43 protein-coding genes, 16 tRNA genes, 2 rRNA genes and 1 pseudogene (1 of these 62 running past the window's edge) are annotated in these 57,671 nt (G+C 40.7%); 57 read left to right on the top strand and 5 right to left on the bottom strand.

Annotation, left to right across the window (positions count from 1 at the left end; genetic code table 11):
• The 18 genes from C1A12_RS07680 to C1A12_RS21650 all read left to right on the top strand — a co-directional run.
• Window positions 1–124, top strand: a 23S ribosomal RNA gene (locus C1A12_RS07680); the annotation flags it as partial.
• Between the two features lie 149 nt (window positions 125–273).
• Window positions 274–387 (top strand): 5S ribosomal RNA (gene rrf / locus C1A12_RS07685).
• A gap of 10 nt (window positions 388–397) precedes the next feature.
• Window positions 398–472: transfer RNA gene (locus C1A12_RS07690), tRNA-Asn, on the top strand.
• A gap of 7 nt (window positions 473–479) precedes the next feature.
• A tRNA-Ser gene (locus tag C1A12_RS07695) sits at window positions 480–572 on the top strand.
• A gap of 15 nt (window positions 573–587) precedes the next feature.
• Window positions 588–662 (top strand) — tRNA-Glu (locus C1A12_RS07700).
• Window positions 663–667: 5 nt separating this feature from the next.
• Window positions 668–743: transfer RNA gene (locus C1A12_RS07705), tRNA-Val, on the top strand.
• A gap of 48 nt (window positions 744–791) precedes the next feature.
• Window positions 792–868 (top strand) — tRNA-Met (locus C1A12_RS07710).
• A 33-nt stretch (window positions 869–901) separates the two neighbouring features.
• Window positions 902–978, top strand: a tRNA-Asp gene (locus C1A12_RS07715).
• Between the two features lie 40 nt (window positions 979–1,018).
• Window positions 1,019–1,094, top strand: a tRNA-Phe gene (locus C1A12_RS07720).
• 13 nt (window positions 1,095–1,107) lie between these two features.
• Window positions 1,108–1,183 (top strand) — tRNA-Thr (locus C1A12_RS07725).
• A gap of 18 nt (window positions 1,184–1,201) precedes the next feature.
• Window positions 1,202–1,287, top strand: a tRNA-Tyr gene (locus tag C1A12_RS07730).
• A 21-nt stretch (window positions 1,288–1,308) separates the two neighbouring features.
• Window positions 1,309–1,379: transfer RNA gene (locus C1A12_RS07735), tRNA-Trp, on the top strand.
• 12 nt (window positions 1,380–1,391) lie between these two features.
• Window positions 1,392–1,467, top strand: a tRNA-His gene (locus C1A12_RS07740).
• Window positions 1,468–1,485: 18 nt separating this feature from the next.
• Window positions 1,486–1,560 (top strand) — tRNA-Gln (locus C1A12_RS07745).
• An 8-nt stretch (window positions 1,561–1,568) separates the two neighbouring features.
• A tRNA-Gly gene (locus C1A12_RS07750) sits at window positions 1,569–1,643 on the top strand.
• A gap of 60 nt (window positions 1,644–1,703) precedes the next feature.
• A tRNA-Cys gene (locus C1A12_RS07755) sits at window positions 1,704–1,777 on the top strand.
• 6 nt (window positions 1,778–1,783) lie between these two features.
• Window positions 1,784–1,865: transfer RNA gene (locus tag C1A12_RS07760), tRNA-Leu, on the top strand.
• A 342-nt stretch (window positions 1,866–2,207) separates the two neighbouring features.
• Entirely contained in the window at window positions 2,208–2,279 is a 72-nt protein-coding gene (locus tag C1A12_RS21650) for a transposase family protein (RefSeq protein WP_373420462.1), read from the top strand.
• A 95-nt stretch (window positions 2,280–2,374) separates the two neighbouring features.
• On the opposite strand, the gene C1A12_RS07765 is transcribed toward C1A12_RS21650, so the two are convergent.
• Window positions 2,375–2,572 (bottom strand): hypothetical protein, encoded by a 198-nt coding sequence (locus tag C1A12_RS07765; protein WP_101843319.1) that lies wholly within the window; start codon window positions 2,570–2,572, stop codon window positions 2,375–2,377.
• A 437-nt stretch (window positions 2,573–3,009) separates the two neighbouring features.
• Between C1A12_RS07765 and C1A12_RS07770 the strand changes: the two genes are divergently transcribed.
• From C1A12_RS07770 to C1A12_RS07815, 10 genes are all read left to right on the top strand, one after another.
• A complete protein-coding gene (locus C1A12_RS07770; RefSeq protein WP_101843320.1) occupies window positions 3,010–4,026 on the top strand; it encodes a DUF3231 family protein in 1,017 nt (338 codons plus the stop codon).
• A gap of 284 nt (window positions 4,027–4,310) precedes the next feature.
• Entirely contained in the window at window positions 4,311–4,757 is a 447-nt protein-coding gene (locus C1A12_RS07775; protein WP_235001570.1) for a YidH family protein, read from the top strand.
• Window positions 4,758–5,128: 371 nt separating this feature from the next.
• Window positions 5,129–5,202: transfer RNA gene (locus tag C1A12_RS07780), tRNA-Gly, on the top strand.
• 124 nt (window positions 5,203–5,326) lie between these two features.
• The gene (locus C1A12_RS07785) at window positions 5,327–7,033 is read left to right on the top strand and encodes an ABC-ATPase domain-containing protein (RefSeq protein ID WP_101843321.1); all 1,707 of its coding nucleotides are present in this window, start codon (window positions 5,327–5,329) and stop codon (window positions 7,031–7,033) included.
• Window positions 7,034–7,053: 20 nt separating this feature from the next.
• Entirely contained in the window at window positions 7,054–8,187 is a 1,134-nt protein-coding gene (gene queG, locus C1A12_RS07790) for a tRNA epoxyqueuosine(34) reductase QueG (protein ID WP_101843322.1), read from the top strand.
• Window positions 8,188–8,257: 70 nt separating this feature from the next.
• Window positions 8,258–8,800: a methylated-DNA--[protein]-cysteine S-methyltransferase gene (locus C1A12_RS07795; RefSeq protein WP_101843323.1), complete on the top strand. Its 543-nt coding sequence runs from the start codon at window positions 8,258–8,260 to the stop codon at window positions 8,798–8,800.
• Window positions 8,801–8,887: 87 nt separating this feature from the next.
• Window positions 8,888–9,745, top strand: a complete 858-nt coding sequence (locus C1A12_RS07800; RefSeq protein ID WP_235001571.1) for an amidase domain-containing protein — start codon at window positions 8,888–8,890, stop codon at window positions 9,743–9,745.
• A gap of 49 nt (window positions 9,746–9,794) precedes the next feature.
• Window positions 9,795–10,271 carry a tRNA (uridine(34)/cytosine(34)/5-carboxymethylaminomethyluridine(34)-2'-O)-methyltransferase TrmL gene (gene trmL, locus C1A12_RS07805; RefSeq protein ID WP_101843324.1) on the top strand — a complete coding sequence of 159 codons (477 nt, stop codon included), beginning with the start codon at window positions 9,795–9,797 and terminating at the stop codon, window positions 10,269–10,271.
• 454 nt (window positions 10,272–10,725) lie between these two features.
• Complete coding sequence (locus tag C1A12_RS07810; protein WP_373420430.1) at window positions 10,726–10,980, top strand: hypothetical protein; 255 nt, start codon at window positions 10,726–10,728, stop codon at window positions 10,978–10,980.
• Window positions 10,981–11,099: 119 nt separating this feature from the next.
• A complete protein-coding gene (locus C1A12_RS07815; RefSeq protein WP_101843325.1) occupies window positions 11,100–11,771 on the top strand; it encodes a hypothetical protein in 672 nt (223 codons plus the stop codon).
• 410 nt (window positions 11,772–12,181) lie between these two features.
• Here C1A12_RS07815 and lipA read toward each other — a convergent pair whose 3' ends face one another.
• Both lipA and C1A12_RS07825 read right to left on the bottom strand, forming a co-directional pair.
• A complete protein-coding gene (lipA, locus tag C1A12_RS07820) occupies window positions 12,182–13,126 on the bottom strand; it encodes a lipoyl synthase (protein ID WP_101843326.1) in 945 nt (314 codons plus the stop codon).
• A gap of 18 nt (window positions 13,127–13,144) precedes the next feature.
• Window positions 13,145–13,960, bottom strand: a complete 816-nt coding sequence (locus C1A12_RS07825) for a lipoate--protein ligase family protein (RefSeq protein WP_101843327.1) — start codon at window positions 13,958–13,960, stop codon at window positions 13,145–13,147.
• Between the two features lie 258 nt (window positions 13,961–14,218).
• On the opposite strand from C1A12_RS07825, the gene C1A12_RS07830 reads away from it, so the two are divergent.
• The 15 genes from C1A12_RS07830 to C1A12_RS07900 all read left to right on the top strand — a co-directional run bounded on the left by C1A12_RS07830 (window position 14,219) and on the right by C1A12_RS07900 (window position 37,559).
• Window positions 14,219–16,114, top strand: a complete 1,896-nt coding sequence (locus C1A12_RS07830) for a PrkA family serine protein kinase (RefSeq protein WP_101843328.1) — start codon at window positions 14,219–14,221, stop codon at window positions 16,112–16,114.
• Window positions 16,115–16,193: 79 nt separating this feature from the next.
• Window positions 16,194–17,723, top strand: coding sequence for a Ppx/GppA family phosphatase (locus C1A12_RS07835; protein WP_101843329.1), 1,530 nt, complete (start codon window positions 16,194–16,196; stop codon window positions 17,721–17,723).
• Window positions 17,724–17,787: 64 nt separating this feature from the next.
• Window positions 17,788–19,890, top strand: coding sequence for an RNA degradosome polyphosphate kinase (locus tag C1A12_RS07840; RefSeq protein WP_101843330.1), 2,103 nt, complete (start codon window positions 17,788–17,790; stop codon window positions 19,888–19,890).
• 256 nt (window positions 19,891–20,146) lie between these two features.
• A complete protein-coding gene (locus C1A12_RS07845) occupies window positions 20,147–22,969 on the top strand; it encodes a 2-oxoglutarate dehydrogenase E1 component (protein WP_235001605.1) in 2,823 nt (940 codons plus the stop codon).
• Window positions 22,956–24,269, top strand: a complete 1,314-nt coding sequence (gene odhB / locus C1A12_RS07850) for a 2-oxoglutarate dehydrogenase complex dihydrolipoyllysine-residue succinyltransferase (RefSeq protein ID WP_101843332.1) — start codon at window positions 22,956–22,958, stop codon at window positions 24,267–24,269. Before C1A12_RS07845 ends, odhB begins: the two co-directional genes overlap by 14 nt.
• Before the next feature lie 267 nt (window positions 24,270–24,536).
• Window positions 24,537–25,709: a sporulation protein YhbH gene (gene yhbH, locus C1A12_RS07855; protein ID WP_101843333.1), complete on the top strand. Its 1,173-nt coding sequence runs from the start codon at window positions 24,537–24,539 to the stop codon at window positions 25,707–25,709.
• A 121-nt stretch (window positions 25,710–25,830) separates the two neighbouring features.
• A complete protein-coding gene (locus C1A12_RS07860; protein WP_101843334.1) occupies window positions 25,831–27,348 on the top strand; it encodes a potassium/proton antiporter in 1,518 nt (505 codons plus the stop codon).
• A gap of 233 nt (window positions 27,349–27,581) precedes the next feature.
• A complete protein-coding gene (gene proC, locus C1A12_RS07865; RefSeq protein ID WP_101843335.1) occupies window positions 27,582–28,397 on the top strand; it encodes a pyrroline-5-carboxylate reductase in 816 nt (271 codons plus the stop codon).
• Between the two features lie 288 nt (window positions 28,398–28,685).
• The gene (locus tag C1A12_RS07870) at window positions 28,686–29,168 is read left to right on the top strand and encodes a PH domain-containing protein (RefSeq protein ID WP_101843336.1); all 483 of its coding nucleotides are present in this window, start codon (window positions 28,686–28,688) and stop codon (window positions 29,166–29,168) included.
• Complete coding sequence (locus C1A12_RS07875) at window positions 29,158–30,600, top strand: PH domain-containing protein (protein WP_101843337.1); 1,443 nt, start codon at window positions 29,158–29,160, stop codon at window positions 30,598–30,600. Before C1A12_RS07870 ends, C1A12_RS07875 begins: the two co-directional genes overlap by 11 nt.
• A gap of 148 nt (window positions 30,601–30,748) precedes the next feature.
• Window positions 30,749–32,044 (top strand): NCS2 family permease, encoded by a 1,296-nt coding sequence (locus C1A12_RS07880; RefSeq protein WP_304441621.1) that lies wholly within the window; start codon window positions 30,749–30,751, stop codon window positions 32,042–32,044.
• Window positions 32,045–32,142: 98 nt separating this feature from the next.
• On the top strand, window positions 32,143–33,672 hold the full coding sequence (locus C1A12_RS07885; protein WP_101843338.1) for a spore germination protein: 1,530 nt from the start codon (window positions 32,143–32,145) through the stop codon (window positions 33,670–33,672).
• Window positions 33,650–34,753, top strand: coding sequence for a GerAB/ArcD/ProY family transporter (locus C1A12_RS07890; RefSeq protein ID WP_159462165.1), 1,104 nt, complete (start codon window positions 33,650–33,652; stop codon window positions 34,751–34,753). Before C1A12_RS07885 ends, C1A12_RS07890 begins: the two co-directional genes overlap by 23 nt.
• Window positions 34,750–35,868, top strand: a complete 1,119-nt coding sequence (locus tag C1A12_RS07895; protein ID WP_101843340.1) for a Ger(x)C family spore germination protein — start codon at window positions 34,750–34,752, stop codon at window positions 35,866–35,868. Before C1A12_RS07890 ends, C1A12_RS07895 begins: the two co-directional genes overlap by 4 nt.
• A 500-nt stretch (window positions 35,869–36,368) precedes the next feature.
• Window positions 36,369–37,559 carry a NupC/NupG family nucleoside CNT transporter gene (locus tag C1A12_RS07900; RefSeq protein ID WP_101843341.1) on the top strand — a complete coding sequence of 397 codons (1,191 nt, stop codon included), beginning with the start codon at window positions 36,369–36,371 and terminating at the stop codon, window positions 37,557–37,559.
• A 173-nt stretch (window positions 37,560–37,732) separates the two neighbouring features.
• On the opposite strand, the gene C1A12_RS07905 is transcribed toward C1A12_RS07900, so the two are convergent.
• A complete protein-coding gene (locus tag C1A12_RS07905; protein WP_101843342.1) occupies window positions 37,733–39,112 on the bottom strand; it encodes an MATE family efflux transporter in 1,380 nt (459 codons plus the stop codon).
• Between the two features lie 94 nt (window positions 39,113–39,206).
• Here C1A12_RS07905 and C1A12_RS07910 point away from each other — a divergent pair, with 94 nt between their 5' ends.
• From C1A12_RS07910 to C1A12_RS21655, 7 genes and pseudogenes are all read left to right on the top strand, one after another.
• Complete coding sequence (locus C1A12_RS07910; protein WP_101843343.1) at window positions 39,207–40,277, top strand: undecaprenyldiphospho-muramoylpentapeptide beta-N-acetylglucosaminyltransferase; 1,071 nt, start codon at window positions 39,207–39,209, stop codon at window positions 40,275–40,277.
• A gap of 169 nt (window positions 40,278–40,446) precedes the next feature.
• Window positions 40,447–40,800, top strand: a complete 354-nt coding sequence (locus C1A12_RS07915) for a hypothetical protein (protein ID WP_101843344.1) — start codon at window positions 40,447–40,449, stop codon at window positions 40,798–40,800.
• Between the two features lie 96 nt (window positions 40,801–40,896).
• Window positions 40,897–41,721: an aldo/keto reductase gene (locus C1A12_RS07920; RefSeq protein WP_373420463.1), complete on the top strand. Its 825-nt coding sequence runs from the start codon at window positions 40,897–40,899 to the stop codon at window positions 41,719–41,721.
• A 340-nt stretch (window positions 41,722–42,061) separates the two neighbouring features.
• Window positions 42,062–43,570, top strand: coding sequence for a spore germination protein (locus tag C1A12_RS07930; protein WP_101843347.1), 1,509 nt, complete (start codon window positions 42,062–42,064; stop codon window positions 43,568–43,570).
• Window positions 43,563–44,678 (top strand): GerAB/ArcD/ProY family transporter, encoded by a 1,116-nt coding sequence (locus tag C1A12_RS07935; protein ID WP_159462166.1) that lies wholly within the window; start codon window positions 43,563–43,565, stop codon window positions 44,676–44,678. Before C1A12_RS07930 ends, C1A12_RS07935 begins: the two co-directional genes overlap by 8 nt.
• Window positions 44,668–45,744, top strand: coding sequence for a Ger(x)C family spore germination protein (locus C1A12_RS07940; protein WP_101843349.1), 1,077 nt, complete (start codon window positions 44,668–44,670; stop codon window positions 45,742–45,744). Before C1A12_RS07935 ends, C1A12_RS07940 begins: the two co-directional genes overlap by 11 nt.
• Window positions 45,745–46,142: 398 nt before the next feature.
• Window positions 46,143–46,440, top strand: a pseudogene (locus tag C1A12_RS21655) (hypothetical protein); the annotation flags it as partial.
• Between the two features lie 133 nt (window positions 46,441–46,573).
• On the opposite strand, the gene C1A12_RS07950 reads toward C1A12_RS21655, so the two are convergent.
• Complete coding sequence (locus tag C1A12_RS07950; protein WP_159462167.1) at window positions 46,574–47,569, bottom strand: DUF3231 family protein; 996 nt, start codon at window positions 47,567–47,569, stop codon at window positions 46,574–46,576.
• 127 nt (window positions 47,570–47,696) lie between these two features.
• Here C1A12_RS07950 and C1A12_RS07955 point away from each other — a divergent pair, with 127 nt between their 5' ends.
• The 7 genes from C1A12_RS07955 to C1A12_RS07985 form a co-directional block, all read left to right on the top strand.
• Window positions 47,697–48,701, top strand: coding sequence for a TIGR00341 family protein (locus C1A12_RS07955; protein ID WP_101843351.1), 1,005 nt, complete (start codon window positions 47,697–47,699; stop codon window positions 48,699–48,701).
• A 424-nt stretch (window positions 48,702–49,125) separates the two neighbouring features.
• Window positions 49,126–50,868: an ABC transporter ATP-binding protein gene (locus C1A12_RS07960; RefSeq protein WP_101843352.1), complete on the top strand. Its 1,743-nt coding sequence runs from the start codon at window positions 49,126–49,128 to the stop codon at window positions 50,866–50,868.
• Entirely contained in the window at window positions 50,868–52,895 is a 2,028-nt protein-coding gene (locus C1A12_RS07965; protein ID WP_101843353.1) for an ABC transporter ATP-binding protein, read from the top strand. Before C1A12_RS07960 ends, C1A12_RS07965 begins: the two co-directional genes overlap by 1 nt.
• Window positions 52,896–52,927: 32 nt before the next feature.
• On the top strand, window positions 52,928–53,746 hold the full coding sequence (locus tag C1A12_RS07970) for a S1C family serine protease (protein WP_101843354.1): 819 nt from the start codon (window positions 52,928–52,930) through the stop codon (window positions 53,744–53,746).
• Between the two features lie 345 nt (window positions 53,747–54,091).
• Window positions 54,092–54,829 (top strand): RNA polymerase sigma factor SigI, encoded by a 738-nt coding sequence (gene sigI, locus C1A12_RS07975; protein ID WP_101843355.1) that lies wholly within the window; start codon window positions 54,092–54,094, stop codon window positions 54,827–54,829.
• Window positions 54,826–55,977, top strand: a complete 1,152-nt coding sequence (locus C1A12_RS07980) for an anti-sigma factor domain-containing protein (protein ID WP_101843356.1) — start codon at window positions 54,826–54,828, stop codon at window positions 55,975–55,977. Before sigI ends, C1A12_RS07980 begins: the two co-directional genes overlap by 4 nt.
• Window positions 55,978–56,341: 364 nt before the next feature.
• On the top strand, window positions 56,342–57,671 hold the 5' portion of the coding sequence (locus C1A12_RS07985; protein ID WP_101843357.1) for a bifunctional GNAT family N-acetyltransferase/carbon-nitrogen hydrolase family protein. It continues 233 nt past the right edge of the window; the window shows 1,330 of its 1,563 coding nt (coding positions 1–1,330); its start codon is at window positions 56,342–56,344; its stop codon lies off the right edge, out of view.

Here is a 57,671-nt window from a genome sequence, read left to right on the forward strand (position 1 = left end):
GATGAGATTTCCCCTTACGCCAAGTAAGTAAGATTCCTCAGAGACGATGAGGTCAATAGGTCCGAGGTGGAAGCGTGGTGACACGTGCAGCTGACGGATACTAATCAATCGATGACTTAACTACAAGCCTTTGTGAAAGGCGTTTCGTACCAAAGATGGTCCATGCTTATCCAGTTTTGAAGGTTTATAAAAAAACTTTATAAAACCCCTTGAATTTTTCTTGAAAGGGCAATATAATATATCTTGTCCGCAAAAAAGAAACAATTCAAAAGATCTGGTGACGACAGCGAAGAGGTCACACCTGTTCCCATGCCGAACACAGCAGTTAAGCTCTTCAGCGCCGATGGTAGTCGGGTTTACCCCCGTGAGAGTAGGACGTTGCCAGGTTATACATTATTCCACAGTAGCTCAGTGGTAGAGCAATCGGCTGTTAACCGATCGGTCGTAGGTTCGAATCCTACCTGTGGAGCCATTCTTCTGGAGAGCTGTCCGAGCTGGCCGAAGGAGCACGATTGGAATTCGTGTAAACCGTTCACGCGGTTTCGAGGGTTCGAATCCCTCGCTCTCCGCCATTAGAATCAATAACCGGCCCGTTGGTCAAGTGGTTAAGACACCGCCCTTTCACGGCGGTATCACGGGTTCGAATCCCGTACGGGTCACCACTTCCGGAGGATTAGCTCAGCTGGGAGAGCACTTGCCTTACAAGCAAGGGGTCGCAGGTTCGAGCCCTGCATCCTCCACCATTTCGACTTCTCGCAAGAGTAACCGTCGAAAGATAACTTAATCATTGTCGCGGGGTAGAGCAGTCTGGTAGCTCGTCGGGCTCATAACCCGGAGGTCGCAGGTTCAAATCCTGCCCCCGCAACCAATTTATTCAACATATAGTACGACTTTATTTAATGGTCCGGTAGTTCAGTTGGTTAGAATGCCTGCCTGTCACGCAGGAGGTCGCGGGTTCGAGTCCCGTCCGGACCGCCACTGATTACATTGATACATATGCTAGATCAACAAATTGTTTGGCTCGGTAGCTCAGTCGGTAGAGCAACGGACTGAAAATCCGTGTGTCGGCGGTTCGATTCCGTCCCGAGCCACCATCTTTTTTGACTAGCCGGCCTAGCTCAACTGGTAGAGCAACTGACTTGTAATCAGTAGGTTGGGGGTTCAAGTCCTCTGGCCGGCACCATGAAGGTTTATATTACTTGGAGGGATAGCGAAGTTGGCCAAACGCGGCGGACTGTAAATCCGCTCCCATCGGGTTCGTAGGTTCGAGTCCTACTCCCTCCACCATTTTAATTTTATAATTCAAATAGGGGTATAGTTTAATGGTAAAACTACGGTCTCCAAAACCGTCAATGTGGGTTCGATTCCTACTACCCCTGCTTTGATTTGTGGCGGTTGTGGCGAAGTGGTTAACGCACCGGATTGTGGTTCCGGCATTCGTGGGTTCGATCCCCATCAACCGCCCCATTTTTATCTAGTCGATAATGGGCTATAGCCAAGCGGTAAGGCAACGGTTTTTGGTACCGTCATGCGCTGGTTCGAATCCAGCTAGCCCAGCCATTTACACTGCGGGAGTAGTTCAGTGGTAGAACACCACCTTGCCAAGGTGGGGGTCGCGGGTTCGAATCCCGTCTCCCGCTCCATTATTTTAATCATAATTAATTAAACTTATGAATATAATTGATTACAATGCTTATTTCAATGGCGGCATAGCCAAGCGGTAAGGCAGAGGACTGCAACTCCTTTATCACCGGTTCGATTCCGGTTGCCGCCTCCATGAAATGCCGGTGTGGCGGAATTGGCAGACGCGCACGACTCAAAATCGTGTTCCTTCGGGAGTGTCGGTTCGACCCCGACCACCGGTACTACGAAAATAAATAAAACCTATTAAGTCAGTGCTTAGAGTAATTCAGTGCACTGATTTTTTTGTGTGTAAAATTAATTAACTCAATGCCTAATCGTGTAGACAAAAACTGCTGTTATTGAGGCTCTACTATATTTGTCGGGGTCTCAGCAAATTAAGCATAAAAAATGCACACAAGCTCCTTGTCTACTACACTTGAATTGTCCAGAAACAAGTAAGTAAGGAGTTGTGTACAGGTACATTTTAACATGTCATTGTCCGGATTAAAGACTTGATTGTGACTCAGGTGGAAGAACCCGGTGGTGTCTTCCGGATTTATGTATAGGGTCGAAAGCAAAGGCAGATCTGTCCGGTTTGTGGAGAAAAAACAATAAGAGCGCATGATTACAGCGTTCAAAAATTTCAACATCTTTAATTATTTCTTTAATATAAATAACGCCGACATGTTGGGAACGATTGAAACACTACCTGAAGTATGTGGTATAGAGCTTCAACCTAGAACCTATTTAGCTAGTTGCTCTTCCTCTTTTCGTCATTTTCAATCAGCTTCTTTTGGTTATTAATAATCTCTCGCTGTTGTTTTATAATCTTAAGAGCAAACCATATTATAGAAATAACCACTAAAACCAATAGAATCACTGAGACGAAAGGTAGAAAAGTTGTTACAAAGCTGGAAACAACCTCCGTATCATTTTCCACTTCCTTCATTCAATACCTCCTCTAATTTAAGTGACTATAACTCATTTTACCATGTAACATGTTGCTCTAGATGCCCCACATCCATCTACTTAACCTAAGAGATAATCGAATGGTCTTGTGAGAGGCCAACTGTCATTACCCATTGAACAGCTGCAATCATTTTGCCACTTAAGTAACTCCCATATCTCTGGCAATATAATCAGTAATTGTGGTGTTTGTTAACTTTCTCAGGGTAGACAGCACTTGTTCCTCCGTTAGAAGTTTAGTTTGATGTCAGATTGTTTTATTGTGGAGGTTTTAAAATTTATAAAGGTAGTGAACGCCAACGGCTGATTTGGGATTTACTATTTTGTTGTTACTTATTGGGACAATTTTTAATAGTAAATGCATATTTAGGGTAGGTTAATAAGGATAAGCTTAAAAGCCCGTATTGGAGGGACGGTAGTATGGATGTGGATGGAAAAATTATTAAGTTAACTTCTGGTGAAATTGCTCATTTATGGAATTCCTACATGAGCGCAAGCAGTACGATTTGTCATTTGGAACACGAATTGGATAAGGCTGAGGACGAAGAAATTAAACCTTTGCTTCAACATGCATTGACCAAGACAAAATCACACATAAGCAAAATTACGGAAATTTTTAATAAAGAAAATTACCCTATTCCCCACGGGTTTACCCTTGAAGAAGATGTAGATATCAGTGCTCCGAGATTGTTCTCTGACACTTATGCTTTAAACTCACTCAACCATTTAGGGAAAATCGGATTGAATGCATATTGTATGGCTTTAACTATTGCAGTAAGACAAGATGTTTATACTTTTTTTAGTAACAGTTTAAGTGATTATGATGATTTAGTTAAGAAAACGAATGATTTACTGTTATCAAAGGGATTATATATTCGTTCACCATACCTTCCAATACCTGAGGAGATTGACTTTGTTAAAGAGAAATCTTTTCTATCAGGTTTTTTTGGTGAAAAAAGACCATTAACAGGAATTGAAATTACACACTTATATACTAATTTCCAAAGAAACGCACTAGGGGCTGCCACTATGACCGGCTATAGCCAAGTATCTAAAAATAGTGAAGTGACTCAGTTCCTATTGAGGGGAAAGGAAATAGCTAAAAAACATTGTGAAATTTTTGCCTCGTATTTGAAAGAAAGTGATCTTCCGAGCCCTTTGACATGGGGATCGGAAGTGACAGACTCTACTACTTATACGTTTTCTGATAAGAAAATGATGTTTTACACAACTAGTCTAATCGCTCTTAGTATTGGTTATTATGGCAACAGCATGACTATGAGCCCGAGAAGAGATATTGGAGTCATGTACAGCAGACTAGTTGCAGAAATCATGAAATACGCTGATGATGGTGCAAAAATAATGATTAAATATGGGTGGATGGAAGAACCTCCAAGATCTTTAGACCGGGATGAATTGGCAAAGAGCAAACAATAAAAACTTACCCAGAGAGTTACATTCCGATTCATTTTAACCTCAATATGTATGTTGTTCAAAAGTGGTATTCCGCGCTCTATCAATTCCATGAAATACGGGAAAGCATGCAAAGAAAAGGTTCTCGAACCAGGGAAACATAGGGAGTAGAAATGGAGGAGAACCTGGGTTTTGAGGGATATAAAAGAAGAAAGTCGTCTAGTCACTTACCCTGCTGCGGTCTGAATAACCTGCAACAGGGTTTTAAATTATTCGCTTAGTATAGTGCTGCTCGGAGTTGGTACATAATGATAATTGTGAACGCAGGTAAACTTATGTTAAGCTTTTTGGTAGCAGATTCATTATTGAGTAAGGTGAGGCAGATGAAGACCACAGAAAACAATCAAATCAAATATGCTCAGCAGCATTTAGCTAATGAACGTACATATTTAGCATGGGTTCGGACAGTGATCGCAATTGTAGGTATCGGCTTCCTGAACACCAGTCTTCACTTTACAATGGGTGCCCAGCGGAACCTGACCGTAGATTTAATAAGCATTGCGCTTGGTGTGTTTGCCTGTATCCTTGGATTTGTAATTATCGTACTCGCCACTTTTGCTTATTTTCATCGAAAGAGAAAGATCATGAACGAAGAGACTTTTTTACCTTCTAAAGCGCAAGTTACCTTGGTGTCGTCCCTAATGATTATTATTATCTTATTTATTGTATTGTACTTTCTTTACCTTGAAAGCTGATTTATCGATTTTTGTTGAAATTGGTCAACTATCGGTTGTCAGCTGGCCGGCTGATTGTTATAATTAAAATTGTCTTCCATAAACGCGGGTGTAGTTTAATGGTAAAACCTCAGCCACGAGCGAGGCTTCACTTGAATAACCTGCGAGTTGCCTCGACGGATAAGCTTCCTTGATTAGCTTTTAGAGGAAGAGGCATGAAAGAACGTGGCTAATGAAAGATTATATATGCGGGTGTAGTTTAATGGTAAAACCTCAGCCACGAGCGAGGCTTCACCTGAATTGCCTACGAGTTGCCTCGACGGATAAGCTTCTTTGATTAAGCTTTTAGAGGAAGAGGCATGAAAGAACGTGGCTAATGAAAGATTATATATGCGGGTGTAGTTTAATGGTAAAACCTCAGCCTTCCAAGCTGATGACGAGGGTTCGATTCCCTTCATCCGCTCCATAATTTGCTATTATATCTTAATTACGTGATCCAACGCAGTGTTTCGTTTAAAAAAAACGAAGCATTGCGTTTTTTATTGAAGCAAACCGGAAACACCAATAAGAGGTAGAAAGGAGCATAAAGAATGAACAAACTAAAAAACGTTCTAAAACAAATTGATGGAAAAAGTTATAAAGGTTACAAGGAGATTCAGGGCAGCTATTCATTTCCTTCTTATCGACTGAAAATTGATTATGTACAGGGAGATCCATTTGCCGCACCGTCTAAAATACGGGTGCAAATTCCGGCTAGTGTGAAGAAAATAAAAGCTGAGTGGAAAGAAACAAAAAGCAGACAGATTTATACGGAAGATGTTTTAGCTCGGAAAGTAGCCTCCGTTCTTAATCGAAGCAAGCCAAATGTACGGGGGTCTGGAAAAAGCGGTATGGTCTCAATCGATCAACCTAAACAAGAGATCATAGAACGAACAGCTGTTGGTGTGGAGAATGATCTAATTACGGTTTGTCTTACTGTAGGGCTGCCCGCAAATGGCAGACGTATTAATGGAAAAGAAGCAGATAAACTCTTTTTTACAGTGATTCCTAACTTAATTAAAGACTCTCTCCTTTCAATTACGGATGGCGAAATCCAGGAGTTTGTAGAATTAGCTGATCAGCATGATGCCATCCTTTCCAAAATGAGAGAGAAAAACCTTATTTCTTTTGTAGCTGATGACGCGATATTACCTAGAGAAAGCGGTGTAAGTGATCGTCCGATGAAAGGTGCGATTCCTTTTAAGAGTCCTGAAGCCAATCGAGTTTCTATAGATGTTCCTCATCGGGATGAACCTCTAACTGGCATGGGGATTTCAAAAGGGATTGTATTAATTGTCGGAGGGGGCTATCATGGTAAAAGTACCCTCTTGAATGCGATGGAGCGCGGGGTTTATCCTCATATTAGCGGGGATGGCCGTGAATTTGTGCTGACCGACCCCAGTGCGGTAAAAGTTCGAGCCGAAGATGGCAGGCAGGTAACCAATGTCGATATCTCTCCTTTTATAAAAAATTTACCACGAGGAGCAGATACGACGAAGTTCTCTACAGAAAATGCAAGTGGAAGTACTTCTCAGGCGGCGAACGTTATCGAAGCCATTGAGGCTGGAGCACACACTTTGCTTATTGATGAGGATACAAGTGCTACGAACTTTATGATTCGTGATGAACGTATGCAGGAGCTGGTTGTCCGTGAAAAAGAGCCGATCACTCCTTTTATTGATAAAATTAAAAGTCTGCGTGATGAAATGGATGTTTCCACCATACTTGTTATGGGCGGATCAGGCGATTATTTCTCAGAGGCAGATGATGTGATTATGATGGACCAGTACGTTCCTCATAACGTGACAAAGAAAGCGAAGGAAATTGCTGAGAAGTATCCTTCCCACCGTCAAACGGCTGAAGAATCGTTTGGTCAATTGCCTTCTCGTCATTTTCTTCCTCACTCCATTCAGCCTCGCAAAGGAAAAAAGGAAAAGGTTCAAGCTAAAGGAAGAACGGTGATTTTAATGGGAGCAGTAGAGGTTGATCTTGATGGGGTTGAACAACTTGTAGATGCTTCTCAAACGAGAATGATCGCTGACTTGCTCATGCATTTATATAAGGAAGATTTATTAAGTAAAAAACAGTCATTATCCAGTTTGCTTGATACGATTGAAGCTCAGTTGAATGAATTGGGACTTGCGTCATTCGCCCCATTTAAAGATCAGCATCCCGGAGAGCTGGCAAGACCGCGCCGGTTTGAAATTGCAGCAGCGTTAAATCGTATTCGGACTGCGAGAGTGAAGGATTTAAGATAAAAAGAAAGGAGGTAGTCAAGGTGGATTTTCATCAATTTAAAGAAGAAGTAATCGCTTATAGTAAAGAAATAGGGATCGATAAAATTGGATTTGCCTCTGCTGATGTCTTCGGTGAATTAAAAGCGAGACTTCAACGACAACAAGCCCTTGGCTATCAATCCGGATTTGAAAAAGGTACGGTGGAGGAACGGTCAGAGCCAGAACGTCTGCTTCCTGAGGCTCAAACGATTATCTCAATCGCGCTTGCTTACCCTTCTAAAATGAAAAACGCTCCAAAAAGTAAGAAGGGGGAGCGCAGGGGTGTATTTGCCCGTGCCTCCTGGGGGCGGGACTATCATGATGTCCTAAGAGAGAAGTTGAATCTGCTCGGAGCTTATATAAAAGAACACGTACCTGAAGCTGAATTTAAATCAATGGTGGATACTGGTGAGTTGTCAGACCGTGCTGTTGCTGAACGTGCCGGAATTGGTTTCAGTGGTAAAAACTGTGCCATTATCACACCTGAGTATGGCTCTTACGTGTACTTAGGCGAAATGGTTACCAATCTTCCATTTGCTCCTGACGATCCCGTGGAAGATAGTTGCGGGGACTGTAATATTTGCGTAGATACCTGCCCGACTGATGCATTGGTGCAAGGTGGTCAGCTTAATGCTCAGAGGTGTATTGCCTTCCTTACTCAAACAAAAGATTTCTTGGCAGAGGAGTACAGAACGAAGCTTGGCAATCGGTTATATGGTTGTGATACGTGTCAAACCGTTTGTCCTAAAAACAAAAAGAAAGATTTCCACAATCATGAGGAATTTGAACCTGATCCAGAAATAGCCAAGCCTAAGTTAATACCCCTGTTATCCATCAGTAACCGGGAATTTAAAGAGCAGTTCGGTTCGATTTCCGGCTCATGGCGTGGTAAAAAACCGATCCAGCGTAATGCGATACTGGCTCTCGGCCATTATCGGGAAGAAGCTGCGGTAGATGAATTGATCCGTTTAATGAAAAATGACCCACGTCCCGTAATTCGGGGAACAGCAGCCTATTCGTTAGGTAAAATAGGCACAGTCGACTGCTTCCGTGCTATTGAGGAAGCGCAGGCTGTGGAAGAAGATGAACAAGTGGTTTTTGAAATGAAAAAAGGCTTACAATTTCAAGAAAGATAAACGAATCTCCCTTTTCAGAATATAATAGGTCCTGTATAATAGAAAAAACTGTTAGTAAGAGGGGTTTTATATGAGCAACCAATCCATGATCTATTACGATGTGATGGATACACCCGTCGGAGATATAACTATATTAGCTACCGATGAAGGGATATTACGAATTGACTATGGTCGCTTTGAAGACCTGCACTCTTTTTACCAAACGTGGATAAAGAAACACCTGCTCAAAAGTTCATTTATGCACAGTCCTGAACATCCCTACGTTCACCAGGCGATAATGGAACTCAGTGAATACTTTACAAGAGAACGAGAAACGTTTACTCTTCCGCTTCTTTGCTATGGGACCCCTTTTCAAAAAAGTGTCTGGCGTGCGCTGCGAGAGCATATTCCCCTGGGGATGACAAAGACGTACAAAGATATAGCGCTCGCTCTTCAGGCTTCCCAATCTGTGCGGGCAGTCGGCGGGGCGATTAATAAGAACCCTTTTGCTATTGTTGTCCCTTGTCACAGAGTCATTGGAAGCAATGGAAAGCTTGTCGGTTATGCAGGCGGTTTAGATCGGAAACGCCAATTATTGGAGTTAGAATCCGACCAAACTAGATTAAAGGCCTAAGTTTTAGTTAACTCCCTAATAAAGGGAGTTTTTTTGTATGGTTTTCTTTTCTTGTTCATATAGTGATAGGACAGGAGGGGATAGGCAGTGAATGCGATCAGAAGGTATTGGGAAGATATTATGGAACGTTTATTTACTCAAGAAGAGGAACTGTGGCTGTACCGTAAAGTCCAGGGATTTACGGAGAGGGGCCAGCAGGTAAAGAGAGCAACATTCGCCATCCGTCCTTACCACCGGGTGACGTATGACAGAGACCAGTATGTAGATTATCTTATTTCTGTTCATTTATATATTAAGGATGGATTAAAATCGTACTTAGAAGAAGGCGTTTATTCCTGCTGTTGCTATGTTCAGGGGGATGAAATCATTGAACAAACCACCCTCACAGAAAAACTTCTCTCTCCGAGTAAGGCTAACCTAACTCCTCAATTTATCGAAAAAGAGGAAGAGTTAAGATCACCCTTCAGCTATGACAGAAGGGAAGCCGTTCGTTATGCAGAGCAGTGGTGGGATAGCTATAATCCTGCCTACAAGCATTTTGATGTAGATTGTACCAATTATATTTCCCAATGTCTGCGAGCAGGAGGAGCTCCGATGTTAGGCCAGCATAACCGTAGCAAAGGATGGTGGTACAGCGGAAAAAGCTGGAGCTATAGCTGGGCTGTCGCCCACTCTTTAAGATGGTATTTAAGCGGGGCGAGGAAGGGATTAATAGCAAGCGAGGCTTCAGAAGCAAACCAGTTATCCCCGGGTGATATTATTTGTTATGACTTTCAAGGGGATGGACGATTTGATCATACGACGATTGTTGTCAATAAAGATAGTCAAGGGGAACCTTTGGTAAATGCCCATACTACTAACAGTCGTCAGCGGTTTTGGGCATATACGGATTCGACAGCCTACACACCCAATATTCAATATAAATTTTTTCACATTGGAGGCTGATAGATATGGTATAATAATTTAGTTGATGACGTAGAGCGAGGTGAGAAGAATGTCCAATCATATTGTATTATTTCAGCCCGAAATACCTGCCAATACAGGAAATATTGCTCGTACATGCTTAGCAACGAATTCACAGCTTCACCTTATTCGACCTTTAGGATTCTCTACAGATGATAAAATGCTGCGTCGCGCCGGTTTAGATTATTGGCATGACGTTACGATTCATTATTACGATTCCATCCAGGAACTATATGACCGTTATCCAGCAGGAGAATTCTTTTATATAGAGAACTTTGGTACGAAGTCGTATGCTGATTTTGACTTTAGTGATTCAGAGCAATCCTGGTTTTTCGTTTTCGGGAGAGAGACGGATGGAATACCTAAGCAGCTGCTGCAAGGACTTGAAGATCGCTGCCTACGTATACCTATGACGGATAAAGTCAGATCATTAAACTTAGCTAATACGGCTTCGATCATTTTGTTCGATGCTTTAAAGCAGCAAGGTTTTCCTCAGTTAATTAAATAACAGCTTTAAAGGACTGACTATATTCTCTTAGAATAAGCGGGCTCAGTCTATTGATCGATAAAAAAATCGCAGCTTCTACACGAAGTGCGATTTTTTTGCATTATAAAGATAATTCTTTGTGGGAACGAGGTTACTCCCCGGGTTCCGGCGTCTGCATTTTAGTTTTTATATGTTATTTTTTTGGACGTCCTGGCTTTACGTCGTAGCCAGCGGAAAAGATTGATACTAAGTATGTGACGCATACGAGAATAATCAAAGTTAACTTCATGTAAAGCGACCTCCTTTAATAGCTGAGCAGACAAGCAGTGATGTTTGTTATTATAACCCATTTTCGTGAGAATGTGAATTGATTGTAAGTGAAAATTAAAAAGATCACTTTTCGCCCATACATCCTGTTGGAGCGGCACATATGTTGAAATGTAGGTGAATAACCCGCTTGCAATGGAGGGATGATATGCTGCCTTATTCGCACGAGTTCGAAGATGATATGCGTTTTATAGATCCTCATGAATATGAAGATGATCGGTTTATTGGAGGGTTTATAGGAGGTCCTTTTGTTGGTGGATTTTTAGGAGGACTACTTGGAAGTGCTATATTTCCACCTTACTATGGTGGAGGAGGCGGAGGATACTACCCACCGCCCTATTACGGCCCGCCAGGCCCCCCACCGCCATACTATTACCCATATGGCGGAGGATATTACTGGTAGAAAATAGTAGACCGCTGTCTTTAGGCGGTCTTTTTCTATTTAATGATTATGGTATAATAGGAAAATAAATCCGACATAAGATTACATAATTATTTCTTTTTTCTGAAAGGATGTCACGAATGGGGAAAATGATAGGTTACTTCCTGATGGGGATCGCTCTGCTAGTAACAACAGCATGTGGTTCAGAGCAATCAGATGAAAGCGATCCAATAGAAGTAACTCTTGAACAAATCAAAAGTAAAGAGACCGAATCTCAGGAAATGCCCGAAGAAGAAATTAAAGAAGAAATTCCAGAAAACAATCTCGAAGATTTAGAGTCGGTTGAGGAAGACCTTGAGGATGAAGTCCAGGAGGAGACAGAGGTTGAAGAAGAGAATTTAGATGGTTCAACCAGGACAGAGGAATATACATATAATGAAACCGATGAAGGGACATCTTCCCCTGATGCTCAGGCTTCTCCGTACAGCCCTGATACAAGTTCAAGCAGACCAGATTCAAGCAGTACAGACAACTCCTCATCTTCTGCCACATCACCGTCATCTTCCGAAGAACCAACTGAACTACCTGAGTCAGAAGAGACAGAAGGTACAGAAGAGCCTGAAGAAGATGAGGCAGAAGAAGAACAAGAACAAGAGTCTGAAGAACACAATGAAACAGTCGAAGAAACAGAAGAAGAAGTGGAAGAAGACGCAGAGGAAGATAGTCGCGAGGATGAAAGTGAAGTAAAAGAAGAGGAACAAGAACAAGAAGAACAAGAGATGACCGAGTCAGAAGAAGAGAACCCAGAATAAAAGGAAACGAAATTAAAACCATAGTCTCAACCTCTAAAGTCGAACCCTTAACTACAAAAAAGAGAAATAAATCCGAACTATCTCGTCCCCTTGAGGAAAAATTCGAATGATAGTTCGGATTTTTTGTGAACAGAAATACTTTTGTCCTAGTTCTAAAGGCTCGTTGTGTATGTCCTGGTGAACTAGATGAAAAGTGTCTTTCACTATCTTAAACAACTACCCGGAAGCATGCCCTCTCAAGGCCTGCGGAAGAACGATTGAACCGTAATCTCTGGATATGGACATCTTGAGGCAGCCCATCCGTGGATTAGAAAGAGTTTTTCTCTCCTCTGGCAGCAAGAAAAAAGCTTGCGGAAAACCAGGGGTTCTCCACAAGCTGAATCCGCATGCTCAAACGGATATCTTCGCCTTTAAAATGTCGTTTTGTCTAATGTTTTCCCTTGAGATTCATAGCCTTGCATATACTTAATTCGACGTTGAGCTGAAGTTTCATTGACTTGCTCATCCGCATGATAAGAAGAGCGTACCATTGGGCCTGCTTCGCAATGCTTAAATCCTTTTTCCATAGCAATTTGTTTTAATTCCTCGAATTCGTCAGGATGGTAATAACGTTCCACATTTAAATGTTTCTTCGTTGGCTGTAAATATTGGCCAATTGTCATGATATCTACATTATGAGCCAGAAGGTCATCCATTGCCTGAATAATTTCTTCTTTCGTTTCTCCCAAACCTACCATCAAGCTGGATTTTGTCGGTGTATCCGGGCGGATTTCCTTCACACGGCGCAGCAGCTCCAGGGAACGATCATACATCGCACGGGCACGGACTTTCTTGGTAAGACGACGTACAGTCTCAATGTTGTGATTGAAAATGTCTGGTTCGCCCTCCATTAAAGTGTTCAGGCTTTCGTAATCCCCTTTCATATCAGAAGGGAGGATTTCTACGGTGCACCCGGGTACACGGCGGCGGATAGCTTTAACGGTTTCTCCAAAAACTGCTGCTCCGCCATCCTTTAAGTCATCACGGGCAACAGCGGTCACAACCACATGTTTAAGACCCATAATTTCTACAGATTCTGCTACACGTTCCGGCTCTCCCCAATCTAATTCGTTAGGAAGGCCTGTTTTTACTGCACAGAAGCGGCATCCGCGTGTGCAAGTGTCTCCAAGGATCATAAAGGTTGCTGTTTTACGTTCGCTCCAGCATTCATGAATATTAGGACAGCGCGCTTCTTCACAGACGGTATTGAGTTTCTTCTCACGCATTAATTTCTTTAAGCCTGTGTACGATTTGTTCGTGTTAATCTTAATCTTTAACCAATCGGGTTTACGTATGTATTCATCTTTCTTAGCCAATTAGATCGTCTCCTTTTATTATCTGGAATAATTCCACTCATTAGTGTTGTACCTTTTTTCAGCAAGCTCATAAACCTCTTTCCATTGATCGTCACTAATTTTTAGAGGCTCAAGTTTAATATTTAACCCTTTTTCAAATCCTGATTTAAAAGCAGAACGGGTTTGATCATAGTTAACAGGAGTCTCTACAATGTCATTAATCGCAATGGCCTTGTCTGCAAATGACTTGCGGGCACGCTCTTTAATCCGTTCATTTTTGTAAATAAACATATCAAACAGCTTGTCTTCATCCACATTGATCGGAATTGATCCGTGTTGGAGAATGACACCTTTCTTTCTCGTTTGTGCGCTTCCGGCAGCTTTTTTTCCATCAACGATTAATTCATACCAGGAAGGTTCTTCAAAACATACAGCTGACCCGGTAGAATTAAGTTTCTCTTCAGGTATGGCGAATTCTGCCTCTATGTTCAATTGTTTAAAACCTTCGAGCAGGCCTCTTGAAAGTACGAGATACGCTTCCTTAACCGAAGCCGGCATGTTCGGATGATCTTCTGAAACAATAATACTATATGTCAATTCATCATCATGAAGAACAGCACGTCCTCCTGTTTGTCTCCTGACCAGCTGGTATCCGTTTCTGTTAATACCTTCAATGTCTATTCTGCCTTCCACCTTTTGAAAATATCCTACTGAAAGTCCTGCAGGTTTCCAACCATAAAAGCGGAGAACAGGCGGGATTCTTCCTTCACTATGCCAATTCAGTAAAGCTTCATCCAATGCCATATTGACGGCAGGCGTTAAATGTCCAGAATCAACAAAGGACCATGTTTCCATTCATTAGACCTTCTTTCCATAAGTAATCCTTTATTCGATTAAATAGTCAAGACAATTCTAACAAGGGGACTATACCCTGTCAAAGCAAGGAGAAGCTTACAGTAATGGAAAACGCTTTTTTTGCGGGTGGTTGCGTGATCGCGCATACGGAAACTGCGGGGATCATCAAGAAAAGAGCTTGTACCTTATACGAATGTTTCTGTTCTCCCGAGCATAGGATGTATTAAATTTGCTAGTTACGACGAGGGAGGTCGTTGAGTGGATATTATTAGAAGAATTCAAGATCACCGTGAGCATGAAGAGGAATTGAAGTGGGAAGGGACTTTCAGGGATTATTTAGAGCTGTTAAAAGACAAACCTTATTTGGCTCAATCTGCTCATTCTCGTGTTTATAATATGATTACTGAAGCAGGGGTAGAGGAAGGACCGCATCACAAAAAGTATTCGTTCTTTGATGAAGACATTTATGGCCTGGATGAAGCAATGGAAAGATTAGTAGAAGAATATTTTCACCCGGCGGCACGTCGACTGGATGTTAGAAAACGAATTTTGTTATTAATGGGACCTGTCAGTGGAGGGAAGTCCACACTCGTTAACTTGTTAAAACGGGGATTGGAAAAGTATTCGTATACTGATAAAGGCGCTGTATTTGCTATTAAAGGCTGTCCGATGCATGAAGACCCGCTGCACATGATTCCTCATCATTTAAGAGATGAATTTAGAGAAAAATACGGCATTCGCATAGAGGGCAGTTTATCGCCTCTAAACACGATGAGACTTGAACAGGATTACGGAGGACGTATTGAAGATGTGCTGGTAGAAAGAGTCTTTTTCTCTGAAGATAAACGTACAGGTATTGGCACATTCAGCCCTTCTGATCCCAAATCGCAGGACATTGCTGACCTAACGGGGTCAATTGACTTCTCAACTATCGCACAATTTGGTTCGGAATCGGATCCGCGTGCTTATCGTTTTGACGGAGAGCTGAATAAAGCCAATCGTGGAATTATGGAGTTTCAGGAGATTTTAAAATGTGACGAAAAATTTCTTTGGCACTTACTCAGCTTGACGCAGGAAGGTAATTTTAAAGCGGGCCGTTTTGCTTTGATTTCAGCAGATGAACTTATTATTGCCCATACGAACGAAGCAGAGTACCGCTCTTTCATTGCAAATAAGAAAAACGAAGCGCTGCATTCGCGGATGATCATTATGCCGATTCCATACAACTTAAAAGTGACGGAAGAAGAAAAGATTTATGAAAAAATGATTCTAGATAGTGATATACGCGATGTTCACATTGCCCCTCACACGTTAAGGGTAGCTGCTATGTTCACGGTTCTTACACGTTTAAAAGAGTCTAAAAAGGCTTCAATCGACCTTTTGAAGAAGATGTATCTATACGATGGAGAAGAACTGGAAGGGTTCAGTGAGGTGGACGTTGAGGAACTGCGTAAGGAATTCTCTGATGAAGGTATGACGGGGATTGATCCGCGTTACGTGATTAACCGTATTTCCTCAACTATTATTAAAAAAGAAATGACCTCTATAAATGCCCTTGATGTCCTTCGATCGCTTAAGGATGGGTTAGATAGTCACGCTTCTATATCTAAAGAAGACAAAGAGCGTTACCTGGAGTTTATCTCTCTTGCCAGGAAACAGTATGATGATCTTGCGAAGAAGGAAGTTCAAAAGGCATTTGTTTACTCTTATGAAGAATCTGCGGTTACTCTTATGGATAATTATTTAGATAACGTGGAGGCCTATTGTAATAAGACGAAGCTTCGAGATCCTCTAACAGGGGAAGAGATGAATCCAGATGAAAGACTAATGCGCTCGATTGAAGAGCAAATTGGAGTATCAGAGAATGCGAAGAAAGCGTTCCGTGAAGAGATTCTTATCCGCATCTCTGCTTATGCACGCAAAGGCAAGAAGTTCGATTACCAATCACATGAGCGTCTAAGGGAAGCCATTCAAAAGAAACTGTTTGCAGATTTAAAGGATATCGTGAAAATTACCACATCCACAAAAACGCCGGATGAGCAGCAGCTGAAGAAAATTAATGAAGTCGTTGCCACACTCGTTGATGAACACGGTTATAATTCTACATCTGCCAATGAACTTTTAAAATATGTGGGCAGCCTGCTGAATAGATAAACATGAGATTAGGGACCCTGGACACTGTCCAGGGTCCTCTTATGATATAATGTGCAAAAACACATGGGCAGGTGGAAAAATGGCTAAGGAATACTATGGAATTGTGGATGTCGGTTCGAACTCAGTACGTCTGGTTATCTATTTACGTGAAAAGGGAGGAAGGCTGCGTGAGGTGGAAAACGTTAAGGCAGTAGCAAGATTGAGCTCCTATTTAACAGAAGACGGTACACTTTCAAGGGACGGAATTGATAAGCTTCTTCACACATTGTCAAGCTTTGAAGAAGTCCTGGCTACATATGTATTAGAACAAACAGTCTGCGTAGCGACTGCAGCCATTCGCCAGTCAGTTAATCAAGAAGAAATTGCAGCCGAAGTATCAGAAAAAACCTGCTTTGATATGAGGGTTTTATCTGAAGAAGAAGAAGCATACTATGGTTATTTAGCTGTGGTTAACTCCACCTCCCTTACTGAAGGCGTTACCGTTGATATAGGTGGAGGAAGTACAGAAATTACTTATTTTAAAAATCGAAAGCTTGTTCATTCTCATAGTTTTCCCTTCGGTGCTGTGACATTAAAACAGCGCTTTTTCAAGGATGATCTTCCTACGGAAAAGGAGCTTGCCAGCCTTCGTCAATTCTTAAAGGAAAATTTCCGATCGTTGCCCTGGTTAAACGGCAGGAAAGTACCTTTAATTGGGATCGGTGGCGGGGCGAGGAACGTTGTGCAAGTCGATCAGAATTTAAAAGAATATCCTCTAGCCGGACTGCATCAATATAAAATGTTCGACAGTGACCTGTCTTTTATTAAAAACTACCTGTTCACTCTGCCTATGAAAAAGATGCAGAAGGTGGAAGGACTGTCAAAAGACCGGGCAGATATTATATTGCCGGCCGTTGAAGTTTTTCACACATTATATGAAGAGGTGCAGGCCGAGGGCTTTATTTTAAGCCGGAAAGGGTTAAGAGATGGTGTTTTTTTTGAACAGCTTACTAAAGGGATAGGGACCAGCCTTTTTCCAAGCGTATTAGAAGAAAGTATACAAGAACTTATTAATGATTTTGAGCTGGATGTAAGACACATTCAACATGTGCAGAAATTATCGAAAGAATTATTTTCTGAGTTTCATGCGAAAGGAATTGGTTCTTTAACGAGTGAGGATTGGATAGAACTTAAGCGTGCTGGATATGTGTTTAATCTCGGGCAATATATAGACGACGAAGCAAGTGCGCAGCATACTTTTTATTTATTAGCTAATCGTACAATTGACGGATTGATGCACATTGACCGGCTGAAACTTGCATTGATCGCTTCCTTCACCAACAACACAGTATTTAAGCAGTTTATTCAGCCCTTTAAAAAGTGGTTTTTAAAAGAAGAACGAAAACATATTCGGTTGTTAGGTGCCTTATTAAAGTTCTGCTACAGCCTCGACAGTACGCGGAGAGGAGCTGTGGAAACCCTGAAGGTAGAGGCCGGTCAGGAGAGTATGACAATTACACTGCAATGCAATAAGGACTATATGCCTGAACAATATCAAGGGGAGAAACAAAAGAAACATTTAGAGAAAGCATTAAAACGAAAAATTAATTTAGTGTTTGTCCAGTTGTGAATGGATTGCGTTAATTTCAAGTGTGCATTCCGTTAAGAATTTACTGTCTTAAGGGGAGGGTTTCATGGCGATGGATGAGGTTCGTAAAAATTTAAATGATCCACGTTATTACAATAACCGGGAGTTAAGCTGGCTTGCGTTTAATGAGAGGGTGTTGGAAGAGGCCCAGGTCAGAGAAACACCTTTACTGGAAAGGTTTAAATTTTTAGCGATTTTTTCCTCGAATTTGGATGAATTTTTTATGGTAAGAGTTGCCGGGTTAAAAGATCAAGTAAAAGCCGGGTTTAATAAGCCAGAGAATAAAGCAGGCTTAACCCCAAAGCAGCAGCTACGGGAGATTGCCCGTATAAATCAAAGACTTGTAAAAAGTCAATATGAGACGTACCAGGCCATGAAACCACAATTAGAGTCTGAAGGGATCTCAATCACTGAAATTTCGCTGCTTACTGACGAGCAGTTAAATAAATTAGAACGGTATTTTGACGAAGAAATATTTCCGGTATTAACCCCGATGGCGGTAGATGTTTACCGCCCGTTTCCAAAATTATTAAATAAAAGCATAAATCTCGCTGTTGTCCTAAGGGATATGGTCGATACAAAAGATCAGTCGGAGAAAACAGCGATAGTTCAGGTTCCTTCAGTAATCCCCCGCTTCGTTGAACTTAAACCATCTTCACCAACCCAATATGTACTTTTGGAAGATATTATCAGCCACTTTGTAGAAAAGCTCTTTAAAGGCTATCAAGCCAAATCCATTACCGAATTTAGAATTACTAGAAATGCAGACATGACGATCCATGAAGAGGGCGCCCGCGATCTGTTGAAAGAAATTGAAAAGGAACTCATGAAAAGAAAGTGGGGGGCTGCGGTTCGATTAGAGGTTCGAAAAGGAAAATTAGAAGACCGAATGGTTCACTTTTTGTTAAACTCACTGGAGATTCATGAGGATGATTTATATGTAACAAATGGACCTTTGGATCTCAGTTATTTATTTGATTTTTACAACGAAGTGTCTGAAGTAAGAGAAGACTTGGTATATGAGCAGCTTATCCCCCAGCCTCTGCGCGATATAAAGAATGGAGAAGATTTATTCGAAGCCGCATTAAAGCGTGATATCTTTCTTCATCATCCTTACGAGTCATTTGAGCCCATTGTCGAGTTTTTAGCAGATGCAGCGAAGGATCCGGACGTCCTGGCGATTAAACAGACTCTATACCGTGTCAGTGGAGACTCACCGGTTATAAAAGCGCTGAAAAATGCAGCGGAAAATGGAAAGCAGGTTACAGTCCTTGTCGAGCTTAAAGCTCGGTTTGATGAAGAGAATAATGTGCAGTGGGCAAGGGAATTAGAGAAGGCGGGCTGCCATGTCATCTATGGAATGACATACCTAAAGACTCACAGCAAGATTACGCTTGTTGTAAGAAAAAAGAAAAACACGATCGAGCGTTTCGTCCACTTAGGAACAGGGAACTACAATGATCAAACTGCTAAAATATATACAGATATGGGTATAATCACCACTAATCCAGAGTTTGGAATTGATGCAACTAATTACTTTAATTACTTAAGCGGCTATACTGAGAAGCCGGATTATTATCACATTTCCATGGCTCCTTATGATTTAAGAAATGATTTTATTAAAAAGATTGAGGAAGAAATTCGTTTTCATCATGAAAATGGAAACGGGCGCATTATAGCCAAAATGAATTCACTGTCAGATAAGTCGATCATTAAAAAACTGTATGAAGCTTCTCAAGCAGGTATAATGGTTGACTTGATTGTGCGGGGAATCTGTTGTTTGAAGCCTGGCATTGAAGGGGTGAGTGAGAACATCCGTGTGGTCAGTATTGTCGGGAGGTTCCTGGAACACAGCCGCATCTTTTACTTTCACCACAATGGTCAGGAAAAAGTATACTTATCTTCAGCAGACCTCATGACAAGAAATATGGTGAAGAGGGTCGAATTATTGTTTCCTGTCTATAGAATCGAAATTAAAAGCAGATTAAAAGAAATTCTAGATCTCTTTCTTGCTGATAATGTGAAAGCCAGAGAGCAGGATGAACATGGCTGTTATCACCACGTAATTGCAAACAGAGCCCAAGCTCACGTGAATAGTCAGATGCAGCTGTTTGAATGGGCGTATAATGTTCTGGAAGACGAAGAGTGAAATGATGGGAATAATTTACTGAAAAAAGTGAAATAGACGTACCAATTGGTGCGTCTTTATTGTTATAATGGAGGGGAATTGAGACGTAGAGAAAAAAAGCGATAAATGTTGAATTCTATAACGTTTCAACTCTATAATAGTATGTGTATTTGCAAACGTTTACGTTCCAGCATTAGACAACAACTACTTGGAGGTATTTGACGTGGCTAATCAAGGTGCCAACGAAAGGTTTTGGGAAGAGTTTCACGGTCCGAATATGGGCTATATTGAAGAGCAGTATGAATTATATACAAAAGATCCGGAGTCAGTTGATCCATCGTTAAAAGAACTATTTGATGAGCATGGTGCGCCAGAGTGGATGAGTGCTGCCACTTCGACCGCTGTAAACGGAGCGGCCCAGGCCCCGTCTTTAGATATGGTTAAAGTGACCTCAGCAATCAAACTTGTTGAGGCTATTCGACGTCATGGTCATCTTGACGCTAAGATTTATGCCGTCGGGAGCAATGAGAGACCACCGACAAATATGCTTGAAATTACCCGCTATGGATTAAGCGAGGAGGATTTAAAGAACATACCGGCTGACATCGTATGGCCGAATGCACCTGTAAAACTGGACAATGCACTTCAGGTCGTTCGAACTCTGAAAGAACGATATGCTGGGACTATTTCTTTCGAATATGACCACGTAAGTCATGAGAACGAAAGACAGTGGCTGCAAAAGAGAATTGATTCCACTGAATTTCAAGTGAACCTGGATCAGGAAGAAAAGAAACAATTACTTAAAAGGCTCGCAAACGTAGAAGGCTTCGAGAACTTTCTAGCAAAAACATTTGTAGGCCAGAAGCGGTTTTCCATTGAGGGGCTGGATTCAATGGTTCCGATGCTTGATCACATCGTACAAGCTGCTTCCTCTGATCAAATTTCAAATATTATGATGGGGATGGCTCATAGAGGGCGTTTAAATGTACTAGCGCATGTCTTAGGAAAGCCATACGATCGTATTTTCTCTGAGTTTCATCATTCCCCTGATAAAGAGCTGATTCCATCTGAAGGTTCTACCGGTATCAACTATGGTTGGACAGGAGATGTAAAGTATCATTTCGGTGCTCACCGTGAAATAGGAAACGGAGAGCAGTCGTCTACTCAGGTGACGTTAAGTCATAACCCTTCACATCTTGAATATGTAAATCCTGTAGTACAGGGCTTTACAAGAGCTGCCCAGGATGACCGTACTAAACCAGGTTATTCCCAGCTTGATGATGAGGAAGCGTTTGGCATTCTAATTCATGGAGATGCTGCATTTATAGGAGAAGGCGTAGTGGCGGAATCTTTAAACATGAAAGACCTTCCAGGTTATCGTACAGGCGGTACTATTCATCTAATCGCCAATAACTTAGTTGGTTTTACGACAAACCGTCGAGACGGCCGTTCTACTCGTTATGCCAGTGACTTAGCTAAGGGCTATGAAATTCCTATTGTTCACGTTAACGCTGATGACCCAATAGCCTGCTTATCTGCTATTTCACTTGCTTATGAGTATCGTAAGCAGTTTAAAAAGGATTTCGTTATTGACCTTATTGGATATCGTCGCTACGGTCATAATGAAATGGACGAGCCGCGTTCCACTCAACCTTTACTTTATAAACAAATTGATGAACACCCTACCGTTCCCCATCTATTTGAGAAACAACTTATTGAAGAAGGGATAGTAGAAAAAGGTTCATTAAAGGAAATGTTTAAAAACATTGAGCAGAATCTACGTGAAATATATAACAACATGAAGGAAAATGAAAATAAAGAAGCAGATGTAAAAGATCGTCCAGGCGGGGTGGAGCGACCTCTTGATGAAATAGTCACCGCAATCGACATGGACCGCCTGCGAAAGCTGAATAAGGAGCTTCTAAAGCGTCCGGAAGGCTTTAATGGTTTTAAAAAGCTGGAGAAAATTCTTCAGAAACGCGGAGACATGCTTGAGGAAGGGAAAAAAGTAGATTGGGCGACAGCAGAAGCGTTGGCGTTTGCTTCTATCATCGAAGATGGTAATCCTATCCGCATTACTGGACAGGATACAGAGCGGGGAACTTTTGCTCACCGTCACTTAGTGCTGCATGATATTGAGTCCGATGAAACCTATTGCCCGCTTCACGGTATTGAACAGGCAAAAGCAGCGTTTGACATTTACAATAGTCCTTTGTCTGAAGCTGGTGTACTTGGATTTGAGTATGGTTACAGCGTACAAGCCCCGGAAGCACTGGTTATTTGGGAAGCTCAATTTGGAGACTTTGCTAATGCGGGTCAGGTTATATTTGATCAGTTTGTTGCGGCAGGCCGAGCGAAGTGGGGCGAGAAATCAAACATGGTGTTCCTGCTTCCACACGGATATGAAGGACAAGGGCCGGAGCACTCCAGCGCACGCTTAGAACGTTTCCTGCAGCTGGCCGCAGAAAATAACTGGACTGTTGCTAACGTAACGTCATCTGCTCAATATTTTCACCTGTTAAGACGTCAGGCAGCTATTAACGATCAAGAGGAATCACGTCCACTTGTCCTTATGACGCCTAAAAGCCTGCTAAGAAACCAGCGGGTAGCAGCTGAAGGCAGCAAATTTACTGAACTTAACTTTCAGCCGATCGTGCGTCAGCCTGGTCTGACTAAAGAGACTAAAAAAGAAAAAGAGAAAGTAAAAACTCTTTTACTCGGCAGCGGAAAGATTATGGTTGAAATTGAAGATACGGTAGATAAAATGGAGGATCGTTCATTTGAAACGTTAGATGCTGTTCGCGTAGAACAGATTTATCCTTTCCCTACAAAACTTTTAAAAGAAATTTTATCAGAATATCCAAATTTAGAAGAGCTTGTGTGGGTGCAGGAAGAACCGCAGAATATGGGAAGCTGGTATTTTGTTGAAGGAATCTTGCACCGGATGCTTGAAAAAGGACAGATTCACCGTTATGTAGGAAGACCACACCGAGCATCTCCTTCTGTTGGTGAACCAAATATCCACAAAACAGAGCAAAGAAGAATCATTAATGAAGCGCTACAGTTGTCTAAAGGAGGAAGAAATCATGAAGGAAATTAAGGTCCCTGAATTAGCTGAATCCATTACAGAAGGTACGATTGCCGAGTGGCTTGTAAAGAAAGGTGATCAAGTTGAAAAGGGTGACCCCATCCTTGAACTCGAAACAGATAAAGTAAACGTAGAGGTTAATGCTGATTCCAGTGGAGTTCTCGCAGAAATTCTAAAAAACGAAGGGGATGATGTAGAGGTAGGAGACGTCATCGCTAAAGTAGATGAGAACGGTGAAGCAGGCGGAACACAGGATGATTCTTCTGATGAAGAAGAACAGGAAGCTCCAGCAGAGGAAGAACAACCAAAAGAAGAAGCGAAAGAATCTGCTTCTGAGGATAAGCAGGAAGAGAAGCAAGAAGAACAGCAGAAATCTGCCGGACAAAAAGACTCAAAAAATGATGTGGTCGCTACTCCTGCTGCACGGAAGCGGGCTCGTGAGCTGGGTATCGACTTAAGTGAAATTACAGCAAAAGACCCATTAGGCAGAATACGCCCTGAAGATGTCGAAGCTAAAGCAGGCAGTCAGGAGAGCAAGAAAGAAGAGAAGAAAGAAGCACCTAAGCAGGAGAAGAAACCGAAGGAATCGAGTGAAAAGACAGAGTTTGATAAGCCTGTTGAGAGAATTAAAATGTCACGTCGCCGTCAGACGATTGCAAAGCGCCTGGTTGACGCTCAGCAAAATTCAGCTATGTTAACTACTTTTAACGAAGTGGATATGACCAATGTAATGAAGCTCCGCAGTGAACGTAAAGATGCCTTTCAGAAGAAACATGACGTTAAACTTGGCTTTATGTCCTTCTTCACAAAAGCAGCAGTGGGAGCTTTGAAAGAATTTCCATTGATCAACGCTGAAATTCAAGGCAATGAGATTGTTCAGAAGAAATTTTATGATATTGGTATGGCTGTTTCTACCGATGAAGGGCTCGTAGTCCCTGTCGTCCGTGATGCTGATCGTCTTGATTTTGCAGGAATCGAGAAAGGCATAATGGACATGGCTCAGAAGGCCCGCAACAAAGAGCTTCAGCTTGATGACTTGCAAGGCGGTTCATTTACAATTACAAACGGCGGTATTTTTGGCTCTATGCTTTCGACTCCGATTTTAAACTCCCCACAAGTGGGAATCTTAGGATTGCACAATATTGAGAAACGGGCGAAAGTTATGCCGGATGACACAATTCAGGCTCGTCCTATGATGTACATTGCATTATCCTACGACCACCGAATCGTGGATGGGAAGGAAGCCGTACAGTTTCTCCGCAGAATTAAAGAGATGATTGAAGACCCATATGATTTATTATTAGAAGGATAATTATGATGAACCTCTCCGTAAGAAACGGAGAGGTTTTTTGTTTAAAGGAATGAAACAGGGCCCAGTCTCACCCTCTATCTGGCAGGCATTGTTTAAAGCCGCCTCTTCCGCCATCACGATCATATATTTGTCCTTTGATATGGCCGTTCCTCACAGTGTAAAAAACTGAAAATTCAAATAAAATGCAGTCATATCGTATTTAGCCTCATCCATTGAACTTGTCCTGCATATGATATAGTAATCCACAAAGAGGAGGGGGAATTTAGGATGAATGATAAGAAGAACTTTGTCATTGCTGAAGACGACTGGTCCCTCCATCGAAAAGGCTATGATGACCAAAGGAGACACCAGGAAAAAGTCAAAGATGCAATGAATAAACAGCTGCCTGATTTAATAACTGAGGAAAATATTGTGATGTCTAACGGAAAACGTGTAGTAAAGATCCCTATCCGCTCACTTGATGAATATAAAATCCGATATAATTACGACAAAAATAAGCATGCCGGTCAGGGCGACGGGGATAGTGAAGTAGGGGACGTAGTGGGTCAGTCTCAGGAAGCACAGAAGAAGCCTGGTCAGGGTGAGGGAGCCGGTGATCAAGCCGGTGAAGACTACTATGAAGCAGAAGTATCATTAGCAGAGCTTGAGGAAGCATTCTTTAAAGAGTTAACACTTCCAAATTTAGCAGAAAAAGAAAAAGATACCATTATTCATGAAGATATTGAGTTTACGGATATTCGTAAAACAGGATTGACTGGTAACATTGATAAAAAAAGGACGATGCTTGAAGCGTTTAAGCGTAATGCACTTGGCGGAGACTCGTCGTTTGCCCCTATTTATCCAGAAGACATTCGATTTAAAGCTTGGACAGACCAAGATAAGCCTGAGTCTAAAGCTGTAGTTATTGCCATGATGGATACCAGTGGTTCAATGGGGCAATGGGAGAAGTATATGACAAGAAGCTTTTTCTTTTGGATGAACAGATTTCTTAGTAAAAACTATGAAACCGTAGATGTAGAATTTATCGCTCACCATACGCAGGCTAAGATTGTATCAGAGAACGATTTCTTTTCCAAAGGAGAAAGCGGGGGAACGATTTGTTCCTCAGCTTACCGGAAAGCGCTGGAGCTAATCCAAGATAAATATTCACCAGAGCGTTATAATATTTACCCGTTTCACTTTTCCGATGGCGATAATTTAACCTCTGATAATAAGCGCTGTGTATCGTTGATTCATCAGTTGATGGAAGTTTCACAAATGTTTGGGTATGGGGAAGTCAATCAATATAATCGATCTTCCAGTTTAATGCAGGCCTATAAGTCAATTGGACACCCGAAATTCCGCTATCATATTCTTAGAAAAAAAGCTGATGTATTCTATGCCATGAAACATTTCTTTAATGAAGAGGAGAGCAGTGAGATCGCAGCATTAAGTGAGTGAGCCGGAGGGTAACTCCTCGGCTCTTTTTTTATTTATAAGGGGAAATATTCCTATAATTACTCTTTCCCCTGTTATAATAAGAGATGTGCCCAATTGTATGTGGAAAAAGGAGTTACTATTAATGATCCATGAAATAGTTGAGTCTAACCAGTTTATCATGCTTGTCGCTTTGTTATTGATTATGAGTGTTTTCGTTACTAAATTCTCTTCACGGCTAGGAGTGCCTTCTCTTGTTTTGTTTATAGGAGTGGGGATGCTCGTAGGAAGTGATGGGTTGGACCTTCTTTATTTTGACAATGCGGAAGTTGCTCAAATTGTAGGGATTTTTGCGTTAATTGTTATATTGTTTGAAGGGGGAATGCAGACCAAGTGGAAGTCGATTAAGCAGGTTCTGGCTCCCTCGGTGACACTGGCTACCCTTGGGGTTATTTTAACGAGTGCCGTAGTGGGCGCAGCCGCAAAATACATATTAGGGATCTCATGGGTAGAGGCTTTACTGCTCGGTTCCATAGTTGGTTCTACTGATGCGGCAGCGGTGTTTGCTGTTTTGAAAGGAAAAAATATAAGAAATAAACTTGAAGCTACATTAGAAGCAGAGTCAGGGACGAATGATCCGATGGCTGTTTTTTTGACCATCAGCTTTATACAGGTTCTCACTACAGATGAGACGAACATCTGGGCGATGGCAGGATCCTTTTTTTGGCAGATGGGAGGCGGGTTGGCCGTTGGTCTGCTGATCGGCTATGGAGCGAGCTACGCCTTAAACCGCATTAACCTGGATTCAAGCGGTCTTTATCCGATTTTTGCACTAGGGTTTGCATTCTTAACTTATGGAGCAACTTCTTTAATCCAGGCGAGCGGACTCCTTTCCGTTTATGTCGCCGCAGTACTGATTGGAAACGCGGAACTGGCTTACCGATATTCTATACTCCGTTTCCATGAAGGGTTTGGCTGGATGGCACAAATCCTTATGTTTGTTTTACTCGGATTGTTCGTTTTCCCTTCTGATGTATTTACAGGCGAAGTAATTGCAGACGGTTTACTGATTGCATTAGTTCTCATTTTTGTCGCCAGACCTGCTGCTACGTTTATAAGTTTGATATACTTCAAATTCAATTGGAAGGAAAAGCTGTTCCTTTCCTGGGCAGGACTGAGGGGGGCGGTCCCGATTGTACTTGCTATTTTTCCTTTGTTAACGGATCTGGAGAACAGTCAGTTAATGTTTAACATTGTATTTTTTATTGTGATTGTTTCTACCCTGCTGCAGGGGTCGTCGATCACATGGGTAGCTGAAAAGCTGAAGCTGGTCTCAGATCAGAAAACAAATCCGATTCACTCGCTGGAGCTCATTTCAATGGGGAAAGCGAATGTGGAACTCATGCAGTATGAAGTTAACGATAAAAATTTAATCGTCGGTCAATCTCTTGAGAATATGGAGCTGCCGGACAAAGCATTGATTAATGCGATCATACGTAATGGTGAAGTGATCACACCCTATGGACAAACGACGATCCATGCAGGAGATACGTTGTATATTATGGTCACGAAGCCGGTAAAGAAGGAAGTTAAGTCTTTATTGGAAGCTGAGGATGAAAGAAAAACAGAAGAAAATAGTTCCCACGAAAAAAACCGAGCTTGAAGGTAGCTCGGCTTTTTTCGTAGCAGCTATGATATTAGTGGTCAATCGTTATGATATGAAGAATACACTCATAATTATAGATAAGCTATAGGGATTTGTAAAGGCTTTAATAACAAAACGTGATTTTTTTACTAGAACTTTGGACCTTGCTGACTGCAAATTTCACGGGATAACGTTGTCTCCAAGCGCTTTATCATATACAATTGAAGACACGAAAGAGAGGGGTTGGTAAGGTGAGTAAAAAAATTGGATTTTTGGGCTGTGGCCAAATGGGGCAAGCTATGATTCAAGGAATGATTGATTCAAGGGTCGTGGAACCTGAACAAATCTCAGCTACAGCTTTAACGGATGAGACCATTGATTTTGTAGCTGATGAATATGGAATTTTTATTTCCAACGATAATAAAAAATTAGCAGCTTCAAGTGACATCTTATTTTTAGCTGTTAAACCTTATATATATGAGGGTGTGATCCAGGAGATTAAATCTTCTGTAACGGAAGATACCGTCATCGTTACTGTCGCTGCTGGAATTACACTGGAAAAAGTGAAAAATTCCTTTGATTTTAATGTGAAGGTTATTCGCGCGATGCCGAATACCCCCTCTTTAGTCGGTGCAGGAATGAGCGTTCTCTGTCCAAACGATTTCATCACAGAAGAAGAACTATCCAGCGTCAAGGAACTCTTTGAGAGCTTTGGGGAATCTGAAGTGGTTGGAGAACATCTGATGGATACGGTTACTGCTGTAAGCGGTTCATCTCCTGCTTACGTGTACATGTTTATTGAAGCGATGGCTGATGCAGCTGTCCAACAAGGACTCCCAAGAGAAAAAGCGTATAAGATGGCAGCCCAATCTGTTCAAGGAGCAGCAAAAATGGTTCTGGAAACAGGAATCCATCCAGGAGAGTTGAAAGATACGGTTTGTACACCAGGAGGTACGACGATCGAAGCGGTTAATATGCTTGAACAAACAGGCCTGAGAAGTTCGGTCATCCAGGCAATGAATGCTTGCACACTCAGAGCCAAAGAATTATCAAATGGCGGAAAGTAAAGTGTTCAGTTGGGACAAAACTGAATAAAGCATATAATAATCCGAACAATTCTATTGAATTCAGTTCGGATTATTAAGTGCCAAGAAAAGGATTTGGACCATCGCTCCGTCAAAATCCTTCGCACTTCCGTACGCACGGCCTCAGTTTCCTCAATGAGCTGAGTTTATACGGTTCAAGTTTTATTGTTCGTATTTTGCTGCCATTGCTTTACCTATATTTCAGCCTCTTTGTCTGAGGTGAAACGAAAAACGCTGCATATTCGTATAAGGAGTGTCGGGAATGGGGGAATGTATATGAAGGAACCAACTCAAAGAATATCAATTCGGGCGTTAACCTTATGGAGACTTTACGGAATTATTCAAGCTGGAATAGTTGCCTTGCTGGTAATGGGTACAGGGGTGCTTACATATTTATTTGATTGGCCGATGTGGCCGATCCTCTCTATAAGCATTGTATTAGCGCTGATTATTATCTTAAATATTGGGATTATTCCAAGTGTGCGCTGGAAGCGATGGAGGTATGATGTGCGTGATCAGGAAATTGAATTACAGTACGGGCTTTTTATAATAACAAGAACACTTATCCCAATGGTGCGAGTTCAGCATGTTGATACCGAGCAGGGACCACTGTTGAGAAAATACAGACTGGCTACGATTAGCATTTCTACAGCAGCTACCACCCATAAAGTACCAGCTCTGGATGAAAGAGAGGCCGAAGAACTAAGGCATTCCATTTCTTCGTTGGCAAGGGTGGCTGAAGATGATGTTTGAACCGCAACGACTCCATCCAATTTCTGCACTTATAAATTTTATTAAAGGGTTAAAGGATGCTATTCTTCCTCTTGCAGCTGTTCTGTTTTTAAATAGTAACCGGGGAGACGGATGGCTTGGTCTTCTGCCTTTTCTGATATCTGGTTTAATGCTTGTGATCATTCTGGCTGGAGGGATAATCAAGTGGCTGCGATTTACGTACTGGCTGGAAGAAGGAGAGCTTCGAATGGAGCACGGTCTGGTCGTAAAAAAGAAAAGATACATCCCTATAGATCGCATTCAGAGTCTCGATTTTTCAGAAGGTATTTTTCATCGTCCGTTTCAGTTGGTGAAAGTAACTGTAGAGACGGCAGGATCTTCGAATGCGATGGAAGCTGAAGCGGAGCTGACAGCGATACGCAAGGAAGAAGCGAAGATGCTGGAGGAGCATATTAACGAACTCAAAAAAAGCAGTCAGGAAGTTAAAGAGGAAGAAGGAGAAACAAGTCGCCAGTTAGTTTATAAAATGGGGATGAAAGACATTTTAGTGATGGCTTTAACTTCAGGAGGAGCGGGGGTAGTTATTTCCGGGGTGCTGGTTTTCCTCTCACAAGGAATGGAATTTCTACCTGTAGATGCTATTTATGATGAAGTGATTGATTGGCTGCAATTCAGCTTCTTATTTATAGCTGGAGTGGTGCTTCTTGTTTTAATCGTTGCTTATGGGATCTCCGTCTTACTTACGATCCTTAGATACAGTCAATTCTCCGTCTTCCTTGAAGGAGGAGACATTATTATGACGAGAGGACTGTTAGAGAAGAAACAAGTTACCATTCCCCTTAATCGGATTCAGGGCATTCGGGTCGACGAGAATTTAATTCGGGAGCCATTGGGCTATGCTTCTGTCACTATCATTAGTGCTGGTGGTTCTCAAAGTAACGATTCCGATCATTCACTCCGGGTTCTCCCGCTTATTAAACGAAAGAACATAGAAGAGGTGCTTCATAGTATACTAGAGGACTATCAATTAAATCTTCCTGTTCAACGACCGCCACAGCGTTCCTTGTTACGATACATTGCCAGGTTTGTGTGGCTGCCGGTTATTGCCGCAACCGTTCTTAGTATTCTTTTTTATCCCTTTGGAATGCTGGCCCTGATATCCGTGCCGGTCTTCATGTGGCTTGGCTATCTTTCCTTTAAGCATGCGGGCTGGAATATTGAGAATAATCAACTTACATTAATTCGTCGCTTTCTCGTAAAGCAGACATATATTATGAAAAAATTTCGGGTACAGGCCCTGTATTCAGATCAATCGCTGTTCCAAAGAAGAGCCAAATTGGCTACGATTGGGGCCACTTTGAAGTCAGGCATCGGTGGAGAGAGGGCGCAAGTATGGTATTTAGAAGAAAAAGATACTCATCACTTGTTGAAGTGGTACAGCTATGAACAGTAAAAAAGCGTTGATTTCTTTTATATAAAGGAAATCAACGCTTTCTTTTTGTGAAAGACGAACAATTTTAATGTTTTTATTGAAATTTGTTCGTAAAACAAATATTATATTATTTGTTGGTTTATTTCATTCGGAAAGTAAGGTGTTTGTGATGTTTAAAATGTTTCGCTTACAAGAAAATCAAACAAATGTACGAACAGAAATATTAGCAGGCGTGACGACTTTTTTAACGATGGTGTATATTGTTGTCGTCAACCCGGCTATTTTATCTGAAGCAGGTCTGCCTTTTGAGCAAGTATTTATGGCTACTGTTCTGGCAGCAATTATAGGAACGTTAATTATGGCGCTGGCTGCGAATTATCCGATCGCAATTGCACCGGGGATGGGTATGAATGCTTATTTTGTTACAGAAGTCGTTCAGCAGGATGTGAGTTATTCAGTAATTCTTGGAACGGTGTTTCTTGCTGGTGTTCTATTTGTCCTTTTGAGTTTAACGAGCCTGCGGGAAGTTCTGATAACGGCTATACCTGCTTCGCTGAAATATGGAATTACTTCGGGGATCGGCCTGTTTATTGCATTTTTAGGTTTAAGAATGTCGGGGATCATAGTTGCAAATGAATCAACTCTTGTAACTCTTGGGGATTTAGCTGCTCCAGGCACTTTCTTAACGATTATTGGGCTGTTTATTACGCTCGGTTTAATTGCTAAAAGGGTTACAGGTGCGTTGTTTATAGGTATGATCGTAACAGCAGTAATCGGTATGTTTACCGGGCAGTTGTCTTTTACTGATGGATACGTCTCCACGCCTCCGTCTCCTGTTTTCTGGGACATTGATCTGGCAGGTGTGTTTACTAATGGTTTGTATACTGTTATTTTTGCGTTCTTGCTTGTAACCATTTTTGATACTACTGGAACAATGATTGGTGTAGCAGAGCAGGCAGGGTTTATTCGGAAGGATGGCAGCCTTCCCCGCGCCCGGGCGGCTTTAATGGCTGATGCTACAGCAACTACTGCTGGAGCTATGTTTGGGACCAGCCCATCTTCAGCCTATATTGAATCCTCTTCCGGCGTAGCAGCGGGTGGAAGGACTGGTTTAACGACGGTGGTCGTAGCCGTATTATTCCTATTATCGATCTTCTTTTCTCCACTTGTCGGAGCTGTTTCCAATTTACCTGCCATCACGGCTCCCGTTCTTATTATTGTCGGGTGCTTTATGATGGAGGGACTGGCTAAAGTAGATTGGAAAGCGTTTGATGAAGCGTTCCCTGCTTTTATCATTATTCTTACGATGCCTTTAACATCCAGTATTGCTACAGGAATTGCGATTGGTTTTATTACTTATCCACTGCTTAAACTGTTCAGCGGGAAAGGCAAAGACGTTCACTGGATTCTATATATGTTCGGTGCAATCTTTATTGTTCAGATGATTTTCTTCCCTGGTCATTAATGTTCTAAAACCCACTGCATAACAGCGGTGGGTATTTTTGTTGTTTAAGGAATGAATAGGATAACTATGAGTTGGAATGCTAAGAGCAGGTGATGACTATGGGATTTTTTAAAGATTTCCTTCAAAAACAACAAAGGACAGACAGAAGGATTGCAGATGAGAGTGCCGAACCACAGGAACCGAGTACTCGCAGTCTATCAGATAATATCAATTATATATTAACTGCTTTTAAGCGAACTGAAGATTTAAAAGTCCGGATCTTAAAAAAAGGGGAAGCAGCTCTTCTCTATTTCGAATCTTTAGTAGATCAGGAAAAAGTCCAGTTGAGCATATTCAATCCGGTAGAAATAGGTAAGGTGGACTCCATTCATGCCATTCCAAATGCCAAGGAGTCCACCAATTTAGAAGAGGCTATTAAAAGCTTGTTAAGAGGGCATGCCGTTTATTTAGAAGAAGGCAGCCGGCAGATTTCCTTATTTAATGTCACATCAGTTTTTAATCGAAGTGTTGAAGAACCGGCGAATGAAAAAGTTGTTCGAGGGTCTCATGACGGATTTGTAGAAAATATTATGATTAATATTAATCTCTTGAGAAAACGAATTGAACACCGCGATTTAAAAGTCAAGTTATATAAGGTTGGAAAGAAAACAAATACTAATGTTGCTATCATCTATATGGAAGGACTTGCCGATCCTGAAATAGTGTTAAACATGCAGAAACGAGTCGAAACAATTGATTCAGAAATGATACAAAGTCCGGGGTATGTGGAAGAATTTATTGAAGATAGTCCATGGTCACCTTTTCCCCAAATGTTAAATACCGAGCGTCCTGACCGGGTTGTTGCTAATTTAATGGAAGGCAGGATAGCTTTATTTACAGAGGGCAGCCCGACATGCTTAGTGGCACCCGCAACGTTTTTTATGTTTTATCAGGCGCCGGACGATTATAACACCAGGTGGTACACGGGCACGTTCATCCGCCTTATCCGGTTGGCTAGTTTTATTATTGCGATTGGACTGCCGGCTTTTTATATCGCAGTCGTCAGCTTTCACTTTGAAGTTATCCCTGATGATCTCATAACCCCGGTGAAAGCTTCGATTAACGAAATTGCTTATCCACCTGTTGTAGAGGCGTTAGTAATGGTTGTGATTATAGAATTAATTCGGGAAGCGGGGATACGATTGCCTTCTCCAGTAGGGCAGACCATTGGTATTGTGGGTGGTCTTGTTATTGGGGATGCAGTAGTTAGGGCAGGATTAATTTCTAATATTATGGTTATTGTCATTGCTTTAACTGCCATAGCCTCATTCGTCGTCCCATCAAACGAATTAAGTACCTCCCTCAGACTTCTCACTTTTCCATTAATTTGTTTATCAGCGACCTTGGGATTTGTCGGCTTAATCTTCGGCTTTCTATTAATCACCGTGCATTTGACAAAACTAGAGTCTTACGGTGTCCCTTATTTTGCGCCGGTTGCTCCTTTACGTTTAACAGATTTAAAAGATACCTTTGTTCGATTTCCGATTTTTATGATGAAGAAGCGACCTAAAGATGCGCATCCAATGGATTACAAAGCGATGGGAGAGTCAAGGGAGTGGAAAAAGAATGAGCAGTCAAAAAAATCTTAAGTTATCCAGACGCCAATACTTTTTCCTGATCATCCAATCGCAAATCGGTGTAGGTATTATTGCATTACCATTTGACTTACATTCCGCTGCAAAGCAGGATGGCTGGATATCCTTACTTATGGCTGGAATGCTGATTACAGTTTTAATGTTTTTCTTATGGCTGCTTGCAAAGAAGTATCCTGATAAGGATTACTTCCAAATTCAGGAGTACGTGCTGTCGAGGTGGGGAGGGAAAGCTTTTTCTGTTCTATATATCGGATACTTTGCGTGTGTGGGTATTTTAATTCTGCTTCTGTACAGTCGTATGATAAGTTTATGGGTTCTGCCTAATACGCCTTATTGGATTCTTTCCCTGATGATGGTTGCGATCTGTATATACATCGTATGCGGAGATATAATAATCATGGGCAGGCTTTACACAATGTTTTCCGGATTTCTAATTTTTATGGTCGGATTAATTCTTTATTCCGGGAAGGACAGCAAGTTGATATATTTATTTCCAATAGCAGCTGATGGATGGGGAGGAATATTTGCAGGAATCGATAAAGGAATTATTTCGTTTCTAGGATTTATTTTAGCTCTGGTGGTCTATTCAGTAGTGGATGGTAATTCTAAAGATAAACTAAAAACCATTATTTACGCTCAATTAACGGTATTGTTTTTTTATCTGTCGATCGTATTTGTCACTTTTACATTTTTCAGCACAAAAGAGATTGCTTTAGTGTCAGAGCCGGTGCTCTATATGCTTAAATCTTACCAGTTCCCTATCGTAGCCAGGATTGATTTATTCTTTATCTCAATGTGGATGATTTTTGTGACAACTTCATTATCTACATATTTGTATATGGCCGGTTTAGGGACAAGAAGAGTGCTTCAAAAGAAAAACAATCCGTTTATTATATTACTTGTGGGTGCTCTTTTCTACCTCCTATCGTTGTTTATTGGGTTTGATATAGCAAAGCTGGAGAAGTTTAGTAATTTCGTGGTTAAAGGTGGATACATTTTTTCCATGGGGCTCCCTTTACTTATTTTATTTATCAGCTTGTTTAGGAAAAGTCCAAAAAAGGAGAACGCAGTATGAAGAAATTATGGATTATCCTAATAATTTCTATGCTCGTGTTAACCGGCTGCTGGGATCAGCGGCAATTTAAAAATGTAAAGCTTGCTTTATCTATTGGACTGGATGAAGGGGAAAACGGGGCATTAAATGAAACCGTTTCGATCCCAACAGTAAGAGGAGGCGGTGAAGGCAATATTGAGGAAAGGATTGAAATTTTATCGAGTGATGCTCGTACAGTTCTCGATGCACGGAATCAAATTGACCGCATGATTTCTCATTCCTTTAATCCGTCAAAAATGGAAGTGCTTTTGGTTGGGGAAGAATTGGCACATAAAGATATCTATCCGCTTCTGGATAATTTTTATCGTAATCCAAATAGTAATTTAAATACCCATTTAGCCATAGCTGAAGGCACTGCAAGAGAAGTTATTGAGTTTAAGAATACTGGAGAAATAAGAATTAGTGAATATTTAAAAGGAATACTTGAAGGGGCGGAAGCTGCTTCACGCACAACCGGTGAGAATTTACAGATGATCTGTGCTGAATTAGTTGAAGAGGGAGAAGATTTCACTCTGCCCATTATTGCACGTGATGACGAAGAAGATACCCTTAAGTTTAATGGGCTTGGGTTGATGGATGGTAAACGTTATACAGGAGAGAAAATATCAGCTGAACAAGCTCCATTATTAATGCTTATGACAGGAAGAAAAGGTAGAACAGCTCAGTTGACTAAAAAAGTAAACGAGGGTCAAGAAGAACCGATTCTCGATTACATTACTGTCGAAGTAATGAAATTTAAAAATGATTTAAAAATTAACCCTGGTAAAAATGAGGTAAAAGTGGATTTAACGCTTGATTTAGATGTCCGCGTAATGGAGTATCCCCACGATCATCTAGTTTCTGATAAAATGATCAAGGATTTAAACAAAAAATTAACAGAAATATTAACTGCAGAAGCAGAAGAAATTATATCAATTACACAGGAAGCTAATAGTGACGTTTTCTCTATTGGCCGCCGGATTCACGCTTATCACCCTAAAGAATGGGAGAGCCTGGATCCAAAGAAGATGTATCAAGACATCCAGTTTAACCCGGAAGTAAACGTTAAGATTCAACAACACGGGATCGTAAACTAAAAAATTTTATATTAATTGAAACCTTTTATATGGTCTCGTCGTCTAAATTATAGAAGCGCTTTAAAGCACTGGTGAATGATTCATCTTTCGCTCTATTGCCTTCTATGAGAAAGCTGGCGCCCAAGCTGCGGGCTGCATTTTTCAAACGATATACCTCCCCTTAGGTATAGCACCCTTCGACTGACCACCGAAGGGTGCGTTTTAGTGTGTAAAGAATTATCAGCTTCCGATACGCTGTCTAAGATCGCCATCACGATCTAAAGTCTATTTTAATTTAGGAAAAATTTCACCGTTATTATAATGCGCTTACTTGCTTATGTAGCAAGGTTTTTGGGAGTATCGGTCTGAATTAGTCAATTTGTATCAATCTGTGATTTTAATAAATTGTATTGCAAGACGTCTGACAACCTGTTAAAATCCTATTAGAAACAGGGAATGAAAGCATTTTCATTTGGTTGTTTGCAGACGACTTCTAAAACTTTTTGAGGAGGAAATAAAGCGTGGATATTTTATTAGGTATCTTGGCGATTGGTGTTATTCTCGGTATCGCTTTTTTAATGTCTAATGATAGAAAAAACATCAACTATTTTGGTATCGGTGTTATGTTGCTGGCACAGGTTGTTACGACATTTATCATGTTTAAAACTGAAATAGGGCGGATTATCATTGAAGGGATCTCCTGGGGATTTGAAAAACTTATTGAATTTGGATCCGAGGGTGTAAGCTTCGTTCTTGGTGGTTTTGTTCTTGAAGATGGGGCCACAGTGTTCTTCTTCAATGTACTGCTTCTCATTATTTTCTTTGCTACGATCTTATCAGTTCTTACTTACTTGAAGATTCTTCCGTTTATAATTAAATATCTTGGACAGGCTCTGTCATATATTACTCGTCTGCCTAAAGTTGAATCATTTAACGCGGTAAACAGTATCTTTTTTGGACAGTCCGAAGCGATTATTGCTATTAAATCTCAGTTTAAGCAATTGAGTGATAACCGTTTATACATCGTTAGTGCTTCAGCAATGGGTTCAGTATCAGCATCAATTGTAGGGGCTTATATTGGAATACTCCCGGCTGATTATGTATTGGTTGCCTTGCCGTTAAACATGTTTAGTGCTCTGATTGTGGCTTCCTTAATTGCACCTGTACGTGTACCAAAAGAAGAAGACCATGTTGATGTTCATGATGTATCTAATTCCAAGAGCTTTTTCGAAGCGATGGGGAACGGTGCATTAGATGGTGGGAAAATTGCCCTGATTGTTGCAGCTATGCTGATCGCGTTTATTGCATCGCTTGAGCTGGTAAATGCTATGTTCGCCGGTCTTTTCGGCGGGTTGACTCTTCAAGAGGCCTTAGGATATGTTATTTCCCCTATCGGTATTCTAATGGGAATTCCAACCGCTGAAGTTATCGATGCAGGTTCCATTATGGGTACAAAGATTGTGACTAACGAATTCGTTGCCATGCTTGAATTCCAGGGAATGGTGGATGCCGTTTCAGAAAAAACAGTAGGAATAGTTACCGTGTTCTTGACCAGTTTTGCCAACTTCTCCTCCATCGGTATCATTGCGGGTACCGTCCAGGGAATTGATGCAGACAAAGGAGCACGCGTATCAGGATTTGGTATGAAGCTGTTGATCGGTGCTACGCTTGGTTCTATGCTGTCCGCGACAATGGCCGGACTATTTCTGTAAAATAACCAAACACTAAGAAACGCTTGAAGAGACTCATCTCTTCAGGCGTTTTTTATAGCTGATTAAAGGACACTCTTGAATTACTTTGCAGTTTTGTATCTTGACACCCTTAAATGCTTTTTTAGTTTATTTAAATTACTGACTTTCTTCACTATTAAAAATGTTTGTATAGTTTACGGAGTAAAATTTTCATTCAAACATTTTTTGTGTGTCTGCTTTTTTTGCTGAAGATGTAGCATTCTAAATAATAAGGCAACCGCTCCGGCAGTTAACCCTATAATTAAACTCATCCAGTAACCAAAAGGACCTAGTGGGGTGAAATTAGCCATAAGATAGCCGCTTGGAAGCCCGATTACCCAATAAGAAATAAAAGCCATCATGAGGGTAATATTGACGTCTTTATAACCTCTTAGTATTCCCTGGAGAGGAGCTCCGAATCCATCTGAGAGTTGAAAGAAGATGGCATAAAAAATGAATGCTTTCGTCAACTCGATGACTTCTTCATTCGAACTGTATAATCGTGCTACCTCATCATCAAGCAGGTACAAGATAAGACCGGCTACTACAGACGTACCAACCGCCAGAGATATACCTAGATAGGAGTAGGTCCGAGCTGCTTTATATCGACCCGCCCCCACTTCATAACCTACAGCTATAGTAAGGGCAAAAGAAATACTAAGGGGCATCATATACACTAAAGATGCAAAATTAATTGCGGCCTGATGAGCTGCTATCGTATATGTATCGTACACCGTCATAAAAAAAGTCACAGCTGCGAATATACTGGTTTCAAAGAAAATAGCAAACCCAATCGGAATGCCGATCCGTAACTGCTCAGTCCAGCTTTTTAATGAAGGGGCAGACCAATTAGCAAAGATCCCGTAAATTCGTAAAAGGTGAACCCTGTGAATGATTAGCACTATAATAAAGCATGCCACCCAATAAGTAAGGGCTGAAGCCAGTCCGGCTCCAATACCGCCCAGAGCTGGAGCTCCCCACTTTCCGAATATAAGCATATAATTAAATACTATATTTGTTGGAAGTGTTAGTAATATAACCCCCATGGAGATTTTAGTCTGACCCAGGGCGTCAATGAATGAGCGTAAAAGGTTAAACACAAATAACGGAATGATTCCAAAACCTAATGTAATTAGGTAATATTTAGCTACATGACGGACTTCTGCTTCTATCGTAAATAAAGAAAGAATTGGATCCAACACCCAAAATCCAACGCAGCCGATAAAAAGGGCGGCAGCTATCGATAAGTAAATCCCTTGTTTTACAGAGGAGGAAATTTCTTTTTCCTGCTTTGCCCCTTTTAATTGAGCAACAATAGGGGAAATGGCCATCATTATGCCATTTAGGCCTGTGAAAACAGGCAGCCATATGTTCGAACCAATAGCCACACCTGCTAATTCATAGGGGCCCGCCTGCCCTGCCATAATCGTATCGAAGAAATTCATTAAATACATTCCGATTTGAGTGATTAAAATCGGAATTAAGATGGTGAGCAGCAGCTTAATTTTTTCTTGTAATGTTCTTGTTTCGTACATAAAAAGGCTCCTTTTTGATACAATTCCTGTAGCAGGATATGGAGTGAGAAAAAAGGGTCTTAGATCAGAGTGTTAAGAAAGGAAGTTGGAGATTTTGAGTCAAAAACGTATTTTATTTACCGGCGGCGGGACGGCCGGGCACGTAATTGTCAACCTCGCCCTTATCCCTGAATTCCAAAAACAGGGCTATGAAATAGATTATATTGGTTCCTATGAAGGGATTGAAAGGAATTTGATCGAGCCCCTTGATGGAGTCACCTATTACGGGATTTCTACAGGGAAGTTGAGGCGGTATATGTCTAAAGAAAACTTTAAAGATCCTTTTAAAGTCATGAAGGGTCTATATCAATCCCTTCGTATTATACGAAAAAGGAAGCCGCAGGTGGTTTTCTCTAAGGGGGGATTCGTTTCAGTTCCAGTTGTCGCTGCTGCAAAGCTGAAAAAGGTGCCGGCGATCATTCATGAATCTGATTATACTCCTGGGCTCGCTAATAAACTATCCTTTCCGTTCGCGGAGAAGGTACTGGCGACATTTCCAGAGACTATGAAGTATCTGCCAGAAGCCAAAGGAACATATATAGGCGCGGTGGTCCGGGAAGAGCTTTTTGAAGGCGATCGGGATGAAGGTTTACGCTTTTGCGGCTTCTCTAGTACTAAACCAGTCATCTTAGTTATGGGAGGAAGTACAGGATCAAAGAAAATTAATGATGCAATAAGGGGAAATCTGGATGCTTTGCTGAAAGATTTACAGATTGTCCACCTATGTGGGAAAGGTCATATTGATGAATCCATAGAACGTGAGGGCTACACCCAATTTGAATATGTGAATGAAGAATTAAAAGATTTATTTGCCGCATGTGACTATATCATTTCAAGAGCTGGATCCAATGCGATTTTTGAATTTCTGGCTTTACGGAAACCAATGCTCCTGATTCCTTTATCCCGTCAGGCAAGCCGGGGCGATCAAATACTAAATGCAGATTCCTTCGTTAAACAAGGTTATGCAGTAAAGCTCGAGGAAGAAGAGCTAAACTCAGAAACACTGCTTCAGAAAGTAAATCAGTTAAGGGAAGAAAAAACGCATTTATTAGAAAACATGAGAGCATATGAAAACCGGAAAACAAAACAGCAAGTGATTGATATTATTCAACAGGCTGAAAAATAAAAAAGCAGCTGCTGCAAATTTTTTGCATGCGGCTGCTTTTTTGCGGACCTATGTTAAAGTTTAGGCAATATAACAATGAAATTTTACGTGCTCATATTATGGATAAATACGCTATAATAGAAAGCAGATGTTTGTTAGGGAAAAGACATTACAATTAGGAGTAGGTGTAATGAATACAAAGGTATGCCGGTATTGTTATAAAGATATACGAGATCGTGATGAACTTGTAACAGCTTCTAACTGGTTTCGCGTTCGTCCGTACCATTACCGCTGTTTTCAATTATTAGAAGAAGAGACAAGTACGGTGGCAGGAATGTGGACCCCTGTAAATGGCAGAATAGGATTAATTACTGTAGCGTTGATGCTGGCCTTATCTATATGGATGTTTGCGACCAATACACTTCACTTTATAGGTGATCTTATTGGAGTTTTGGCATTATACCCTGTACTCCTGAGGGTCATTTCTTATTTATTTATTGAAAGTCGTCTGCCAAAATACATAGAGAAAAAGCCTCCCTTATAAAGAGTGTTTACAGAAAACCAAGTTCTTCTTCCTTGTTTAATGGTTCTGTAAGTCAGGGAAGAGGTACACATACTTAAATTATGAAAGGCGGTATAAATCTTGAATCTATCTACAACAGTCGAGTTATCAAATGGCACCCATATTCCTCTGCTGGGGCTGGGGGTATATAAAGTGGATAGTGGAGAAGAAGTGTATCAAACGGTTCAATCAGCTTTAGATCTCGGCTATCGACATATTGATACAGCTTCCTTTTACGGCAATGAAACCGGGGTAGGACAGGCCGTGAAGGATAGCCGTATACCAAGAGAAGAGTTGTTTATTACAACAAAAGTGTGGAACGACGAACAAGGATATGAAGAGACGCTGCAAGCATTTGAACGCAGTCTTGCGCGTCTTCAGATGGATTACGTTGATTTATACTTGATCCACTGGCCTGTACCAGGCAAGTTTATAGATACATGGAGAGCACTTGAAACGCTATATCAGAATGGACGCGTTCGTGCAATAGGAGTTAGTAATTTTCTTGAATACCACCTGGATGATTTACTTTTACATGCTGAGATCACTCCAATGGTAAACCAGGTAGAATTTCACCCTCAACTTTATTTGGAAGATCTGCTTGATTATTGCAAGAAGAATAATATTCAATTGGAAGCATGGTCACCATTAGCACGCGCTCAATATTTACATCACCCCTTGCTGCATGAACTTGGTGAAAAATACGGGAAATCAGCAGCTCAAATCATTTTAAGATGGGATGTTCAGCATGGTGTTGTGACCATCCCTAAGTCTACAAAACCACCTCGTCAGAAGGAAAATGCCGAGATTTTTGATTTTGAATTATCAAGGGAGGAGATGGAGGCAATCAATGCCTTGCATTGTAACGGCAGGGTAGGATCAGATCCTGCTCAACTGAAATGAATGTTTAAACCGTCCTTAAACACGTAAGGACGGTTTTTATTTGTTTTCTTTTTGTACAGTTGGCTCAGTGTCCCTTACTTCCTCTTTATAAATTACCAAATATGGGAGTACCGTGAGTAAAAGTAATAATAAAAATATGATGAGTTTCGCTACCCAATCAAATAAAAATAATATAGCCAAAAAGAAACAAAGCAAAAGAACGAGCGGGGTGATATAAGCGTAGATCAAGTCATTACCTCCTTTCCCATAGCTTAACCAAGATTGCATAAAAAACCAGGGAATGTGAACAATAAATTCAAAGTGCAGCATGTTTGATTTCCAGGGGGTAAGGTGACTTAATATGTGGAAACGGAAAAAGAAACGAGCACGGGAAAAAAAACAAAATGAACTAAAAGAGAAGTCTGATGAAACGCTGCAAACTTTGTTTGAAGCTCTAAAAAAGTCTGATGATTTCAAATCTTACCAGGCTGGTTCCAATCGTTACGTTGTTTCTTACCTTGGTACGTTAAGTGAGCCTAAACTGATTAATCATTCAATCCTGCCTGTTCTCAACGAAAATGTCTTCTTTACGCTAGAAGAAATGAAAAATATGTTACCTGTAGAGGATCTTGAGATTACTGAGGATCCAACTGGGGTCAGGGAAAAAATAATGAAAGGTTATATCGCCATCCAATTAAAGGAGAGCGATAAGAATGTGCTGCTGATTCCAGCCGTAACAGTCGAGGGAAGACAGGTTTCAATTCCAGAAGTTGAATTCAGCGTAGTAGGCCCTAAGGAAGCTTTTGTGGAATCCCTCGATAAGAACATGAGCTTGATGCGAAAACGGTTAACTCTGCCTCAATTTACTATGAAAGAAGTTTCCGTAGGAAAGATTACTAAAACGAGAATAGGTGTTGTTTACATAGATGGGATTGCAGATCCCGATAACGTAAATACGGTTCTCCAGCGCTTAGATGCTATAGAATACGATCAAATTATCGACAGTTCTTTTATTACCCAGATGATTGCTGATAACTCTACTTCCCCTTTTCCACAGTTGTTAGACAGCGAGAGGCCTGATCGTGTAGTGGAAGTACTCGTAGAAGGCAAAATTGCAATTGTAGTCGATGGGTCGCCACACGTATTAACTTGCCCGACAACCATCGTTGAATTCTTTTCTTCGTCTGATGATTACTTTCTGCCGTGGCCTTTAGCCAGTGTCTTTCGATTAGTTCGCTTGTTTGCCGTCTTTTTCTCTGTCCTTAGTACGTCTTTATATGTAGCCATTCTTACCTATCATCACGAAATGATTCCGGAAGAACTTATGTCTACAATTGTTTCCTCAAGAGCTGACATTCCTTTTCCACCGATCCTTGAAGTCGTCATACTAGAATTAACCATCGAGCTGCTCAGGGAAGCTGGAGCAAGACTGCCTACTAAAATTGGTCAAACCATTGGTATTGTAGGCGGTATTGTTATTGGTACCGCAGCTGTGGAGGCCGGGCTGACAAGTAATGTTCTACTAATCATCGTTGCTTTAGCCGCACTGGCTTCGTTTACGACACCGGTATACCAAATTGGTAATACCATCCGACTGATCCGTTTTCCTTTTCTTCTTGGAGCCCAAATGTGGGGGTTGGTCGGAGTATCGATGATAATGGTTTTTTATATTGGCCATTTAATAAAGTTAAAATCGATCGGCCGCCCTTTTTTTGCTCCGCTTTATCCACTGCGGTTTCGTGATTTGAGGGATGCGTTTATTCGTTTACCTTTTAATACACAGTCAGAAAGACCGTTGCAGACACGTCCTGTAGATCCAATTCGGTTTAATAGAAAACGAGCTTCTGAGAAGAGGGATGTGGATGAATAAAATCTCTGGAGTTAAAGGTGTGAATATACCAGAACAATTTCTGATTACCCCTATGTTTGTATTTTTTGTCATCCACTCCATGCAAGTAGGGGTGGGGATTATGGGGTTTGAAGGCTATATAGCTGAGCATGCTGGATTTGACTCCTGGATTTCCATCTTAATTGCAGGGGCGTTTATGCACATCGTTTTATGGATGACCTATAGTCTCCTTCACAGCAGCGGAGGTGATATTGTATCGATTCATAGAGGGCTGTTTGGTAAATATATAGGTGGATTCCTCAGTGTAGTAATCAGCTTATACTTTTTACTGCTCGCTTTAACAGTGCTGAGGACATTTGTGGAAATCATTCAAGTGTGGATGTTCCCCAGCCTTCAAATGAAATTGTTTACAGCCGTTTTTTTAGGGATTATTTATTATTTAGTAGTGGGGGGATTTCGACTTGTTACTGGGTTTTGTATGATCAGTGTCATACTAACACTCCCTTTATTACTATTGTTGTTGTTCCCTATTCAGATAGGCAATGTAAATTATTTATATCCTGCTATTGAACATGGCTTTGTTGACCTTTTAGCCTCGGCAAAAGCGACTACGCTGAGTTTTCTCGGAATCGAACTGCTGCTGATTTTTTATCCTTTTATTAAAAAACCACAGCAATCCGTTAAGTGGGCTCACTTTGGGGTATTTTTCACAGTTCTTATCTACTTAGCTACCGCACTTGTAGCATTTATTTACTACAGTGAAGAACAACTGAAACAAGTAACGTGGGGAACCATCTCCTTATGGAAGATTGTGGAGTTTCCATTTATTGAACGCTTCGAATATATTGGAATTTCCTTGTGGGTATATGTCATTATACCTAACATCTGTTTAGCAGTATGGGGAGCGACCCGGATTCCAAAACGTTTGTTTAAAATCAGTCAGAAAAAGATGGTTATTCTATACTGTGTCATTTTGTTTACTGCCACCTTACTACTGGATGACCGGCAAATCGTTGAAAAAATAAATGATTTTACAAGTCAGGTAGGCTTTTACGTACTACTTTACATTCCAGTGTTATTTGTCATAAGTAAGATCTTCCACAAAGTGAGGGATACAAATGAAACGTAAAGGACTGCTGGTACTTATGTTATTATTCCTGACAGGCTGTCAGGAAATTTACAGTGTAGAAGATCGAGCCATTGTTCAAATTCTTGGTTATGACTATGTGGATGATAAGGAAGTGAAAGGCACAGTAGGTATTCCTCATTATGGTGAAGAGGAAAAACGTACGGTGGAGGAATTAAATCTAACGGTCACTGCTCAATCAATAAAGGAATTTACTGATAAGATTGAAAAGGAATCCTCAAAGCCTATTTCTATCGGCAAATTGACCGTATCACTGTATGATAGGGAGCTGGCGGAAAATGGCTTAGACGAGTTCCTTGATGTTTTGAGCCGTGATCCGCGTATAGGAAGAAACATTCACCTGGGGATTGTGGACGGAGAGGTGCAAGAAATGATTGAAGCTAAATACAACCAAAACGAAACAACAGCCAGATATGTGAATAGCATAATAAAGAATAATTCACGGCGAAACTTCCCTCGGTCGAACCTTCATTGGTTTTTATACGCGTACTATGCCGAGGGTCTTGATGGTTACTTACCGTTGTTGAAAAAACAAAACAGTCATATAAAAGTCACTGGCATAGCTTTATTTGATAAAGGAACGTTTGTTTCTACAGTAGAGGAGGACAAAGTACTCATCTTAAAGCTATTAAAAGAAAAAGTAGAAAAAGGGACAGCCAGCCTGCCAACTGAAGAAAAAACCGGAATTGAAATCTCAGATTCAAATGTTAAATATCGGATTAATACGAAAGGTGAAGTGCCTGAATTTAATATCAGCCTCACTATTACGGGGTTCATAAATGAAATACAAGAATCTTCTTTAGACAAAGAACAAACCCCTGAATTAGCAAATAAACTAGAAAAAGATTTTGCCGAATATTTTAAGGAAAATTCAGAAGAGCTGATCGCTCAATTTCAAGAAAATAACACCGATCCACTGGGATTAGGAAACCTGTTAAAAAATAGACGTCAAGGTTTTGATAAGGAAAAGTGGGAGGAGCAATATCCTGATGTGCCCGTTAACGTAGATGTTGATGTGAAAATAACCGGTATCGGCATCTCTCTTTAATAAAAACCAGGCAATATGGCCTGGTTTTTTAAGATGTTGGGAAAATGGTCAAACATCAACTGCCAATAATCAGCTGCCTCTCATTCTGATAACGACCACAAAGACATTCCGTTAATTATCAGAGGCCACTGAAAAAGTCCTTTCTAATCTAGAAGAGCTTTTAAAGTTTGTTGTTGCTTTTCACGAATCGCTTATCGGTGGATGCTTGCCGCGGGCGCGGCCTCAGCTAACTTGGTCAAGAAGATCACTTGACCAAATGGATCTTCGGCTCGCGCTGTTCCCGCGACGCACCGGACGTGGCCGGTTTTAATCGACCAGGCGTCACCACAGACGCTTATCGTGGCCTTAACAGAGGTAAAACGAAAAAGAGTGCTTTTCTTTGATGGATAAAAGAAAGTGGAGACGCTGCGAATTCGGAAAAAGGAAATATAGCTTATGCCGCCGAAAACGGCAGGAGCCTCGTTTCAAAGTTAAATCCGTCTGTATCTCATGGTTCCCGTAAGGAAGAAGATGAATTTGAGTTCAATAAGGACGCCGGGATGGATGTATGGCCAGCCGGGCGAAGAATAGCGAGTTGAAGCATAGATACGTATGAGATTGCCTCATCTTCGGGTCTCCCGAGGCATGCGTGTACACGGAGCGATGGCGATACTCACCGTTGATCTAAAGCGAATGATGAAGCTCATGGAGGAATAAGAGGGGAAGTACCCTCTTAAGATAAAAAGATATAGGCGGGTTGAACGATTTCTTCGTTCAACCCGCCTATATTTTTACAAATCACTTGAAATCGTGCAGTTCTTCAGTGGCCTCCAATTATCACGGCCATTTTTTATTCTTGCCGCAGGTTAAAGATTTTACTGCGGTTAATGAGTTGAGGTGGTTCCTCCAACCAGTTATGCTTAATCATTAAGTCCATTCCGTCTTTAGCAAATAATCCAATTTCTATGGAAAGCTTTTGGTATAGAAGGACCAGGTCATAACGAAGGCTTGCGGATGAAGCGGTAGAATAGTTTCCATGTCCCGTGCTTGTCAGTACACTAATAAGGGCAAGAATCAGTTTATCAGAGAACGGGGCAGTGATGGACTGTGTCACAAAGGACTCCGATCCCATAGGTGGATGGAGATTTGCCTCGTTAAATATTTTAGTGAACAGGCGTATATGTTTATTAGAGATATTTCTGCCTTTAAGCATAAACTGTTGAATTTTTTTAGACTGGGTCGTTTGAGCAAAGCCGGTACATAGTAATTCTCCTAATGCGTTATTTTTAACGTTTTCGAATAAATGGGTAATTTCTATCGTATTTAATGTTCGTTTTTGAATTGGACTTAAATAACGCTTGCTTCGTACTAGTTCCGTCTCTTTTTCTATCTCAATTTGAGGAGGGCTTATAAACCACCCCTTAGAAAAAGCCGTTTCTACAGTGGCATTAAACAGCTCTGTAGTGCCTCTTAGCACAGCTGTAAACAAAGATCGAATCTCCTGGCTGCTACAGGATGCTAATGAGAGACTGTGAGCTAGTACTCCAGCTTTCCCCATATTTTCTATAAAGTTGAGCATCAGGGGATCGGAAAATAGTTTAGGTGCTTTTAAATCAACATCTCTTTCTGAGAATCCAATCGGGAGAGGAATATCATTAGTTTCTAAGAGAAGGTGAGTTTGCTCATGAATCATAATAGAAATATTATAAGCTTGCTGGATTCTTGCTTTAACCTCTTCATCTTCAACAGTCTCGAGGAAATATAAAAGAATTCGAATAGACATTCCTGCCTGAAAATTTTGTGTCCACAGGTTTCCAATTTCATTTGCAGTTAATCGCTGAGGCAAAGTGTTTCTCTCCTTAATACATAGTTGCATTTATCTTTTCCATAACCTCAAATATTATTTCTAGTGCACATCATAGAGGTTAAAAAGGAAATGCTAAATTTACTAGGAATAGAAAGGGGGAGAACAGATGAACTTACAGCTCATTGAAGTCTACGTGCCTCCATCAAATGTTGAATCGTTTACCCGGAAGCTTGATAATTTCTCTTATGAAACTTATTGGGAAGAAAAAAAAGCGGATGGAAGAACCCTGTTTCGGGTGGTGGCACGTAAAGGAAATGTGGAGGATATATTAAATGAATTAGAAGAGGTTTCTCATCAAATTGATGGTTTTGAAACGGTGTTATTTCCAGTTCGATCCTATTTCTCAAAAGACACTTTTGATGCTGAGGATAATGACGAGAAACAGAAAGCCAAACTGCAAAGAGCGAGTCGTCAGGAGCTGTTACTAACCATTGACAAAAACAGTAAGATTACTTGGAATTATTTTCTTCTTATTCTATTGTCCGCTATCGTAGCAACCACAGGGTTTCTAAAAGACAGTGAAGCTGTTGTGATAGGAGCGATGGTTATTGCACCAATGATCGGACCGGTTATTGCGATTGCCTTTTCTTCTATTCTGGGTGATTATAGAGTGCTCGGGAAATCAGCAGTTACTTCGCTTTTAGGAGTGGGAGTGGTCGTAGGAATTTCTATTTTATTTGCCGTTTTGATGGACCTTGACTTACAGACGACTCAATACCTCAGCCGTACAAAGGTAACTCTTATTGATATAATCCTCGGGGTGGCTTCAGGTGCAGCTGGAGCACTGGCCTTTCTTAACAGGCTTTCTGGTAATTTAGTCGGCGTCATGGTAGCTGTTGCTCTGCTGCCGCCATCCGTAGCGTTAGGGATGTCGATAGGAAGCGGTGCATGGGAATTCGCTTACGGTTCCTTTCTACTCGTAACGGTTAACATCATGTCTATTTTGTTAGCGGCGGTTATTGTATTTTCAATAAGCGGAATTCGTCCTGTTCAATGGAAAGAAGTCCAGAAAGCAAATGTATCACGCCTGCTTTCTATACTATTCATATTTATAATTGTCGCGGTGCTTGCCTTATTAATCTTTATAAGTGAAGGCCGGTTTAACTTGTAGGGCTGAGATGACTGCTGTGGAATTAATGAAGTTATGGAAATTAGAAAAAAATTCAAATTTTATTGCAATAATTTTCGGAAAATTATATAATAAATAATTATTAAGCAAAGGAGGTCACGACAATGAAAAAGAACATGATTGTATTACGCATCAACTTCATATTGCCGTGGCCTCTCCGTTTCTTTTAAACAATTTCGCGCGAACAGACAGGGTCACGTGTGTCCGTGACCTGAAATATGTAATTAGTGAAGCATACGTCACGTACGTATGCTTTTTTTGTTGTATAGCGGACAGTTCCGCTTTACATAAATCATTTTCAAGAAAGGGGAAGAAGGATGGAACTTCAGCAGATAGAAAAGAAAATTAGTGAAAAATGGAAGGAAAGCGGTTAGCCAGGCGGGCTTCTATCGGAAAGGATGATTAGATGTTTGATGTTTTATTTAAACTGGGATGGTTTTTTAAAGAATACTGGAAAAGGTACACGATTGCTGTAGTCGCTTTAATTATTGTAAGTGCCATTGATTTAATTCCTCCAAAATTAGTAGGGGTCGTCATTGATGAAATTCAATTCAATACATTAACGATGGGGAAACTGCTGGATATATTGTTTATTTACGGCGTAATTATATTCTTAAGTTATACACTGTCTTATTTATGGGATTACACATTATTCAGCGGGGCTGCGACACTGGAGAAAACAATGCGTACCCGGCTTATGAATCATTTCCTGAGAATGACTCCAAGATTCTTTCAGAGCAATAAAGCAGGAGACTTGATGGCGCGTTCTACGAATGATCTAAAAGCAATTATGATGACTTCTGGATTTGGCATACTTACCCTGATTGACTCTACCATCTTTATGGTTTTAATCATTTTAATGATGGGTTTTACCATTAGTTTTAAACTAACGCTGGCGGCTTTACTTCCTTTACCAGTGATGGCAGTAGTTATGAGTAAATATGGGAAAGTCATTCATGCAAGGTTTATGGAAGCACAGGATGCGTTTGGTGATATGAATAATAATGTACTCGAATCCGTCAGGGGTGTAAGAGTAATCCGGGCATTCGTTCAAGAAAAAAATGACGAACACGCCTTTCAGCAAATGACGCATAATGTGTACGACAAAAATGTTGCAGTTGCTAAAATTGATGCATTATTTGAACCGACAATTACCGTATTAGTGGGGATAGCTTATACGATTGGGTTAGGATATGGCTCTTCACTCGTTTTTCAAAATGTTATTACGTTAGGAGAGATGGTGTCCTTTAATGTTTACTTAGGAATGTTAATATGGCCTATGTTTGCGGTTGGCGAGCTTATCAATGTCATGCAGCGGGGGAATGCGTCTCTAGACCGGGTGAATCTTACACTCAGCCAAACTCCCGATGTTACCTCCCCCAATGTTCCAGAAAACGTAGATATCCCCCGGTATATTGAGTTTAAAAATGTTAATTTTACTTATCCCAACATGGAAAAACCAGCTCTTAAAAATCTTACCCTTCGAATTAATCAGGGCGAAACAATTGGAGTAGTGGGGAAAACGGGTGCCGGCAAGACGACTTTTATCCGTCAATTCCTAAGAGAGTATTCCGGAGTAAAAGGATCCATAGAAATTAACGGGGTAGATCTAAACAGCCTTGCCTTAAATAAAAGCCGTGCCTGGATAGGGTATGTACCTCAGGAGCAAGTCCTGTTCTCTAAAACGATTCGAGAAAACATTCAGTTTGGGAGTCCCGAGGCATCAGATGAAGAAATTTACCGTGTCCTGAAGCTGGCGTATTTTCTAGAGGATATGAAAGTACTTCCTCTAGGGCTTGATACATTGGTTGGAGAAAGCGGCGTAACCTTGTCTGGTGGCCAAAAGCAGAGAATTAGTATTGCCAGAGCCTTTATTATGGAGCCGGAAATATTATTACTGGATGACGCGATGTCAGCCGTAGATGGTAAAACGGAATCTAATATTATTCACCATCTGCGTGAACAGAGAAAGAACAAAACAACAGTCATTGCAGCTCACAGGTTATCAGCAGTCACTCATGCCGACCATATTATCGTGTTAGATCAAGGAAAAGTTATTGAGCAAGGAAAGCATGGGCAGCTAATGAAAAAGAATGGCTGGTATCAAAAGCAATATGAGCGTCAACAGCTGAGGGAGGGGGCAGAATAATGGCACAATCGACTGAAAGAAAATTATTTCAATACGCCTTTACCTTTAAGCGAAACATTATTATTGGTCTGATCTGTTTAATTGCAGCGGTTGCCCTTGAATTAACAGGTCCTTTTATTGCTAAGCACTTAATTGATAAACACATCGTGGGAATTGAAAATACGTGGCATCAGGTTTCCAGGGAAAATAAGTGGACAGCAAGTTATGAGGGAGACTTCTACGTACGGGATGATCGCATAAACAGCAGAGGGGACAGCTTATCAGAGGCCTCGATTTTACAAGTCGGCCGCAGTTATTATTTTATTGATGAAAGTGTACCGTTAACAGGCAGTCGGACTATTGAAGAAGGGATAGTAACGATTGAAACACCAGACGAAACAGTTAAAGCAGAAGCAGAGCAGTTAGCAGTTCATGAGCTTTATCAATTTTTCAAGCCGGAACAACCTTCTATATACTGGCTTCTTGCTTTTTATGTTCTTATTTTATTGATTGCTGCTTGTTTTCAATTTATCCATACATTTATTCTTCAAAAGACGTCGAATCGAATTATTCGTAAAATGAGGGACGATTTGTTTGCACATTTGCAGCGGCTGCCGATTTCTTACTTTGTCAACCAGCCGGCCGGAAAAATAGTAGCACGCATTACAAATGACACAGAAGCTATACGAGAATTATACGTGAAAGTATTAGCCACATTTGTTACAAGTATTTTTTACATGGCAGGTATTTTTGCCGCTTTGTTTTTACTGGATATCAAACTAGCGCTGATCTGTCTTACTGTTGTACCAATCATATGGGTGTGGATGCGGGTGTATAAGTATTATGGGGGAAAATACAATACCGTAGTCCGCTCAACCGTTAGTGATATGAATGGGAATATAAATGAAGCGATCCAGGGGATGTCTATTATCCAAGCGTTTCGTCAGGAAAATCAGGTTTCAAATGATTTCGAACAGTTAAATAACCGACATTTTGCGTTTGAACGGAAGCTAGTAAAACTGAGTGCTTTAACCTCATTTAATCTTGTGAATGTTTTAAGGAATATAGCTTTCGTTGCTTTTTTGTGGTACTTCGGGTCGGGAGCTGTAGGAGCAGAAGGGATAGTAACCGCTGGCGTACTTTATGCTTTTGTAGATTATTTAAACCGCTTATTTCAACCTGTAACGGATCTCGTTAACCAACTACCACAGCTGGAGCAAGCCCGGGTGGCAGCTGGAAGAGTATTTGAGTTGATGAATGAAAAAGGACATGACGTTTCTGATTCACCTATGAAACGTTATCGAGGTTACATTGAATTTGCTGATGTTTCATTTGCTTATAATAAAGAAGAATATGTGTTAAACGCTATATCTTTTAAAGTTAGACCTGGAGAAACAGCTGCATTTGTAGGCCATACAGGCTCAGGGAAAAGCTCTATTATGAATGTTCTATTCCGCTTTTATGATCATCAAAAAGGTACTATTACTGTCGACCACCAGCCAATAAAAGAATGGTCCAGGCAGCAAATAAGAAGCCACATGGGAATAGTGCTTCAGGACCCATTTATTTTTTCGGGCACTATTTTGTCGAATGTAACAATGAATGATAAGGATATTTCCCGGGAAATGGCAATAGATTCTTTAAAAGCTGTAGGTGCAGACCAGTTTATTGAAAAGCTTCCGCAAAAGTTTGATACACCTGTCGGGGAGAATGGTGATACTCTTTCTATGGGGGAAAGGCAGCTGATTTCGTTTGCCAGAGCACTTGCCTTCGACCCTGCCATTCTTATTCTTGATGAAGCAACTGCAAATATTGATACTGAAACCGAGCAGCTGATTCAACAAGCATTAGAAGTTATTAAAAAGGGAAGAACAACATTAGTAATTGCTCACAGGTTGTCAACAATTAAGCAGGCTGACCAAATTTTTGTGCTTGAACGTGGTACAATTGTTGAAAGAGGGAATCATGAGTCACTTATAAAACAAGACGGAAAATATCATCAAATGTATAAGATGCAGCGGGGAGCCGTGAAGGAACATGCTGTATAACACAGTTCTATACTGGTTCACGAGGTGGATGAATGACGGATCGTGACAAAGAAAAAGACGTGATAGATAATGACTTGTATGAAGAGATAGACGAGGAAGAAATGTATGAACTCGTTCAGGAAGAAAAAAGAAAAGCACTGAGGAAAGCACAGGAAAAAAAAGAAAAAGGGAATGAAAGACATTTTCCTAAGTGGATGTTTTATTTGATTGCTATTATGATGGTTGCTGCTCTGCTGCCGAGCACATTCTCTATTCCTGCATTTGACTTTCTTGTAACTTCAGCCAAGCTTTCCACTAATGAAGAAATTAAAGATTACAAAGAATCAGTTGTTGCCGTAGAAGCAGGAGAAAGCAGGGGAACGGGTTTTTCCATTGATAGTAAAGGGACCGTAATAACAAACCATCATGTAATAGAAGAGGAAAAAAGAATCGCTGTCAGCTTTCAGCATTCAGGTCTACACGAAGCAAAGGTAGTTAAGGAGTTTCCTGAAGTTGATTTAGCCGTTTTGGAAGTAGAAGGGAATGATTTCCCGCATTTAACTTTGGCTGAGGCAACCACTTTTGAAAAAGATGAGAAATTTTCATTTATAGGGAACCCATTAAGCTTTACTGGGGTTGCTAATGAAGGAACGATTATTGAGTATGCTGATTTAAACGGCTGGAGTAAACCGGTATTAATGCTTGATGCTCCGATTTATAGGGGGAACTCGGGTAGTCCTGTTATTAATCAAGACGGTGAGGTCATAGCTGTTGTTTTTGCCACAATCCGTCACGACGACTATGGAAGAGTGGGTGTAGCCGTTCCAATTGATTACTATTATGATCAAAGTGATAGCCCCTTGCCTGAATGAGGCAGGGGGCTGATTTTTAATTCGAATAGGTATATATGACTAGTTAAGTTTGGTTAGTTCGGGACACAAAGACTACTTGAGTGAATGTGTGACATTTGACCCTTTTTTTGAAATCATTATTTAACAAACTGTAAATCGTATGTGGTGGAATTATCGTCGAATTTTAAGTAAAATTGTCTTGCTCAATTAAATACTAAAAGCACACCTGCTATATAATTAGGAAATATTGCTTCAGTTTTAATGGTTGATACAAAAATGTAATCTAATTGAAATTATTTTTTAAAAAAACGCCCAGATAATTTGTAAAGCATACGAAAATATGTGAGTGGCTGGAGGTGATGAAGGTTGATCAACCGCCTGTTAAGAAAGAATGAGATTTCCCTTGATGAACGTGTAGCAGCAGCCAAAGAGGGAGACGACGAAGTAAAAAATGAAATCCTGCAACAATATCAACCTTTTATCGCCAAAAGTGTTTCTGAAGTATGTAAAAGATATATTGACCCAGCAAAAGATGATGAATTCAGCGTCGGCTTATTGGCTTTTAATGAAGCGATTCACGCTTATTCGTGTGATAAAGGGAGTTCTTTTCTGTCATTTGCAAAGTTAGTCATAAAACGCAAGGTAATCGATTATATTCGCAATGAACAGAAGCGACCTAAAATGATGTCTCTTGACGAAGAATATATAGACGATGAACAGATGGAGAATCCTTCAGAGATTAAAGCTGCAAAAGACCGTTTTGCGCTTGAAACAGAAGCCTGGTACCGCCGCGAGGAAATTATAGAATTTCAGTCTCAATTACAAAATTACGGACTGACCTTTGAAGAATTAACTGAGACTTCTCCGAAGCATGTAGATGCACGGGAGTCAGCAATTCAAGTCGCTCGAATTGTTTACAATGATGAACAATTGCGCGAACAAGTTCTTTTAAAAGGCAGACTGCCTATGAAGGATCTAGTTAGCAAAGTGGATGTCAGCAAAAAAACGCTGGAGCGGAATCGGAAATTCATCATTGCAATGGTTATCATTCTCGCCGGAGATTATGTATATCTTAAAGAATATTTAAAGGGTGTGGGTGTGTGAGGAAAGGTATTGTAATGGAGCAAAATAAAAAATTTACCATCGTGATGGCGAGTGATGGTACCTTTCATAAAGCCAAACGCTTAAAGCGAGCAGCTGTAGGGATGGAGGTCCACTTTCAACCTTATAATCAATCAAATATGAAGCAAATGTTTGTCGTTCACCGCATGAAATTTGCAGCAGTTGCTGCGGCTGTTATACTAACTCTCTTTCCAGCCTATATTTGGCATGAAGAAAATAAAGCATACGCTTTTGTAAATGTTGATATCAACCCAAGTGTAGAAATGGAAATCAATGATAATATGAAAGTGTTGCAATTGAATCCGCTTAATGAAGAAGCAGAACAAATGATAAAGAAAATGGAAGACTGGAAGAAAAAGCCTGCTTCTGAAGTTGCACTTCAAATGATTTCTTTAAGTAAGCAGGAAGGTTATATGTCAGAGGAGCAGGAAGTGCTAATTGGAGTAAGCTATATAGAAGGACACGATTTAGATTTTTCACAGGAAATAGAGAATTATCTCGATCAGGAAATAGATGGCTTAATGTTGGCGTCATATAATGTGCCTGAAAACGTCCGGAAGCAGGCAGAAGACAATGATACTTCCGTCAATCAACTAATGGCCGAATCACTGGAAGAAGAGGAGTCAGACCAGTCATTGACTAAGGAAGAAGAACCAATAGAGGATGATGATTTAGAAATTATTCAATCTTTTTATGGAGATAATAACTCCTCTAAAAGCGATCATCTTCCTGAACAATCGACGGAAGAGGCACCACCTTTTGGTGAAGAAATAATACTCCCTGATCAGAAATACGAGCGTGAACATCCACAACATGAAGAGGATGATCCTCACTCTACCGAGGATGAAGAAAAAGAGATGAATCATCCTGCTGAAAATGGCAAACAAAGCAAAGAAAAAGATGAAGACCACCCTTCTGAAAAAAAAGAAGAGAATGGGAAACCTGTACCCAAGGAAAAAGAGCATGCACCTTCTAACAACTCAAGTAATAACCCTGAGTCCAATGAGGAGAGTAAAGGCAAGCCTGAAGAAGCACCCTCAGATCAAAAAGAAGGGAAAGGGCAGCAGAACAAGGATGAAGACCACCCTTCCCAGAAAAAAAGTAATAATAATGATAAGGAAGAAAGATAACTTATCACATTTAACATTTCCAGTTGCATGGAAGTGTTTTTTTATAGCTGAAATGGTGAATACATAATAAAAATTAGATTATAGGAGAACGAAGGGGATAGAATTTCATTTTAAAATGAAAGTTAGGTAAATAGAACTAGTATTATGATCCTTTGAATCCTTGTATGGCCCGCATATCATGCCACGGGTACAATTTTGCATATACTATTTTGCGTCAAATAGGTACAGTTTCATTAAGGTATTATCAGAAGACAAAATAAGTTCTCTAATAGGGACACCATTTTTAACTGCATAAATTGTTCATCTGAATACATCAAGCAGGTGTTTCGTTAAAAGAATGAACTCAATAGAAAGGATTTTTACCATGTCTAAACTGGATTTATCACAATTTGAGAAAAAAATGATCGTACGCAACACTACAGCCGCAGACATCGATCAGCTGCTTCAATTGCAAAAGGTATGTTTTCCTAATATGGAGCCCTGGAAACGAGAACACTTAGAAAGCCATTTGTATCAATTCTCCGAAGGGCAGTTCGTGGTAGAGTATGACGGTGCCATTATAGGAAGCTGCTCAAGCTTAATTGTGAACTTCGATGAATACGACGATAAACATACTTGGGATGACATTACAGATGAAGGCTATATTACAAACCATGATCCTGATGGCTATAATTTATATGGTATTGAAGTTATGGTCCATCCGGATTTCCGAGGTATGAAAATCGGCAGACGGTTGTATGAAGCAAGAAAAGATTTAGCACGTACTTATAACTTGAAGAGCATTATTATCGGGGGGAGAATCCCGAATTATCACAAACACGAAAACGAGCTGTCACCTAGAGAATATGTAGAAGAAGTGCGAAACCAGAATATTTACGATCCCGTCCTTACCTTCCAAATAATGAATGGTTTTGCAGTGATGCGTATTAATCCTAATTATCTTCCCGATGATGAGCTTTCATCTAAATACGCTACATTAATGGAATGGAATAATATTGACTATCATGCTCGAACAAAGCGGCATTTTAAGACAAGTCATCCTGTCCGCATAATGGTTATTCAGTACATGATGAAAAACATCGCTTCTTTTAAGGATTTTAATCGTCAATGCGAATATTATGTGGATGTAGCTGCTGACTACGGCGCTGATTTTGCCGTGTTTCCTGAAATTTTCACCACCCAGTTGATGTCCTTTCTGGAGGAAAAAGTGCCCTCTAATGCGGTTAGAAGATTGGCCGAATTTACAGAAGAGTATATTGAAATGTTTACCCATTTATCCGTAAAATACAATGTAAACATTATTGGCGGCTCTCACTTTGTTGAGGAAGATGATCAAATTTATAATATATCTTATTTATTTCGAAGAGATGGAACCATTGAGAAACAATATAAAATTCACATTACCCCTAATGAACGAACATGGTGGGGAATTCAGCCAGGCGATGCGGTCAAAGTTTTTGACACAGATTGCGGAAAAATAGCTGTTCAAATCTGTTATGACATTCAATTTCCGGAGCTTACCCGGTATGCAGTAGATCAGGGAGCAAACATCATTTTTGTCCCGTTTTGTACCGACGATCGTCAAGGTTATTTGCGTGTTCGCTATTGTGCCCAGGCCAGAGCAGTTGAAAACCAAGTGTATACGGTAATATCCGGAACAGTCGGTAACATGACGGAAGTCGAAAATATGGATA

It is taken from the genome of Halobacillus sp. Marseille-P3879, from assembly GCF_900240285.1.
In the GTDB taxonomy this organism is placed as follows: Bacteria; Bacillota; Bacilli; order Bacillales; family Halobacillaceae; genus Halobacillus_A.

Excerpts from the sequence above, each read along its gene's own strand:
- C1A12_RS07870 (WP_101843336.1), top strand. The coding sequence starts at position 28,686 with ATGTATATGAAGGAACCAACTCAAAGAATATCAATTCGGGCGTTAACC.
- C1A12_RS07895 (WP_101843340.1), top strand. The coding sequence starts at position 34,750 with ATGAAGAAATTATGGATTATCCTAATAATTTCTATGCTCGTGTTAACC.
- C1A12_RS07960 (WP_101843352.1), top strand. The coding sequence starts at position 49,126 with ATGTTTGATGTTTTATTTAAACTGGGATGGTTTTTTAAAGAATACTGG.
- C1A12_RS07835 (WP_101843329.1), top strand. The coding sequence starts at position 16,194 with ATGGCTAAGGAATACTATGGAATTGTGGATGTCGGTTCGAACTCAGTA.
- C1A12_RS07940 (WP_101843349.1), top strand. The coding sequence starts at position 44,668 with ATGAAACGTAAAGGACTGCTGGTACTTATGTTATTATTCCTGACAGGC.
- C1A12_RS07810 (WP_373420430.1), top strand. The coding sequence starts at position 10,726 with ATGCTGCCTTATTCGCACGAGTTCGAAGATGATATGCGTTTTATAGAT.
- C1A12_RS07890 (WP_159462165.1), top strand. The coding sequence starts at position 33,650 with ATGAGCAGTCAAAAAAATCTTAAGTTATCCAGACGCCAATACTTTTTC.
- C1A12_RS07935 (WP_159462166.1), top strand. The coding sequence starts at position 43,563 with ATGAATAAAATCTCTGGAGTTAAAGGTGTGAATATACCAGAACAATTT.
- C1A12_RS07785 (WP_101843321.1), top strand. The coding sequence starts at position 5,327 with ATGAACAAACTAAAAAACGTTCTAAAACAAATTGATGGAAAAAGTTAT.
- C1A12_RS07905 (WP_101843342.1), bottom strand. The coding sequence starts at position 39,112 with ATGTACGAAACAAGAACATTACAAGAAAAAATTAAGCTGCTGCTCACC.
- C1A12_RS07795 (WP_101843323.1), top strand. The coding sequence starts at position 8,258 with ATGAGCAACCAATCCATGATCTATTACGATGTGATGGATACACCCGTC.
- C1A12_RS07915 (WP_101843344.1), top strand. The coding sequence starts at position 40,447 with ATGAATACAAAGGTATGCCGGTATTGTTATAAAGATATACGAGATCGT.
- C1A12_RS07775 (WP_235001570.1), top strand. The coding sequence starts at position 4,311 with ATGATAATTGTGAACGCAGGTAAACTTATGTTAAGCTTTTTGGTAGCA.
- C1A12_RS07765 (WP_101843319.1), bottom strand. The coding sequence starts at position 2,572 with ATGAAGGAAGTGGAAAATGATACGGAGGTTGTTTCCAGCTTTGTAACA.
- C1A12_RS07860 (WP_101843334.1), top strand. The coding sequence starts at position 25,831 with ATGATCCATGAAATAGTTGAGTCTAACCAGTTTATCATGCTTGTCGCT.
- yhbH (WP_101843333.1), top strand. The coding sequence starts at position 24,537 with ATGAATGATAAGAAGAACTTTGTCATTGCTGAAGACGACTGGTCCCTC.
- trmL (WP_101843324.1), top strand. The coding sequence starts at position 9,795 with ATGTCCAATCATATTGTATTATTTCAGCCCGAAATACCTGCCAATACA.
- C1A12_RS07875 (WP_101843337.1), top strand. The coding sequence starts at position 29,158 with ATGATGTTTGAACCGCAACGACTCCATCCAATTTCTGCACTTATAAAT.
- odhB (WP_101843332.1), top strand. The coding sequence starts at position 22,956 with ATGAAGGAAATTAAGGTCCCTGAATTAGCTGAATCCATTACAGAAGGT.
- C1A12_RS07885 (WP_101843338.1), top strand. The coding sequence starts at position 32,143 with ATGGGATTTTTTAAAGATTTCCTTCAAAAACAACAAAGGACAGACAGA.
- C1A12_RS07930 (WP_101843347.1), top strand. The coding sequence starts at position 42,062 with ATGTGGAAACGGAAAAAGAAACGAGCACGGGAAAAAAAACAAAATGAA.
- C1A12_RS07965 (WP_101843353.1), top strand. The coding sequence starts at position 50,868 with ATGGCACAATCGACTGAAAGAAAATTATTTCAATACGCCTTTACCTTT.
- C1A12_RS07815 (WP_101843325.1), top strand. The coding sequence starts at position 11,100 with ATGGGGAAAATGATAGGTTACTTCCTGATGGGGATCGCTCTGCTAGTA.
- C1A12_RS07880 (WP_304441621.1), top strand. The coding sequence starts at position 30,749 with ATGTTTAAAATGTTTCGCTTACAAGAAAATCAAACAAATGTACGAACA.
- C1A12_RS07955 (WP_101843351.1), top strand. The coding sequence starts at position 47,697 with ATGAACTTACAGCTCATTGAAGTCTACGTGCCTCCATCAAATGTTGAA.
- C1A12_RS07770 (WP_101843320.1), top strand. The coding sequence starts at position 3,010 with ATGGATGTGGATGGAAAAATTATTAAGTTAACTTCTGGTGAAATTGCT.
- C1A12_RS07970 (WP_101843354.1), top strand. The coding sequence starts at position 52,928 with ATGACGGATCGTGACAAAGAAAAAGACGTGATAGATAATGACTTGTAT.
- C1A12_RS07825 (WP_101843327.1), bottom strand. The coding sequence starts at position 13,960 with ATGGAAACATGGTCCTTTGTTGATTCTGGACATTTAACGCCTGCCGTC.
- C1A12_RS07845 (WP_235001605.1), top strand. The coding sequence starts at position 20,147 with ATGGGCTATATTGAAGAGCAGTATGAATTATATACAAAAGATCCGGAG.
- C1A12_RS07840 (WP_101843330.1), top strand. The coding sequence starts at position 17,788 with ATGGCGATGGATGAGGTTCGTAAAAATTTAAATGATCCACGTTATTAC.